55 protein-coding genes and 1 riboswitch (2 of these 56 running past the window's edge) are annotated in these 57,671 nt (G+C 75.0%); of the genes, 47 read left to right on the forward strand and 8 right to left on the reverse strand.

Annotation, left to right across the window (positions count from 1 at the left end; all coding sequences use genetic code 11):
- The 14 genes from mltG to SM577_RS21115 form a co-directional block, all read left to right on the forward strand.
- Positions 1-1,154, forward strand: partial view of an endolytic transglycosylase MltG gene (gene mltG, locus SM577_RS21050; protein ID WP_302921133.1) — the 3' portion only. The gene continues 43 nt to the left of window position 1, outside the view; the window shows 1,154 of its 1,197 coding nt (coding positions 44-1,197); the start codon falls outside the window, past its left edge; its stop codon occupies positions 1,152-1,154.
- The gene (locus SM577_RS21055) at positions 1,154-1,972 is read left to right on the forward strand and encodes a shikimate dehydrogenase (RefSeq protein ID WP_474587780.1); all 819 of its coding nucleotides are present in this window, start codon (positions 1,154-1,156) and stop codon (positions 1,970-1,972) included. Before mltG ends, SM577_RS21055 begins: the two co-directional genes overlap by 1 nt.
- A gap of 138 nt (positions 1,973-2,110) precedes the next feature.
- A complete protein-coding gene (locus tag SM577_RS21060) occupies positions 2,111-3,799 on the forward strand; it encodes a glycoside hydrolase (RefSeq protein WP_474587781.1) in 1,689 nt (562 codons plus the stop codon).
- Between the two features lie 222 nt (positions 3,800-4,021).
- Positions 4,022-5,953: a hypothetical protein gene (locus SM577_RS21065; protein ID WP_474587843.1), complete on the forward strand. Its 1,932-nt coding sequence runs from the start codon at positions 4,022-4,024 to the stop codon at positions 5,951-5,953.
- A gap of 90 nt (positions 5,954-6,043) precedes the next feature.
- Positions 6,044-6,595: an acyltransferase gene (locus SM577_RS21070; RefSeq protein WP_474587782.1), complete on the forward strand. Its 552-nt coding sequence runs from the start codon at positions 6,044-6,046 to the stop codon at positions 6,593-6,595.
- The gene (locus SM577_RS21075; RefSeq protein WP_474581979.1) at positions 6,588-8,192 is read left to right on the forward strand and encodes a lipopolysaccharide biosynthesis protein; all 1,605 of its coding nucleotides are present in this window, start codon (positions 6,588-6,590) and stop codon (positions 8,190-8,192) included. Before SM577_RS21070 ends, SM577_RS21075 begins: the two co-directional genes overlap by 8 nt.
- A 3-nt stretch (positions 8,193-8,195) precedes the next feature.
- A complete protein-coding gene (locus SM577_RS21080; RefSeq protein ID WP_474587783.1) occupies positions 8,196-9,554 on the forward strand; it encodes an O-antigen ligase family protein in 1,359 nt (452 codons plus the stop codon).
- The gene (locus SM577_RS21085) at positions 9,551-11,134 is read left to right on the forward strand and encodes a lipopolysaccharide biosynthesis protein (RefSeq protein ID WP_474587784.1); all 1,584 of its coding nucleotides are present in this window, start codon (positions 9,551-9,553) and stop codon (positions 11,132-11,134) included. The genes SM577_RS21080 and SM577_RS21085 overlap by 4 nt, the downstream gene beginning before the upstream one ends.
- Positions 11,135-11,142: 8 nt before the next feature.
- Positions 11,143-12,045: a sulfotransferase family protein gene (locus SM577_RS21090; RefSeq protein ID WP_302921460.1), complete on the forward strand. Its 903-nt coding sequence runs from the start codon at positions 11,143-11,145 to the stop codon at positions 12,043-12,045.
- Positions 12,042-13,304 (forward strand): hypothetical protein, encoded by a 1,263-nt coding sequence (locus tag SM577_RS21095; RefSeq protein ID WP_474587785.1) that lies wholly within the window; start codon positions 12,042-12,044, stop codon positions 13,302-13,304. The genes SM577_RS21090 and SM577_RS21095 overlap by 4 nt, the downstream gene beginning before the upstream one ends.
- Before the next feature lie 216 nt (positions 13,305-13,520).
- A complete protein-coding gene (locus tag SM577_RS21100; protein ID WP_302921140.1) occupies positions 13,521-14,003 on the forward strand; it encodes a UDP-N-acetylglucosamine--LPS N-acetylglucosamine transferase in 483 nt (160 codons plus the stop codon).
- 80 nt (positions 14,004-14,083) lie between these two features.
- Positions 14,084-14,713 (forward strand): glycosyltransferase, encoded by a 630-nt coding sequence (locus SM577_RS21105; protein ID WP_474582038.1) that lies wholly within the window; start codon positions 14,084-14,086, stop codon positions 14,711-14,713.
- Positions 14,710-15,630, forward strand: coding sequence for a glycosyltransferase family 2 protein (locus SM577_RS21110; protein ID WP_474581983.1), 921 nt, complete (start codon positions 14,710-14,712; stop codon positions 15,628-15,630). The genes SM577_RS21105 and SM577_RS21110 overlap by 4 nt, the downstream gene beginning before the upstream one ends.
- 60 nt (positions 15,631-15,690) lie before the next feature.
- The gene (locus SM577_RS21115; protein WP_302921142.1) at positions 15,691-16,344 is read left to right on the forward strand and encodes a class I SAM-dependent methyltransferase; all 654 of its coding nucleotides are present in this window, start codon (positions 15,691-15,693) and stop codon (positions 16,342-16,344) included.
- Between the two features lie 34 nt (positions 16,345-16,378).
- On the opposite strand, the gene SM577_RS21120 is transcribed toward SM577_RS21115, so the two are convergent.
- On the reverse strand, positions 16,379-17,659 hold the full coding sequence (locus tag SM577_RS21120; protein ID WP_474581984.1) for a cation:proton antiporter: 1,281 nt from the start codon (positions 17,657-17,659) through the stop codon (positions 16,379-16,381).
- A gap of 110 nt (positions 17,660-17,769) precedes the next feature.
- On the opposite strand from SM577_RS21120, the gene aroC reads away from it, so the two are divergent.
- Positions 17,770-18,948 (forward strand): chorismate synthase, encoded by a 1,179-nt coding sequence (aroC, locus tag SM577_RS21125; RefSeq protein WP_302921144.1) that lies wholly within the window; start codon positions 17,770-17,772, stop codon positions 18,946-18,948.
- A gap of 197 nt (positions 18,949-19,145) precedes the next feature.
- On the forward strand, positions 19,146-19,661 hold the full coding sequence (locus tag SM577_RS21130) for a shikimate kinase (RefSeq protein ID WP_474587786.1): 516 nt from the start codon (positions 19,146-19,148) through the stop codon (positions 19,659-19,661).
- Between the two features lie 43 nt (positions 19,662-19,704).
- On the opposite strand, the gene SM577_RS21135 is transcribed toward SM577_RS21130, so the two are convergent.
- Complete coding sequence (locus SM577_RS21135; RefSeq protein ID WP_474581986.1) at positions 19,705-20,433, reverse strand: alpha/beta fold hydrolase; 729 nt, start codon at positions 20,431-20,433, stop codon at positions 19,705-19,707.
- An 80-nt stretch (positions 20,434-20,513) separates the two neighbouring features.
- On the opposite strand from SM577_RS21135, the gene SM577_RS21140 reads away from it, so the two are divergent.
- Positions 20,514-21,479: a helix-turn-helix transcriptional regulator gene (locus tag SM577_RS21140; RefSeq protein ID WP_302921147.1), complete on the forward strand. Its 966-nt coding sequence runs from the start codon at positions 20,514-20,516 to the stop codon at positions 21,477-21,479.
- Here the strand turns inward: SM577_RS21140 and SM577_RS21145 are convergent.
- Together SM577_RS21145 and SM577_RS21150 are read right to left on the reverse strand one after the other, a co-directional pair.
- On the reverse strand, positions 21,468-22,247 hold the full coding sequence (locus SM577_RS21145; RefSeq protein ID WP_474581987.1) for a cytochrome c oxidase assembly protein: 780 nt from the start codon (positions 22,245-22,247) through the stop codon (positions 21,468-21,470). The genes SM577_RS21140 and SM577_RS21145 overlap by 12 nt on opposite strands.
- Positions 22,244-22,768, reverse strand: a complete 525-nt coding sequence (locus SM577_RS21150) for a DUF2243 domain-containing protein (RefSeq protein WP_302921149.1) — start codon at positions 22,766-22,768, stop codon at positions 22,244-22,246. The genes SM577_RS21145 and SM577_RS21150 overlap by 4 nt, the downstream gene beginning before the upstream one ends.
- A 131-nt stretch (positions 22,769-22,899) precedes the next feature.
- On the opposite strand from SM577_RS21150, the gene aroB reads away from it, so the two are divergent.
- The 4 genes from aroB to nusB all read left to right on the forward strand — a co-directional run bounded on the left by aroB (position 22,900) and on the right by nusB (position 25,561).
- Positions 22,900-23,976 (forward strand): 3-dehydroquinate synthase, encoded by a 1,077-nt coding sequence (gene aroB / locus SM577_RS21155; RefSeq protein ID WP_474581988.1) that lies wholly within the window; start codon positions 22,900-22,902, stop codon positions 23,974-23,976.
- Positions 23,973-24,404, forward strand: a complete 432-nt coding sequence (aroQ, locus tag SM577_RS21160; protein WP_302921151.1) for a type II 3-dehydroquinate dehydratase — start codon at positions 23,973-23,975, stop codon at positions 24,402-24,404. The genes aroB and aroQ overlap by 4 nt, the downstream gene beginning before the upstream one ends.
- A gap of 165 nt (positions 24,405-24,569) precedes the next feature.
- On the forward strand, positions 24,570-25,127 hold the full coding sequence (efp, locus tag SM577_RS21165) for an elongation factor P (protein ID WP_132388869.1): 558 nt from the start codon (positions 24,570-24,572) through the stop codon (positions 25,125-25,127).
- Between the two features lie 23 nt (positions 25,128-25,150).
- Positions 25,151-25,561, forward strand: coding sequence for a transcription antitermination factor NusB (nusB, locus tag SM577_RS21170; RefSeq protein WP_302921462.1), 411 nt, complete (start codon positions 25,151-25,153; stop codon positions 25,559-25,561).
- Positions 25,562-25,648: 87 nt separating this feature from the next.
- Here nusB and bldD read toward each other — a convergent pair whose 3' ends face one another.
- Positions 25,649-26,137 carry a transcriptional regulator BldD gene (bldD, locus tag SM577_RS21175; protein ID WP_013285505.1) on the reverse strand — a complete coding sequence of 163 codons (489 nt, stop codon included), beginning with the start codon at positions 26,135-26,137 and terminating at the stop codon, positions 25,649-25,651.
- Positions 26,138-26,421: 284 nt separating this feature from the next.
- Between bldD and pyrR the strand changes: the two genes are divergently transcribed.
- The 15 genes from pyrR (at position 26,422) to SM577_RS21250 (ending at position 44,486) form a co-directional block, all read left to right on the forward strand.
- Positions 26,422-27,006 (forward strand): bifunctional pyr operon transcriptional regulator/uracil phosphoribosyltransferase PyrR, encoded by a 585-nt coding sequence (gene pyrR, locus SM577_RS21180; protein WP_088994805.1) that lies wholly within the window; start codon positions 26,422-26,424, stop codon positions 27,004-27,006.
- Entirely contained in the window at positions 27,003-27,929 is a 927-nt protein-coding gene (locus SM577_RS21185; protein ID WP_088994804.1) for an aspartate carbamoyltransferase catalytic subunit, read from the forward strand. Before pyrR ends, SM577_RS21185 begins: the two co-directional genes overlap by 4 nt.
- Positions 27,926-29,203 (forward strand): dihydroorotase, encoded by a 1,278-nt coding sequence (locus tag SM577_RS21190; protein WP_474587787.1) that lies wholly within the window; start codon positions 27,926-27,928, stop codon positions 29,201-29,203. Before SM577_RS21185 ends, SM577_RS21190 begins: the two co-directional genes overlap by 4 nt.
- Before the next feature lie 58 nt (positions 29,204-29,261).
- A complete protein-coding gene (carA, locus tag SM577_RS21195; RefSeq protein WP_302921153.1) occupies positions 29,262-30,446 on the forward strand; it encodes a glutamine-hydrolyzing carbamoyl-phosphate synthase small subunit in 1,185 nt (394 codons plus the stop codon).
- Positions 30,439-33,819 carry a carbamoyl-phosphate synthase large subunit gene (carB, locus tag SM577_RS21200; RefSeq protein WP_474581990.1) on the forward strand — a complete coding sequence of 1,127 codons (3,381 nt, stop codon included), beginning with the start codon at positions 30,439-30,441 and terminating at the stop codon, positions 33,817-33,819. Before carA ends, carB begins: the two co-directional genes overlap by 8 nt.
- Entirely contained in the window at positions 33,816-34,853 is a 1,038-nt protein-coding gene (locus tag SM577_RS21205; protein ID WP_302921155.1) for a quinone-dependent dihydroorotate dehydrogenase, read from the forward strand. Before carB ends, SM577_RS21205 begins: the two co-directional genes overlap by 4 nt.
- A 109-nt stretch (positions 34,854-34,962) precedes the next feature.
- Entirely contained in the window at positions 34,963-36,237 is a 1,275-nt protein-coding gene (locus SM577_RS21210; protein WP_302921156.1) for an adenosylmethionine--8-amino-7-oxononanoate transaminase, read from the forward strand.
- Between the two features lie 78 nt (positions 36,238-36,315).
- Positions 36,316-37,152: an orotidine-5'-phosphate decarboxylase gene (pyrF, locus tag SM577_RS21215; RefSeq protein ID WP_474587788.1), complete on the forward strand. Its 837-nt coding sequence runs from the start codon at positions 36,316-36,318 to the stop codon at positions 37,150-37,152.
- A 178-nt stretch (positions 37,153-37,330) separates the two neighbouring features.
- Positions 37,331-37,648 (forward strand): integration host factor, actinobacterial type, encoded by a 318-nt coding sequence (mihF, locus tag SM577_RS21220; protein ID WP_088994797.1) that lies wholly within the window; start codon positions 37,331-37,333, stop codon positions 37,646-37,648.
- A 25-nt stretch (positions 37,649-37,673) separates the two neighbouring features.
- Positions 37,674-38,216: a nucleoside/nucleotide kinase family protein gene (locus tag SM577_RS21225; protein ID WP_302921158.1), complete on the forward strand. Its 543-nt coding sequence runs from the start codon at positions 37,674-37,676 to the stop codon at positions 38,214-38,216.
- Between the two features lie 37 nt (positions 38,217-38,253).
- Positions 38,254-38,520 (forward strand): DNA-directed RNA polymerase subunit omega, encoded by a 267-nt coding sequence (gene rpoZ, locus SM577_RS21230; protein WP_013285517.1) that lies wholly within the window; start codon positions 38,254-38,256, stop codon positions 38,518-38,520.
- A 14-nt stretch (positions 38,521-38,534) separates the two neighbouring features.
- Positions 38,535-39,743, forward strand: coding sequence for a bifunctional phosphopantothenoylcysteine decarboxylase/phosphopantothenate--cysteine ligase CoaBC (gene coaBC / locus SM577_RS21235; protein ID WP_302921159.1), 1,209 nt, complete (start codon positions 38,535-38,537; stop codon positions 39,741-39,743).
- Positions 39,744-39,833: 90 nt separating this feature from the next.
- Positions 39,834-41,027: a methionine adenosyltransferase gene (gene metK / locus SM577_RS21240; protein ID WP_088994794.1), complete on the forward strand. Its 1,194-nt coding sequence runs from the start codon at positions 39,834-39,836 to the stop codon at positions 41,025-41,027.
- Between the two features lie 59 nt (positions 41,028-41,086).
- Complete coding sequence (locus SM577_RS21245) at positions 41,087-43,237, forward strand: primosomal protein N' (RefSeq protein WP_474587789.1); 2,151 nt, start codon at positions 41,087-41,089, stop codon at positions 43,235-43,237.
- A 265-nt stretch (positions 43,238-43,502) separates the two neighbouring features.
- Positions 43,503-44,486: an AAA family ATPase gene (locus tag SM577_RS21250; RefSeq protein WP_302921163.1), complete on the forward strand. Its 984-nt coding sequence runs from the start codon at positions 43,503-43,505 to the stop codon at positions 44,484-44,486.
- Positions 44,487-44,597: 111 nt separating this feature from the next.
- Here the strand turns inward: SM577_RS21250 and SM577_RS21255 are convergent, their stop codons facing one another.
- Positions 44,598-45,320, reverse strand: a complete 723-nt coding sequence (locus SM577_RS21255; protein WP_302921164.1) for a CTP synthase C-terminal region-related (seleno)protein — start codon at positions 45,318-45,320, stop codon at positions 44,598-44,600.
- A 78-nt stretch (positions 45,321-45,398) separates the two neighbouring features.
- Between SM577_RS21255 and SM577_RS21260 the strand changes: the two genes are divergently transcribed.
- Genes SM577_RS21260 through SM577_RS21280 form a run of 5 tightly spaced genes read left to right on the forward strand, consistent with a single transcriptional unit; the run spans position 45,399 to position 50,611 of the window.
- Complete coding sequence (locus tag SM577_RS21260; RefSeq protein WP_474587790.1) at positions 45,399-46,250, forward strand: LysR family transcriptional regulator; 852 nt, start codon at positions 45,399-45,401, stop codon at positions 46,248-46,250.
- Between the two features lie 29 nt (positions 46,251-46,279).
- On the forward strand, positions 46,280-47,551 hold the full coding sequence (locus tag SM577_RS21265) for a cytochrome P450 (protein WP_474587791.1): 1,272 nt from the start codon (positions 46,280-46,282) through the stop codon (positions 47,549-47,551).
- A gap of 45 nt (positions 47,552-47,596) precedes the next feature.
- A complete protein-coding gene (gene def, locus SM577_RS21270) occupies positions 47,597-48,160 on the forward strand; it encodes a peptide deformylase (RefSeq protein WP_109900787.1) in 564 nt (187 codons plus the stop codon).
- A gap of 7 nt (positions 48,161-48,167) precedes the next feature.
- Entirely contained in the window at positions 48,168-49,094 is a 927-nt protein-coding gene (gene fmt / locus SM577_RS21275; protein WP_302921167.1) for a methionyl-tRNA formyltransferase, read from the forward strand.
- Complete coding sequence (locus SM577_RS21280; RefSeq protein WP_302921168.1) at positions 49,091-50,611, forward strand: RsmB/NOP family class I SAM-dependent RNA methyltransferase; 1,521 nt, start codon at positions 49,091-49,093, stop codon at positions 50,609-50,611. Before fmt ends, SM577_RS21280 begins: the two co-directional genes overlap by 4 nt.
- 46 nt (positions 50,612-50,657) lie before the next feature.
- On the opposite strand, the gene SM577_RS21285 is transcribed toward SM577_RS21280, so the two are convergent.
- Complete coding sequence (locus tag SM577_RS21285; RefSeq protein WP_474581996.1) at positions 50,658-51,548, reverse strand: septum formation family protein; 891 nt, start codon at positions 51,546-51,548, stop codon at positions 50,658-50,660.
- Between the two features lie 192 nt (positions 51,549-51,740).
- Complete coding sequence (locus tag SM577_RS21290) at positions 51,741-52,628, reverse strand: septum formation family protein (RefSeq protein ID WP_302921170.1); 888 nt, start codon at positions 52,626-52,628, stop codon at positions 51,741-51,743.
- Positions 52,629-52,876: 248 nt separating this feature from the next.
- Between SM577_RS21290 and rpe the strand changes: the two genes are divergently transcribed.
- The 6 genes from rpe to SM577_RS21320 form a co-directional block, all read left to right on the forward strand.
- On the forward strand, positions 52,877-53,557 hold the full coding sequence (gene rpe / locus SM577_RS21295) for a ribulose-phosphate 3-epimerase (protein ID WP_474581998.1): 681 nt from the start codon (positions 52,877-52,879) through the stop codon (positions 53,555-53,557).
- Entirely contained in the window at positions 53,451-54,536 is a 1,086-nt protein-coding gene (locus SM577_RS21300) for a GGDEF domain-containing response regulator (RefSeq protein WP_474587792.1), read from the forward strand. The genes rpe and SM577_RS21300 overlap by 107 nt, the downstream gene beginning before the upstream one ends.
- A gap of 56 nt (positions 54,537-54,592) precedes the next feature.
- A riboswitch (FMN riboswitch) is annotated at positions 54,593-54,763 on the forward strand.
- 166 nt (positions 54,764-54,929) lie between these two features.
- The gene (ribD, locus tag SM577_RS21305) at positions 54,930-55,991 is read left to right on the forward strand and encodes a bifunctional diaminohydroxyphosphoribosylaminopyrimidine deaminase/5-amino-6-(5-phosphoribosylamino)uracil reductase RibD (protein ID WP_474587793.1); all 1,062 of its coding nucleotides are present in this window, start codon (positions 54,930-54,932) and stop codon (positions 55,989-55,991) included.
- 1 nt (position 55,992) lies between these two features.
- On the forward strand, positions 55,993-56,634 hold the full coding sequence (locus tag SM577_RS21310) for a riboflavin synthase (RefSeq protein WP_302921174.1): 642 nt from the start codon (positions 55,993-55,995) through the stop codon (positions 56,632-56,634).
- Positions 56,634-57,332, forward strand: coding sequence for a nicotinamide riboside transporter PnuC (pnuC, locus tag SM577_RS21315; protein ID WP_474582000.1), 699 nt, complete (start codon positions 56,634-56,636; stop codon positions 57,330-57,332). Before SM577_RS21310 ends, pnuC begins: the two co-directional genes overlap by 1 nt.
- On the forward strand, positions 57,329-57,671 hold the beginning of the coding sequence (locus SM577_RS21320; protein ID WP_302921177.1) for a bifunctional 3,4-dihydroxy-2-butanone-4-phosphate synthase/GTP cyclohydrolase II. Its footprint extends 926 nt past the window's final position; only the first 343 of its 1,269 coding nucleotides appear in the window; its start codon is at positions 57,329-57,331; the stop codon falls past the right edge of the window. The genes pnuC and SM577_RS21320 overlap by 4 nt, the downstream gene beginning before the upstream one ends.

A 57,671-nucleotide genomic window follows, 5' to 3' on the forward strand; every position in this document is an offset into this window, starting at 1 on the left:
GGGAGAAGGGCCGGCACCGGCGCGGCTTCGTCAAGAAGCGGAACCGACGCTCGGGCGGCCGGGGCAAGACCGTCCTGGCCCTGCTGCTCGCCCTGGTCCTGCTCGGAGGCATCGGCGGTGGCGCCTTCTACGGCTTCGACCGGATCCAGAACTACTTCGTCACGCCCGACTACGACGGCACCGGCACCGGCGAGGTGATGGTCGAGATCAAGCAGGGCGCGCTGATCGCCGACATGGCCGACGCGCTGCACGCCGCCGGCGTGGTGAAGAGCCCCAAGGCGTTCATCGAGGCGGCGGCGGACAACTCCCGCAGCAAGAACATCCAGCCGGGCCTGTACAAGCTGCGCAAGCAGATGAGCGGGGAGAGCGCGGTCGCCGCGATGCTCGACCTGAAGAACCGGGTCGTCAACGGGCTCACCATCCCGGAGGGCCGCACCGCCAAGAACGTCTACAAGCTGCTCTCCGAGAAGACCAAGATCCCGGTGAAGGAGTTCGAGACGGCGGCGAAGGACCCGATCGCCCTCGGCGTGCCGGACTGGTGGTTCAAGCGCACCGACGGCAAGAAGGTCAAGCCGTCGATCGAGGGCTTCCTCTTCCCGGACACCTACGAGATCCCGCCGAAGGCGACCGCCGAGAGCATCCTCAAGCTGATGGTGGAGAACTTCCTCACCGTCACCGGGCAGATGCAGTTCGCCGACCGGGTGCAGAAGGAACGCGGCGGGATCAGCCCGTACGAGGCGCTGATCGTCGCGTCGCTGGCCCAGGCGGAGGCGGGTAACAAGGACGACCTGGGCAAGGTGGCCCGGGTCGCCTACAACCGGGTGTTCGGCGAGTTCCCGTGCAACTGCCTGGAGATGGACGTCACGGTCAACTACTACCTGGAGCTGACCGGCCAGGAGACCAAGGCGTCCAAGGACATGACCGCCGCCGACCTGGACAACCCGAAGAACCCCTACAACCGCAAGCTGCGGGGCCTGGTGCCGACGCCGATCAACAACCCGGGCAAGCAGGCCCTGGAAGGCGCGATGGACCCGCCGGCGGGCAAGTGGCTCTTCTTCGTGGCGATCGACAAGGAAGGGCACTCCGCCTTCGCCGAGACCTACCCGGAGCACGAGCGCAACATGGCCAAGGCCCGGGAGGCCGGGGTCATCTGATGACGGTCCGACGGCGGGCGGCGGTGCTCGGCAAGCCGATCGCGCACTCGCTCTCCCCGGTGATCCACAACGCCGGGTACGCGGCGGCCGGGTTGACCGGGTGGTCGTACGACCGGATCGAGTGCGCCGCCGCCGAGCTGCCGGACCTGGTCGCCGGCCTGGGCCCGGAGTGGGCCGGGCTGTCGGTGACCATGCCGGGCAAGGAGGCGGCGCTCGCGGTGGCCGCGGCCGCCTCGCCGGTCGCTGCCGCCGTCGGCGCCGCCAACACGCTGGTACGCCGGCCGGACGGCTCGTGGTACGCGGACAACACCGACGTGGGCGGCATGGTGGAGGTGCTCACCGACGCCGGGGTGCGCCCCGGCGCGACGGTGACGGTGATCGGCGCGGGTGGCACCGCCCGGGCGGCGCTCGCCGCGGCGGCCCGTCTCGATGCCCGCGAGGTGACAGTGGTGGCCCGCCGGGCGGCGGCGGTCGAGGAGTTACGCCCGGTGGCCCGCGCGCTCGGCGTCCCGCTGACCGGCGCCCCCTGGGCCGACGCCGCCGACCGCTGCCGGGCCGACGTGGTGGTCTCGACCGTGCCCAGGGGAGTCGCCGACCCGCTGGCCGGGTCGGTCGGCTGGCGGGCCGGCACGGTGCTCTTCGACGCGCTCTACGACCCGTGGCCGACGCCGCTGGCCGCCGCGGCGGGCGCGGCCGGCTGCCGGATCGTTTCCGGGCTCGACCTGCTGCTGGCCCAGGCGATCGGCCAGTTCGAGCAGTTCACCGGCGTCCCGGCGCCCCGCGACGCGATGGCCGCCGCGCTCGCCGCGGCCCGCTGACCCGCCCTGGCGAGAGCATTCCGTGCCGGCGGCTTAGCTGTCGGTTAAGTCGCGCTTAGGTCCGACTGTCCCCGCCGCGACGTACCGTTACCGTCGATACGCTGCTGTGCGTAACCACTTCGGACACAGGGAGTCGCGTTGGCTCGGCCCGGACTGCACCGCCGCCCCCGGCTCGATGGCCCCCGCCGCAAGGCGCTGGTACTGAGCGTCCTCGGCGTCTTCGTGGTGGCCGGCCTGCTGGCCACCACCGTGCCGTTGCTGGCCGCCGACGACCTCGCCGTCCCGGCGGGCGCGGACACCACCGCCACGGCGGTGCCGCAGGACGGCGACAACGGCGCGAAGAGCACCCTGGCCACCTGCCCGGCCCGCTGCGACGGCAACCCCCGGGGTGCCCGGGAGGCCGTCCTCGCGTTCACCGTCGGCGACCTGCCGGCGAACGCGGTCAACGTCCGCGCCACCCTGCGGGTGTACGCCTGGCAGCGGTTCGCCGCCACGGTCACCGCGCACGCGTCCGCCATCGACGCCCGGCCGGCCCGCCCGGCCCCGGCGCCGGCGGGCGCCAGCCTGGACAGCGTCGCCGGGGTGGCCCGGGGGTTCAACGAGTGGGACGTCTCGGGGCTGGTGCGCGGCAACGGGACCTGGACGGTGGCGCTGGCGCAGACCGGCCTGGAGACCCGGGTCTACTGGGCGTCGAGCGAGCACCGCGATCCCGACCTGCGCCCCCGCCTGCTGCTCAGCTACGACGTCGGCACCCGGCCCAGCCCGACCATGACCGCCCCGGCCACCCCGTCCGCCGGGCCGACGACCGCCGCCGGGCGGCCGAGCGTGAGCCCGAGCCCGACCCGGAGCACGCCGAACCCGACGCCGAGCACGCCGGCCGGCCGCTGCGGTCAGGTGTCGGAGAAACTGGTCCCGTCCTGCGGTGCCTGGTGGGGGATGTACACGCCGGCCAGCGCCGCCACCGGCTGGGACCACGGCCGGGCGGTCGCCGAGGTGGAGGCGCAGGTCGGCCGGAGGTTCGACATCGTGCACCGCTACCACGACTTCTCCGGCACCGGCAGCAACGGCGCCTTCCCCGACGCGTACGAGCGGCAGCAGATGCGCGAGGGCCGGCTGCTCTTCTTCGCCTGGGAGTCCCGGATCTTCTCCGCCGGCACCGTGCTGACCTGGCAGGACGTCTACAGTGGCCGGTACGACGCGACGATCGACGCGGTCGCCGGCCGGATCCGGGCCGCCGGCGTGCCGGTCTTCCTCGGCTTCGACCACGAGCCGGAGGACGAGCCGGCCAAGGGCAGCGACGCGGACTTCGTCCGGGCCTGGCGACACGTGCACGACCGGTTCGCCGCGGCCGGTGCGCACAACGCGGTGTGGGTGTGGACGATGATGGGCTGGTCCGGCCACCACCACCGCTACGCCGGCCTCTACCCGGGTGACCGCTACGTCGACTGGGTGGCCTACGACCCGTACAACTTCCACGTCTGCAACGGCAGCACCGTGTGGAAGAGCCCGGCCACCACGGTCGGCGGCTTCTACCGCTGGCTGGACGAGCACGGCGTCGGCGCCGGCAAGCCGCGGATGCTCGCCGAGTTCGGCACCAACTTCGACGCGGCCGACCCGACGGCCAAGCGGCGCTGGTTCGAGGAGTTCCCGGCGGCGCTGAAGGCGCACCCGAAGATCAAGGCGGCGATCTACTTCAACTCGGCGGGGATGACCACCCGGTCGAGCCGGTGCGACATGACGATGAACCACGACGCCGCGGCGCTGGCCGGGTTCATCCGGGCCGGGCAGGACCCCTACCTGCGGCAGCCCACCGGCGGCGGTCGCTGACCCTGCGTGGCGTCGTGATGACGTAAGGTGGCGCGAGGTCCTTCCGACATCCGCAGGCGCTCGCGCTGCGTCACCTTGGCGACACGATGGCCGGCCAATCGGCGGATATCGCCCACCGTGCCCGTCGGGTCACGCTACGTGGGTTGTCGTCCACCTTGGAGGCGCCGCGTGCCCACACTCCCGCTCTCCCGGCGTTCCGTCGGCTGCCGCGCCCGGGCCGGGATGGTCGCGCTGGCGGTCGTCGCCGCCGCGCTGGTCGTGCCGGCCCCGGCGGCCGCCGCCGTGGTGCCGGCGCCCGCGCCGGCGACCCTGGTCGCGACCAACCCCGCCGACCTGACCCCGCACGCCCGCGACGGCGAGACCCGCGCGTTCGCCCAGGTCGGCACCATGGTCTACGTCGGCGGCAGCTTCACCCAGATCCGGCGGACCGCCGGCGCGGCGTGGACCACCCAGCGCTACCTGTTCGCGTACGACCGGGCCACCGGGGCGATCTCGACCAGCTTCCTGCCGGTGCTGGACGGCGCTGTCAACGCGCTGGTCGCCGGGCCGGGTGGCACGCTGATCGTCGGTGGCACCTTCACGACCGTCAACGGGGTGAGCCGGCGCAACCTGGTGGCGCTCAACCCGAGCACCGGGGCGATCGTCGGCGGTTGGGAGGGGCGCTCCGACGGCGGCACGGTGCGCGACCTCGTGCTGCGCGGCAACTGGCTCTACGTCGCCGGCGCGTTCAACTGGCTCAACGGCACCGCGCACGCCGGGCTCGGCCGGCTCGACGCCACCACCGGCGCGATCGACCCCACCTTCACCGTCGACGCCACCGTCGGCCGGCACGGCACCGGGTCGTACGTGTGGACCATCGACGTCACCCCGGATGGTCGCACCCTCGCCGTCGGCGGCAACTTCACCCTGGTCGACGGCCTGCCGCGCAACCAGCTCGCCCTGGTGGACCTCGCCGGCACGCCCACCGTGCGGGACTGGAGCACCGAGAAGTTCGCGCCACCGTGCGCGGCGCCGGCCACCTTCGTGCACTACGTGCAGGACATCCGCTTCGGCGCGGACGGCAGCTGGTTCGTGGTCGGCACGAACGGCGGCGCCGGCTGGCCGGCGGCGTACTGCGACGCGCTGGTCCGCTTCGAGACCGCCGCCCGCGGCGGGGGGCAGCTGGCCACCTGGGTCGACTTCACCGGCAACGACACCATCACCTCGGTGGAGGTGGCCGACGGGGTGATCTACCTGGGCGGGCACTTCCGCTGGCTGAACAACCCGAACGCCAGCGACCGGGCCGGCGACGGCGCGATCGACCGGCTCGGCATCGCCGCGGTCAGCCCGGCCACCGGCCTGCCGGTCAACTGGAACCCGCGGCGCAGCGGCGGCGCGTCCCTGCCGCCCGGCACCAGCGCCTGGGGTTCGGCGGTGCCGGTGCTCTGGCGGGGCAGCGACGGGCTCTACTTCGGGCAGAACTCGGACGGGATGGGCGAGGAGTACCACGGCCGGCTGGGCATGTTCCCGCTCGCCGGTGGGCGCGCCGTCACCCCGAGGAACCCGCCGACGGCGACCACCGGCAACCTCTACCTCGGCACCGGCAGCGGCGTGCTGGCCCGGGTGCCGTTCGACGGCACGTCGGTGGGCGCCCCGGCCACGGTGAGCCAGCCGAACTACACCGCCGCCGGCGCGACCTGGCGGGTGGCCGACCGGATCTACTGGTCCCACGCGGTGGCCGGCACGCCCACCGGCAGCCGCATCGACATCTCCATGTTCACCGGCGGCGCCATCGGCGTGCCGTGGGAGGCGTCCGGCTACAACGACTGGTTCAACCCGGCGGCGATGACCGGCGCGTTCTTCCTCGACGGCCGGCTCTACTACACCCGGGCCGGGGCGAACGCGCTCTACTACCGGTACTTCGAGATCGACGGCAACTACCTGGGCGCCACCGAGTTCAGCTTGCCCACCACCGGGGTGACCTGGTCGGCGGTGCGGGGGATGGCCTGGGTGGGCGGGCGGATCGTCTACGGCGCCACCGACGGGACGCTGCGCGCCGTGCCCTTCGACCCGTCCGCCGCCCCGGCGGTCGACGGCGCGGCGGCCACCGTGATCGCCCCGCCGGCACCCGGGCTGAGCTGGTCGACCCCGTCGATGTTCTTCTCCGTACAGTGAGCGGCTACGGTTCGTAACGGAAAGTCGGTATGGTGCGCGTCGGGCCGGTGGATCCACTGTGATCGGTCCCCGCGAGGTGAGGAGGGGCCGGTGGTCGGCGCGGGCGGCATCCGCCGGGGCCTCGTGGTACGGACGGTCTTCGCTGTCAAGCGCGGCTGGTACCGGCTGCGCTATCCCGGGCTGACCCTGGGGCGCGGCGTGGAGATCCGCGGCCGGATCCGGCTGCGCCGCGGGGTGCGGGTCAGCATCGGTGACCGCACCCGGCTGAACAAGCTGGTCCGGTTCGCCGGCCCGGGCGAGGTCCGGGTCGGCGCCGACTGCCTGCTCAACGCGACCTGGATCGGCGCCTGGAGTGCGGTCACCATCGGCGACCGGTGCCTGCTGTCGAACTGCGAACTGCTGGACAGCGATTTCCACAACCTGTCCCCGGACCTGCGACACGACCCGCCCACCCCGGCCACCCGCGCCCCGATCGTGGTCGAGGAGAACGTCTGGATCGGCGCCCACGCCCTGGTGCTCAAGGGTGTACGGATCGGCCGGGACAGCGTGGTGGGCGCGGCGACGGTGGTCCGCACGGACGTGCCGCCACGGGTGGTGGTGGTCGGCAACCCCCAACAGATGGTGAAGAAGTTCGATGGCTGACGCTCCTGGCGGCTCCTGGCCCGGCGACGGCGCGGGCGGGTCCCCACCCGGCCGCACGGTCACCCTGACCGACCTGCTCCGCGTGCCGCTGCACCGGTTCCGGCTGGTGGCGGTGGCGGCCGCGGTCGGCCTGCTGGCCACCGCGGGCTACCTGCTCCTGGTCCCGGCGGCGGTGACCGCCAACGCGGTGGTGGCGGTCCGGCCGGTGGTCACCGACGCCTTCACGCCCAGCGGGGCCGCCGCCGACCGGGCGGTCAACATGAACGTGGAGAGCGGCATCGCCACCGGCACCGAGGTGGTGCAGCGGCTCGCCGACGCCGGTGGCCGGGACCCGCGCGAGGTGCGTGACGCGCTGGAGGTGGAGGTGCCCACCGGCGGGCAGATCCTGCGCTTCGTCTACCGGGCGTCGGACGCCCGGCAGGCGGTGGAGAGCGCCAACCTGGCCGCCCGCGCCTACCTCGACGTGCGCCGCACGATGTACGAGAAGCAGCGCGCGGAGATGCTGCGCTCCTACGACGACAGCATCGCCCGGGTCGCCGCGCAGCAGAGCGCCCTGCAGAAGCGGATCGGCGCCGCCCGGGACGGCGCGGTCGACGCGGCGGTGGCCGAACTCGCCGGCATCAACAACCAGCTCACCCAGCTCAACGCGGCGCGTACCGAGATCGCCGCGGTGGACGTCAACCCCGGCTGGGTCACCCGGACCGCCGACCGGACGCTGGTCTCCGCGACCGGGCACCGGCCCCTGCACCTGCTCGCCGGGCTGCTCGGCGGCCTGCTGGCCGGGGTGGTGCTGGCCTACGTCCGGGAGTCGGCGGACCGCCGGATCCGGTCGGTGGCCGAGGCGCGGGACGCCACCGGGCTGCCGCTGCTCGGCACCGTGCGGCGCCGCCACCCGCGCTCCCGGGGGCGGGCGGTCGACGCCGACGTGCGGTATGTGGCGATGGCCGTCGCCGAGCGGGTGCGCCAGCCCACCCGGGTCGCGCTGCTGGCCCCCCGGGAGGACGCCACGGCGCTCACCGCCGGCCTGGCGGTGGCGCTGGCCGCCGGCGGCCGGGAGGTCTTCGTGGCCGACGACCACGGCCGCGCCGAGCGGTTGCGCGGCGCCGTGCTGGCCGACCGGGCGCGGCTGCCGATCGGCGTCGACCCGGCCCGCCCGGCGGTGCCCCGACCCCGCCCGGGCGGCTCGGCGACCGGCGGCGGCCCGGCCCGGCCGGCCCCGGCCCGGCGGCCGTCCCCGCACCCGGTCGGCGCGCGGCCGTCCACCGAGTCCGACGCCACGCTGACCCTGCCCCTGACGGCGGACACCGCCGACACCGGCAACGGCCGGACGCCGGGTGCCGACGCGGTGCCGGTGGGCGCCGGCAGCGTGCGGTTCGGCACCTGGCGGCAGTGCGCCGGTCACGGGCTGGTGCTGTACAACGCGCCACCCGCGGAGTCCGACGAGCGGGGGGTCGCGGTGGCCCGGCAGGGCACCGCCGTGGTGGTGGTCGAGCGGGACCGCACCCGCCAGGGCGACCTGCGCCGGCTCGCCGAACGGCTGCGCGCCGCCGGGGTCACCCCGCTGGGGTTCGTGCTGACCCGCAGCGGTCGGGGCTGACCGGTGCCGCTCACCCGGGCCCCGGCGACCACCGAACCGGCCGGCGACGGCCCGGGTACGGCACCGGCGCCGCCGCCGGACCCGCCGCCGCCCCGGCTGCCGCTCTGGCCGCTGGCGGCGATGTTCGGCCTGGTGCCGCTCTGGTGGCTGGCCGGCGGCTTCTACCTGGGCTGGCCGCTGTTCGGCGCGCTGCTGTTCGCGCTGCTGCTGACCCGGGGCCGGATCCCGCTGCCGCCGGCCACCGGGCTCTGGCTGCTCTTTCTCGGCCTCGTCGTGGTGAGCGCCACCCAGTTGCCGTCGGGCTCCGCGCTGCTCACCTTCGGCCTGCGGCTGGCCTTCTACCTCACCGCGCTGGTGGTCGGCGGCTACGTGTACGCCGTGGCGCGGGAGCGCCCCGACCAGGCGGCCGTGCTGGTCCCGCTCTGCGCGTTCTGGCTCGGGCTGGTGGTGCTGGGCTGGCTGAGCGTGCTCGCGCCGCGGTTCGCGCTGACCACGCCGACCGAGGTGCTGCTGCCCGCGGGGATCGCCGGCCACCCGTTCATCCAGGACATGGTCCACCTGACCACCGCCGAGTACAGCACCCGGTCGCTCGATCCGATCTACCGGCCGGCCGCGCCCTTCGCGTACACCAACAACTACGGCAGCGCGTTCGCGATGACGCTGCCCTGCGTGGTGGCCTTCACCATGCTGCGCCGCCGGGGCGTGCTGCGCTGGGTGCTGCTCGGCTCGCTGCCGGTGTCGCTGGCGCCGGCGTTCCTCACCCTCAACCGGGCGATGTTCCTCAGCCTCGGCGCGGGGTTGGCGGTGCTCGGCGTCCGGGCCAGCCTGCGCGGCAACGTGCGGGTGGCCGCCTCGCTGGCCGGGGTGGTGGTGATCGGCGCGCTCGCCGCCCTGGTCATCCCGATCGCCGACCTGATCGACGAGCGGGTCGAGGCCAGCGACACGAACGCCGACCGGCTCTCGCTCTACGCCGAGGTGCTCCGGCGGATCCAGGACTCGCCGTGGCTCGGCTACGGCGCACCGGTCACCGCCGATACGGTCACCGCCGCCGCGCCGGTGGGCAGCCAGGGTCAACTGTGGCTGGTGCTGTTCAGCCACGGCGTCCCGGCGCTGCTCTGCTTCCTGGCCTGGTTCGTGGCCGCCGCGGTGAACTGTGCCCGGGCCACCTCGGCGGCCGGCCAGTGGCTGGCCGTCGTGCCGGTGGTCTGCCTGGTGCAGATCCCGTTCTACGGCATGGCCAACCAGAACCTCGCGGTCGCCTTCTTCGCCATCTCGTTCGCCCTGGCGCTCACCGAGCGGGAACGGCGGGCCGGCGCCGAGCGGCGGGCGGGGCCGGGCTCCGCGGAGGCGGTGCCGGCATGACCGCCACCACCCGTCCCGTCCCGCCCCCGCCAGCCGGCGCCGACCGTACGGCGGAGACCCGGCGCAGCGCCCGCAGCGGGGCGGCCGGGCTGGTCGGCGCGGCCACCAGCGGGCTGTTCGGCTTCGTCCTGGCCGTGGTGATCACCCGCGGCTACGGCACCGCGGGTTCCGGGGCGATCTTCGCCGCGATCGGGGTGGTCACCGTCGCGGCGGCGATCTGCACCCTCGGCGCGGAGACCGGGCTGATGTGGGCGCTGCCCCGGCGGCGCGCCGGGGCCGGGGGCGACGCGGCCCGGCTGCTCCCGGTGGCCCTGGTCCCGCCGCTGCTGGTGGCGACCGCCGTGGCGGTGGCCGGGGTGCTCGCGGCGGGCCCGCTCGCACCTCGCCTGCTGGGCCCGGACACCGCCGCCGGGCCACTGCTCGCGGTCACCTTCGCCGCCGTGCCGGTGGTGGCGGCGACCATGCTGCTGCTCGCCACGCTGCGCTGCGTACGCCCCGTCCGGGCGTACGTCGGGGTGCAGTTCCTCCTGCTCCCGGTGGCCCGCCCGGCGCTGGTCGGCGCGGCGGCGCTGACCGGCGCCGGGCTGCTCGCCGGCATGACCGGCTGGCTGCTCCCGGCCGCGGCGGCCCTGCTGGTCTGCCTGGCCCTGGTCGCCGGCCCGCTCGGGCTGGGGCGCGGCGCGCGGCTGCGGCCCGAGCCGGGTGACTGGCGGCTGTTCTGGCGGTTCGCGCTGCCCCGGGCCGCCTCGGCCGCGATCGACGCCGGCAGCATGTGGGTGGGGGTGCTGCTCACCTCGGTGCTGGCCGGCCCGGCCGACGCCGGCGTGTTCGGCGCGGTCGGCCGGTACGTCCTGGCCGGACAGTTGGCCATGCAGGGGTTGCGGGTGGCGGTGTCCCCGCAGCTGTCCCGGCTGCTCGGCCGGGGGGAGCGGGCCGCCGCGGCCGCCGTGCACCGGCAGCTGACCACCTGGGGGCTGGTGCTGTCCTGGCCGGTGTACCTGCTGCTGGCGGTCTTCGGGGTGGCGTTCCTCGACCTGTTCGGCGCGGAGTTCCGGGCCGGCGCGGCGGCGATGACCGTGCTCGCCCTGGCGATGCTGGTGAACACCGGGGTCGGCAACGTGCAGAGCCTGCTGCTGATGGGTGGACGCAGCGGGCTGCACCTGCTCGCCACGCTGGCCGGGCTGCTGGTGACCGTCTCGCTCGGGCTGTGGCTGATCCCCGGCCACGGTGCCACCGGCGCCGCGCTGGCCTGGGCGGCCGGCATCGCCACCGAGAACCTCACCGCGTACGGCTGCGCCCGGGCGGTGGTCGGCGAGCCACTGCTGGACGCGGCGCTGCTGCGGGCCGGCGCGGTCACCGCCGCCGGGGTGGGCGCCGCCTCGGCCGCCGGGGTGCTGGCCGCCGGGCGGGGCATCCCCGGGCTGGTGGTGGCGGCCGGGCTGCTCGCGGCCGGCGCTCTCGGCTCGTCGACGTTTCCCCGGGTGCGGCGCGGCATCCGGGTGACCATCACGCAGATCCGTGGGCGGGAGGGGCCGGCCCGGGCCAGCCGACCCGCCCCGGCCTCCACGAAGGGCAGGTGACGGTCGTCGTGTCGTCCATCCGGGACCGGGTGAAGCAGATCGTGCCGACCCAGGTGACCAACCGGGTACGGGAGAGCCTCGTCGACTACGGGGTGCGCACCAGCGACCGGCGGCCGTTGCCGGACTTCCTCATCATCGGCACCAAGCGGGGCGGCACCACCTCGCTCTGGAACTACCTGCTCCAGCATCCGCTGGTGCCCCGGCTCTTCCCGGCGTGGAACACCAAGAGCGCGCACTACTTCGAGGAGAACTGGGGGCGCGGGGAGGCCTGGTACCGGTCGCACTTCCCGACGGTGCGGCAGCGCGAGGCGCTGGCGCGCCGGCACGGCGGGCCGGTCCGGGTCGGCGAGGCGGCCCCGCTGTACATGTTCCACCCGCTCGCCGCGGGGCGGGTCGCCGCGCTGATGCCCGAGGTGCGGCTGATCGTGCTGCTCCGGGACCCGGTGGAGCGGGCGTACTCGCACTGGAAGGAGCGCCGCGCGCAGGGCGTCGAGCCGCTGGACTTCGCCGCCGCGCTGGCCGCCGAGGCGGAGCGTACGGCGGGGGAGCGGGAGCGGCTGATCGCCGAGCCGGAGTACGTCAGCCGCGCGTACGACTGGTACAGCTACCGGGCCCGGGGCCGGTACCTGGAACACCTGGAGCCGTGGCTGCACCGCTTCGACCGGTCGCGGATCCTGGTCCTGCCCAGCGAGCAGCTCTACGCCGACGCCCGGGCGACCTACCACCGCACCCTGGACTTCCTCGGCCTGCCCCGGTACGACCTGCCCGACTTCAAGGTCTACAACGACCGCCGCTCGGCGCCGCTGGATCCGGCGCTGCGGGCGGAGCTGACCGAGTACTACCGCCCGCACAACGCGGCGCTGCGGCAGCGGCTCGGGCTGGACCTCGACTGGCCGGAGCGGGCGGCGTGACCGCGCCGGGCGGCACCGGAGCCGATCCCCGCTCCCGGGCGGACGGGCTCGGCTGGGTCACCCGCGCGGTCTTCGGCGACGAGCGGATCGGGTTGGCCGTGGACCGCCCGCCACCACCCGGGCACCGCGCCGTTGCCCGGTACGCGGTCGTCCCGTCGGTACGCCGGGCCCGGTTCCTGCTGCCCCTCGGCGCGCCCCGGGTCACCGCCGCCGCGCTGCTGGCGTACAACGCGCTGCGTCCGCCCGCGGTGCGCGCGGCGCGGGCGGTACTCGGCGGGCTGGCCCGGGTCGGCGTGCTGGACCGGGCGCCGTTTCCCACCCTGACCGTGTCCCTGCCCGCCGGGCTGGTCCCGGCCGACGTGCTGCTGGCGCAGCGGCTCGCCGCCGCCCTGGACGGCGGGCCCGGGTACGCGGCCTGCGGGGTCCGCCCGCCGGACCCGAACCACAAGCCGACCCTGCAGCTCTTCGCCGCCGACGGGCGACCCCGGGGCTACGCCAAGATCGGCTGGAACGGCGCCACCCGGGCGCTGGTCACCGCCGAGGCGGCCGCGCTGCGCGGCCTGCCCGCGCTGGCCGGCGTGCCCGGGCACCCGGTGGCGCCCCGGCTGCTGACCGAGACGTCGTGGGCCGGGCAGGCGGTCGCGCTGGTGGAGCCGCTGCCGCCGGCGGTGCGCGGGCTGCCGGTCGGCGCCCCGCCGGCCATCCCGGCGCTGCTCGCGGTGGCCCGCCGGGGCCGCCCGCCGGCGCCACCCCGACCGCTCGCCGGCTCGGCGTTCCTGGCCCGGCTGGCCGGCACGGCCCGGCGCGCCGCCGCGGCCGATCCCGCCGGTGCCCGGGCGGTCGCCGCGGTCGCCGCGCTGGCCCACCGGCACGGCGACACCCCTGTCGAGTTCGGCCACTGGCACGGCGACTGGGTGCCGTGGAACCTGGGCCGGCACCACGGCCGGCTGGTCGCCTGGGACTGGGAGCACAGCGGACCGGACGTGCCGCTCGGCTTCGACCTGGCGCACGACGCGTTCCAGCGGGCCGTGGTGCTGCGCGGCGAGCCGGTCGCGGCGGCCGCGCGGGCCGTCGACGCGTGGCTGGCCCGGCACGGCGCCGCCCTCGGGCTCGACCCGGCCGCCCGCCGGCTGGTGGCCGACGCCTACCTGGTGGAGATGTGGCTGCGGAGCTGGCGGCTGGCCGACGCCGGCGCGGGTTGGAACCGCACCCTCCATCCCGCCCTGCTGGACGTCGTCGCGGAACGACATGGCGGTTGATCGTACGAATCCGCCATGACCGCAGGTCAGACCAATGGCGGACAGTGACGGGAGAGCCGCAGGCCGTTACCATCGCTGGGGGTGACGGTCGGGCGGCGGACCTCCTCCACCTGCAATGGAGATGCAGCGTTCGCCGGTCGCCGGAACCGGCCGGGGGAGTGTCATCGCGTCGGCGTCGCGCCGACCGTGGATCCAAGCGAACTTCTGGGGACTCGCGTGGAGCAGAACATCGAGGACGCCGCGGACCCGCCGGTCCTGCTGCTGGTCGGGTCCAGCGGCGGGCACCTGGCCCAGCTGCTGGCCCTGCGCCCCTGGTACGAGCAGTGGCGCCGCTGCTGGGTCACCTTCGACACGCCCGAGGCGGTGTCCCTGCTCGCCGGTGAGGAAGTGGTGCCGGCGCACCACCCGACCACCCGCAACCTGCCCAACCTGCTGCGCAACGCGGTGCTGGCCCGGCGGGTGCTACGCCGGCGGCGGGTCGCCGCGGTGGTGACCACCGGCGCCGGCGTGGCCGTCCCGTTCGTCGTGCTGGCCTGGCTGCGGCGCATCCCGACGGTCTACATCGAGGTGTACGACCGGATCGACACCCCGACGCTCACCGCCCGGCTCTGCCGGCCGTTCCTGTCCGCGATGCTCGTGCAGTGGGAGGAGCAGCGCCGGCAGTACCCGGAGGCGACGGTCGTGGGGACGCTGCTGTGAGCGGGGCCGCCGACGCGGCGCCGGCGCACCGGTTGGCCCCGGGCCGGCCGGAGCAGCGGCCGGCACGGCCGGTGGACCGGATCGAGCCGGCGAAGCAGGTGCCCCGACCCCGCGACCCGGCCGAGGTCGCTCGGATCCACCTGCTGGTCGCCGTCGGCACCGACCGGCACCCGTTCGACCGGCTGGTCGACTGGTTGTGCGAGTGGCACGCGGAGGTCGCCGACCGGGTCGACCTCACCGTCCAGCACGGACACACCCGCGCCCCGCGGCTGCCCGACGCGGTGCCCTTCCTCTGCCACGACGCGTTGCAGGCCGCGATGGCCGGGTCCGACCTGGTGGTCTGCCACGGCGGCCCGGCGACCATCCTGGAGGCCCGCCGGCACGGCCACCTGCCGATCGTGGTGCCCCGCGACCCGGCCCACGGCGAGCACGTCGACGACCACCAGCAGCTGTTCTGCCGGCGGCTCGGCGCCGCCGGCATGGTGGCGCTCTGCGAGTCCCGGGAGGAGCTGCGCGGCGCGCTCGGCAGCGGGCTGGCCGATCCGGACCGGTTCACCGTCTCGACCGACGCCGCCGCGGCCGACGCGCAGCGGGCCGCGGTGCGGCGGGTGGGGCGGATCGTGGAGGAGCTGGTGGCCGCGTCCGCGCGGCGGCGGCACCGGGCGTGGTGGCGGTGGACCCGGCCGGGGCGCGACGGAGCACGGCGATGACCGGGCCGCCGAGCGTGAGCGTGGTGGTGCCCACCCGGGACCGGCCGGAGCTGCTGCGTGCCGCCGTCCGGGCGGCGCTCGACCAGGACCATCCCGGCCCGGTCGAGGTGGTGGTGGTCCACGACCGGTCCGAGCCGGACGCCACGCTGGCCGACCTGGGCCGTCCCGGCCGCCCGGTCCGGGTGCTGCGCAACCGGCGCACCCCGGGGCTGGCCGGCGCCCGCAACACCGGCACGCTGGCCGCCGCCGGGGAGCTGATCGCGTTCTGCGACGACGACGACGAGTGGCTGCCCGGCAAGCTGCGGGCCCAGGTCGGGGCGCTGGCCGCGGTGCCGGGCGCGCAGTTCGCCTGCTGCGGCATCCGGGTCAGCTACGACGGGCGGACCGTCGACCGGTCGCTGCCCCGCGACTCGGTCACCCTGACCGACCTGCTCCGCGACCGGATGACCGAGCTGCACCCCTCGACGTTCCTGATCCGGGCCGCCGCGCTGCGCGACGGGTTCGGGCTGGTCGACGAGGAGATCCCGGGCAGCTACGCGGAGGACTACGAGTTCCTGCTCCGGGCCGCCCGCAGCGCCCCGCTGGTCAACGTGCCCACCCCGTACGTGCTGGTGCGCTGGCACCGGCGGTCCTACTTCGCGCAGCGCTGGGACACCATCGCCGAGGCGTTGCAGTGGCTGCTGGCCCGCTATCCCGAGTTCGGCGCCCAGCCGGCCGGCGAGGCGCGGGTCGCCGGGCAGATCGCCTTCGCCCGGGCCGCCGCCGGGGACCGCCGGGCGGCGGTGCACTGGGCCCGCCGGACGCTGCGGCGCAACCCGCGCGAGCCGCGCGCCTACCTCGCCCTGGCCGTGGCCGGGCGGGTGGTACGGGCCGACGCGGTGCTGCGCACCCTGCACAGACGCGGCCGGGGCATCTGAGCCCTCCCTGCCCGGGGCCGTTCGTCGAGCCCACCCGACCCAGGAGAAAGAGGACCCCGGATGGCACTGCACTCGCTCAGGTTCCGGCTGGTCGACTCGCCGACCTCGCTCGGCGCGAAGCGACGGGCGCGCCGCGCCGCGTGGCTGTCGGACACCTTCCCGAACCTCGCCGAGATGACCGTCCTGGACCTGGGCGGGCGGGTGGAGAGCTGGGCGCGGGTGCCGGTCCGCCCGGCCCGCGTGCACGTGGTCAACCTGGAACCGCTGCCGGCCGCGCTGCCGGACTGGGCGGAGGCGGACCACGCGGACGCCTGCGAGCTGCCCGAGCGCATCCTGAACCGCCGCTACGACCTGGTCTTCAGCAACAGCGTGCTGGAGCACGTGGGCGGGCACGAGCGCCGCCGCCGGATGGCCGAGGCGATCCGCGGGCTGGCGCCGGCGTACTGGGTGCAGACCCCATACCGGTACTTCCCGATCGAGCCGCACTGGGTGGCGCCCGGCATGCAGTTCCTGCCGGTCTCGGCGCGGGTGCTGGTGGCCCGGAAGTGGCCGCTGGCCTACACGCCGGGCAAGTCCTACCAGGCGGCGATGCGGCAGGTGCTCACCACGGAACTGATCGGCCGGGCCGAGCTGCGCTACCTGTTCCCCGAGGCGGCCATCCGCAACGAACGGCTGGCCGGGCTGACCAAGTCGCTGATCGCGGTCCGGGCCTAGGCCGGCCGGTTCGCCGCGCGGGCCGCCGCCGTGGTCAGCGCTGCCGGTCCCGGCGCTGCGTCGACGCCTGGCGCAGCCGCTCGTACCAGGCGGGCGTGGTGGCCGGGTCGAAGATCCGGGCGATCACCAGGTCGGTCGAGGAGTGCGCCAGGATCGACAGCACGATGGTCAGCGCCACCAGGTGGAAGACCTCGTCCCCGGCCGGGATGCCGGCCTCCAGCACCAGCAGGCCGTAGACCACCGAGGCGAAGCCCTTCGGGCCGAACCACATCGCGGCGAACTGCTCGGTGCGGGTCAGGTGCGAGCCCAGGAACGACACGGCCAGGGCGAGCGGCCGGGCCGCCACGATGGCGAGCACCGCGAAGATCCAGCCGGTCCAGGCGATCTCGCCGAGGAACTCGAACGAGATCAGCGCGCCGAAGACCAGCAGCGCGACCAGCTTGAACAGCTCCGCGACCAGCTCGCCGAAGTGCTCGAAGCTCTCCCGCTGCCGCTGGCCGAAGGTGGCCACCGTGACGCCGGCGGCGAACGCGGCGAGGAACAGGTTGGCGTGGGTGACCTGGCCGAGCGCCAGCACCAGCAGGCCGATCGCCACCCCGTTCAGCGGCTCGTACTGGGTGGAGGCGGAGAAGAACCGCAACCGCTCCAGCCGCAGCGCCAGCCACGGCACCGCCACCCCGATCACCACGCCGAGCAGCAGTTCCATGCCCAGCTCGTCGAGGTGCAGGTCGCCGGAGCCGGCGGCCACGGCCAGGAAGAGGATGACGAACGGCAGCGCCAGCCCGTCGTTGACCCCGGACTCGACGTTGAGCAGGTGCCGCAGCCGGCCGGGCACCCGCTCGTTGCCGACCAGCGCGGCCGCGAACACCGGGTCGGTGGGAGCGAGGATCGCCCCCACCAGTAGCGCCTCCGGCCAGTCCAGCCCCGCCACGTAGCGGGCCAGCAGCGCGGTGATCAGCAGGGTCAGCGGCAGCCCCCAGCCCAGCGCCCGGCCGGGCAGCCGCCAGGCCGACCGCAGGTCGGCCCAGCCGACCCGCATGCCGTCGGTGAAGAGCACCGTGAACAGCGCCAGCTCGGCGAGGGTCGACACGATCGGGGTGTCGGGCGTGATGTCCAGCACCCCGGTGGTCTCCGGGCCCAGCACGAAGCCGGCGACCAGGAACAGCACGGCGGTGGAGAGGATGGTGCGGTGCGCCAAGCTGGAGAGCAGCACGGCGAGCAGCAGGACGGCCGCGAACGCGAAGAGCAGCACCGGTGACTCCCGAGGAAGGGTCGATGAGGGACCTGCCGACCAGACTTCCCGGCGCGCCGCCATGATCGTACGGGTTCATCGCGCGACGTGGTGCCCGGCGGGGCGCCGTCCGCTGGGCGGGACGCGGCGGGCGCGCCGTCGCGGCGACCACCGGCCGTGACAGACTGAGCGCTGTGTTGCGCTGGTTGACTGCAGGTGAGTCGCACGGTCCCGCCCTCGTCGCGCTGCTCGAGGGGGTGCCCGCCGGGGTCGAGGTGACCACCGGCGAGATCGCCGGCGAGCTGGCCCGGCGCCGGCTCGGCTACGGCCGGGGCGCCCGGATGTCGTTCGAGCAGGACGAGGTCGAGATCATCGGCGGGCTCCGGCACGGCGCCACCCTGGGCAGCCCGGTGGCCATCCGGGTCGGCAACTCCGAGTGGCCCAAGTGGCAGACGGTGATGGCCGCCGACCCGGTCGACCCGGCGGAACTCGCCGGGCAGGCCCGCAACGCCCCGCTGACCCGGCCCCGCCCCGGCCACGCCGACCTGGCCGGCATGCAGAAGTACGGCCACACCGACGCCCGGCCGATCCTGGAGCGGGCCAGCGCCCGGGAGACCGCCGCCCGGGTCGCCGTCGGCACCGTGGCGAAGGCGCTGGTGCGGCAGGCGCTCGGCGTCGAGATCGTCTCGCACGTGGTCGAGCTGGGCCCGGTCGCGGTGAAGCCGGGGCTGCGGCCCCGCCCCGAGGACGCCGCCCGGATCGACGCCGACCCGCTGCGCTGCCTCGACCCGGAGGCCAGCGCCCGGATGGTGGCCGAGGTCGACGCCGCGAAGAAGGCCGCCGACACGCTCGGCGGCGTGGTCGAGGTGCTGGCGTACGGGGTGCCGCCGGGGCTGGGCAGCCACGTGCAGTGGGACCGCAAGCTGGACGCCCGGCTGGCCGCCGCGCTGATGTCCATCCAGGCCATCAAGGGGGTCGAGATCGGCGACGGCTGGCAGCAGGCCCGCTCCCGCGGCTCGGAGGCACACGACGAGATCATCCCCACCGCCACCGGCGTGCGGCGGGTCACCGACCGGGCGGGCGGGCTGGAGGGCGGCATCACCACCGGCGAGCCGCTGCGGGTGAAGGCGGCGATGAAGCCGATCTCGTCGCTGAACCGGGCGCTGGCCACCGTGGACGTGACCACCGGCGAGCCGGCCACCGCGATCAACCAGCGCTCGGACGTCTGCGCGGTGCCCGCCGCCGCGGTGGTCGCCGAGGCGATGGTGGCCCTGGTGCTGGCCGAGGCGGCGGTGGAGAAGTTCGGCGGCGACTCGGTCGCCGAGATGCGCCGCAACCTGGCCGGCTACCTCGATTCCCTGGTGATCCGGTGAGCGCGAGGAGTGCAGCGCAGCGGAGCCCCGCAGTCGCGAACGAAGGGCAACTCCGGTGAGCGCGAAGAGTGCGGCGCAGCGGAGCCCCGCGGTCGCGAACGAAGGGCAACTCCGGTGAGCGCGAGGAGTGCGGCGCAGCGGAGCCCCGCGGTCGCGAACGAGGGGCAAACCCCGGTGAGCGGCCGGAGCGTGACCCGGTGACGGGGACGACGCGGCCGGTGTGCGTGCTGGTCGGGGCGCCGGGGTCCGGCAAGACCACTGTCGGCCGGGCGCTCGCCGACGCCCTCGGGGTGGAGTTCCGGGACACCGACGCCGACATCGAGCAGCTCGCCGGCAAGCCGATCCCGGAGATCTTCGTCGACGAGGGGGAGGCGCACTTCCGTACCCTCGAACGGGCGGCGGTGGCGGCGGCGCTGGCTTCCTGCTCCGGCGTGCTCGCCCTCGGCGGCGGCGCGGTCCTCGCCGAGGAGAACCGGGCCGCGCTGATCGGGCACCCGGTGGTGCACCTCTCGGTCGAGCTGCCGGACGCGGTGAAGCGGGTCGGGCTCGGCGCGGGCCGCCCGTTGCTGGCGCTCAACCCGCGGGCCACCCTCAAGCACCTGATGGAGCAGCGCCGCCCGCTCTACGCCGAGGTGGCGACCGCGACGGTGGTCACCGACGGGCGGAGCCCGGAGGAGATCGCCGCCGAGATCGTCGCGTTGCTCAAGCGCTGACCGGCGGTCGCCGGCCCGACGGGCGGGCCGGCGACCGCGCGGGTCAGCCGTGGGCGATGGTGTCGAGCACCGTGGCGAGGCCCTTCGGCTCGCTGAGCATCGGCCAGTGGCCGGTGGGCAGGGCGTGCAGCTGGCCACCGGCCAGCCCGGCGAAGAACGGGTGTCCCTGCGCGATCATCTCCTCCACCATCGGCAGCGGGAACGTGCTGGCGACCAGCGCGGTCGGCACCGCCCGCCCGCCGGTGCGCCGCACCGGCTCGGTGGCGGCCCGCAGCGGGTGCGGGGTGGCCCGGGCCCGCAGCAGCGCGAGCGCCGCGTCGTCCAGGCCGGCCAGGTTCTCCGGGTCCGCCGCCGGGTCCCAGGCCGGCGGCGGCAGCAGGTGCCCGTCGCCGATCTGCGCGCGCAGCCGCTCCTGCTCCTCCGGCGGGTTGCTGTCGAACTGGGACATCCCGTCGGGCATCGGCCCGCTCTCCACGTAGACCACCCGGGCGATCCGGTCCGGGATCCGGTCCGCGGCCTGGGTCACCGGCAGGCCGCCGCCGGAGTGCCCGACCAGCAGCACGTCGCGCAGGTCCTCCACCTCGATCAGCCGGACGATGTCGGTGGTGTGCGTCTCCAGGCCCACCTCCGGCCCGGCCAGGTGGGCCCGTTCGGCCACCCCGGTCAGCGTGACCGGGTAGACCTCGTGGCCCTGGCCGCGCAGCGTGGCGGCCACCTCCCGCCACGCCCAACCACCCAACCAGAACCCCGGCACCAGCACGAACGTCGCCATCTCGATCTTCCTCTCTCGTGACTCCCGGATAGCGTACGATCGAATCCGGACGACTTCCGCCCGGTTTTTAGGAGTGTCCCGTGTCACATCCCGCCGGTCGGGTGCTCGGGCTGCTGGAGCTGCTGCAGAGCCACCACCGGCTGACCGGCGCCGAGTTGGCCGCCCGTCTCGGCGTCGACGAGCGGACCGTGCGCCGCTACGCCACCACGCTGGCCGACCTCGGCATCCCGGTGACCGCCGACCGGGGCCGGTACGGCGGCTACCGGCTGCGCCCCGGCTACAAACTCCCGCCGCTGATGCTCACCGACGACGAGGCGGTGGCCGTGCTGCTCGGCCTGGTCGCCGCCGAACGGCTCGGGCTGGGCACCGAGGAACCGGCCACCGCCACCGCGCTCGCCAAGATCCGCCGGGTGCTGCCGCCGACGCTCGCCGACCGGCTCGCGGCCGTCCAGGAGCACCTCGGCTTCACCCTGCGCCGCGCCGACCCGGCGGTCCGCCCGGCCACCGGGACGCTGCTCGCCCTGGCCGCGGCGGCCCGGCAGCGGCGCCGGGTGCGGCTGGACTACCGCTCCTACGCCGGCGCCGCGTCCCGCCGCCGGCTGGACCCGTACGGGCTGGTCTTCCACGCCGGCCGCTGGTACGTCACCGGCCACGACCACCTCCGGGCCGAGGTGCGCACCTTCCGGCTGGACCGGATCGGCGAGGTGGTGGCGGAGGCGGAGACCTTCGAGGTGCCGGCCGGGTTCGACCCGGTGGCCCAGGTGACCCGCTCGCTGGCCGGGGTGCCGTACGCGCACGACGTCGAGGTGCTGCTGGAGACCGACCCGGACACCGCCCGGCGCCGGATCCCGCCCAGCGTGGGCGAGCTGACGCCCACCGCCGACGGGGTGCTGCTGCGTACCCGGGCGGAGCGGCTGGACGGGATGGCCCACCTGCTCGCCGGGCTGGGCTGGCCGTTCACCGTGCTGCGCCCGGACGCGCTGCGCGACGCGGTGACCGAGCACGCCCGCCGGCTGGCCGACTGGGCGGGCCGGTCAGCCGGCTGAGGCCGGCAGGGGAGCCCGGGCGTGCCGGGGCTCCGGCCGCCAGGTGACCAGCAGCGCCAGGGCGACCAGCAGCTCGGCCAGGTCACCGCCGTAGTACATGACCGTCGCGGCAGCGCGCAGCTCGGCCGCCGGGGCGGTGACCTCCACCAGCAGGCCGGCGTAGAGGAGCTGGGCGAGGGTGGCGTGCCCGGCCACCGCGACGCCGAGCACGACCAGCCGGACCGGCACCCGCGCGCGGTGCGGACCCGGGTCCGGGCCGGCGATCGCCCAGGTGAAGAGGTAGCCGCTGAGCAGGAAGTGCAGCAGCACCAGGTGGTGCAGGACCGGGTGGGTCAGCGTGGCCCGGTACAGCGGGGTCAGATAGAGCACGTAGAGCCCGCCCACGGTCAGCAGCAGGCCGGTCACCGGATGGGTGAGCACGCCCACCGCCGGGCGGCGCAACAGGCGGACCACCGCGCGTCCGGCGCGCCGGTCGACGACCCGCAGCGCCAGGGTGGCCGGCGCGCCCAGCGCCAGGCCGAGCGGCGCGAGCATGCCCAGCAGGAGGTGCTGCCACATGTGCGCGGCGAGGCCGTGCCCGGGCAGCGCCAGCGCGACGGCGGCCGCCGCCGCGCCCGCGCCGAAGCTCGCCGTCCGCCAGTGGCTCCACCCGGCGCGGTCGGCGGCCCGCTCGCGCAGGGCCGCCGCCAGGTAGACCCAGAAGAGCACCGGCGGTACGAGCAGCAGCGGCCCGATGGCGAGCCCGGGTCCGGCGTGCTCGGGGGTCATCGCCGGTCGTCGGCGCAGAGGTCCACCACGGTGCCCCGCCGCTGCACCAGCCAGCCGACCGCGATCAGCACCACGCCGAGTGCCAGGAAGCCCAGGTCCCACCAGGTCTGGTGCGGGCCGGCGCGGACGTGGTGGATGCCGAGCAGGTGGTGGTCGACGATCCCCTCGACCAGGTTGAACAGGCCCCAACCGACCAGCGCCCAGCCCCACAGCACCGGCGAGCGCCACAGCCGGCCCCGGGACCGGGTGACCCGCGAGTACAGCATGGCGAGGCCGGTGAGCACGGCCACCCAGGTCACGACGTGGAAGATGCCGTCCCACAGGGTGTTCATCTCCAGTCCCGCGACGGTGTCCACCGGATACGGCCGGATGCCGACGTTGTCCGTGTCGGTGCTGCTGAGCAGGTGGTGCCACTGGAGTACCTGGTGCAGCAGGATGCCGTCGACGAAGCCGCCCAGCCCGACCCCGAGGACGGTGGCGGGCAGCCGGATGTCTCCGCCGTCCAGGGTGGTTCTCGCCATCGGGCACCTCCGCGGGGTTCGGTTGGGCACTCGTTGCCCGGCACGAACCGGACTAAACGCGCGGACGGCTCGGCGGTCACCTGGTGGACAGCCCGGCCCGGCGGCCGGCTCGCTCGACTAGGCTGCCGGCGATGGACGAGGTGACCCGGATCCCGGTCGGCGGCGAGCGCCCGTACGACGTACTGGTGGGACGCGACCTGCTCGACCCGCCGCCGCGGCTGCTGCCCGGGGCGACCCGGGTGGCGCTGCTGCACACGGCCCCGGTCAAGGCGCTGGCCGACGCGCTCGGGGAGCGGCTGCGCGCCGCCGGCGTGCGGCCGCTGCCGATCGAGGTGCCGGACGCCGAGGCGGCCAAGCAGATCGAGGTGGCCGCCGCCTGCTGGGACCGGCTGGGCGAGGCCGGGTTCACCCGGGACGACGGGGTGGTCGGGATCGGCGGCGGCGCGGTCACCGACCTGGCCGGGTTCGTCGCGGCCTGCTGGCTGCGGGGGGTGCGCTGGGTGCCGGTGGCCACCTCGCTGCTGGGCATGGTCGACGCCGCGGTGGGCGGCAAGACCGGGATCAACACCGCGGCCGGCAAGAACCTGGTCGGCGCCTTCCACCCACCGGCCGGGGTGGTCTGCGACCTGTCCACCCTGGACAGCCTGCCGCCGGCCGAACTGGCCGCCGGGATGGCCGAGGTGGTCAAGTGCGGCTTCATCGCCGACCCGGTGATCCTGGAACTGGTGGAGCGGGATCCGGCGGCCGCCGTCGACCCGACCGGCCCGGTGGCCCGCGAGCTGATCGAGCGGGCGATCCGGGTCAAGGCCGGCGTGGTCTCCGGCGACCTGCGCGAGTCCGGAGTGCGCGAGGTGCTCAACTACGGCCACACCCTGGCGCACGCCATCGAGAAGGTGGAGGGTTACCGCTGGCGGCACGGGCACGCGGTCGCCGTCGGCCTGGTCTACGCCGGCGAGCTGGCCCGGCTCGCCGGCCGGCTCGACGAGGCCACCGCGCGGCGGCACCGCACCGCCGTGGCGGCGCTCGGCCTGCCCACCGGCTACCGGGCGGACGCCTGGCCGGAGCTGCTGGCCACCATGCGGGTGGACAAGAAGGCCCGGGGCGACCGGCTGCGCTTCGTGGTGCTCGACGGGCTGGCCCGACCGGCGATCCTGGAGGGCCCCGACGACGAGCTGCTGCACGCCGCCTACCGCGAGGTGGCCCGGTGAGGGTGTACGTGCTCAACGGGCCCAACCTGGGCCGGCTCGGCACCCGCGAGCCGGAGGTCTACGGCGCCACCACCTACGCCGACCTGGTGGCGCTCTGCGAGGCGACCGGCCGGGACCTGGGCCTGGACGTGACGGTGCGGCAGACCGACGCCGAGCACGAGCTGCTCGGCTGGCTGCACGCGGCCGCCGCCGAGGGGGCCGCCGTGGTGCTCAACCCGGCCGCCTGGTCGCACTACTCGTACGCGGTCCGGGACGCCTGCTCGATGCTGCGCGGGCCGCTGGTCGAGGTGCACATCTCCAACATCCATGCCCGGGAGGAGTTCCGGCACCACTCGGTGGTCTCCGCGGTGGCCACCGGGGTGATCTGCGGCCTGGGCGTCGACGGCTACCGGCTGGCCCTGCACCACCTGGCCTCCCGCCTCGGCTGACGAGCGGCGGGCCCGGCCGGGTCGGTCACCGTGCTGGCCCGGTGAGCGTGGCCGTGCGACGGTCGCCGTGCGGCGGGCTGGCGGGTGGGCGGCAGCGGGCGACGGGGGTCACCGCAGCTAGTAGACTTTGCAGGTCTGTCCGCCAATTGATGATCAAGGCAGGAAATGGCCACCACCAACGACCTGAAGAACGGCCTGGTACTCAACCTCGACGGGGAGCTCTGGTCCGTCGTCGAGTTCCAGCACGTCAAGCCCGGTAAGGGTGGTGCGTTCGTGCGTACCACGCTGAAGAACGTGCTCTCCGGCAAGGTCGTCGACAAGACCTTCAACGCGGGCACCAAGGTCGAGACCGCGACCGTCGACAAGCGCACCATGCAGTACCTCTACGCCGACGGCGAGGACTACGTCTTCATGGATCTGGAGACCTTCGACCAGATCACCGTCCCCGGCGGCACCGTCGGCGAGGCGGCCAACTACCTGCTGCCCGAGGCCGAGGCGACGGTGGCCACCCACGAGGGCGTCCCGCTCTACGTCGAACTGCCCACCAGCGTGGTGCTCGAGGTCACCTACACCGAGCCGGGCCTGCAGGGCGACCGCTCGACCGGCGGCAACAAGCCGGCCACCGTCGAGACCGGCGCGACCGTGCAGGTGCCGCTCTTCATCACCACCGGCGAGAAGATCAAGGTCGACACCCGCGACGGCCGTTACCTCGGCCGCGCCTGATGGCCGAGGGTCCCAAGCAGCAGATGCCGGCGCGCCGCAAGGCGCGCAAGCGGGCGCTGGACGTGCTCTACGAGGCCGACCTGCGCGACCGGCCGCCGGTGGAGGTGCTCGCCGGCTACCTCGAGCGGATTGAGAAGCCCCGCCCCGAGCACCTGGGCTACGCGGTGGGCCTGGTCGAGGGCGTCGCCGACCACCTCGACCGGATCGACGAGCTGATCGCGAGCTACGCCGAGGGCTGGACGCTGGACCGGATGCCGGCGGTCGACCGCAACCTGGCCCGGATCGCCGTCTACGAGCTGCTCTACGTCGACGAGATCGACGACCCGGTGGCGATCAGCGAGGCGGTGGAGCTGGCCCGGCAGATGTCGACCGACGACTCCCCGCGCTTCCTCAACGGCCTGCTCGGGCGGATCGCCGAGTACGCCACCCGCTGACCGCCCCCGCGGCGCGACGCGCGAAAGCGACACCGGACACGAAAGGGCCCGTGCCGTCCGGCACGGGCCCTTTCGGTGCGACAGCTCTCAGGAGGCGAAGAACGCCCGCGGGTCGGCGACCAGCACGCCGTGCTCGGTCAGCCGCTCGATCAGGCCGGACGGCGAGGCGTCGTAGACGATCGCCAGCGCGCGCAGGTCGTCGGCGCGGATGGAGAGCACCCGGCCGTTGTAGTCACCGCGCTGCTGCTGGATGGCACGGGCGTACCGGGCGACGTAGGCCAGGTCCTCCGAGGCCTCGTCGTAGAGCCGCTCCAGGTCGAGGACGATCTTGCTGGTCGGCTCGTGCCGCACCCCGCTGCCGTCGGGCAGCAGCTCCGAGACGGGAACTCGGTAGAAGTCGGCCAGCTCGGCCAGCCGGGACACCGTGACGGCCCGGTCGCCGCGCTCGTACGAGCCGACCACCACCGCCTTCCACCGCCCGTTCGACTTCTCCTCCACACCCTGCAGGGACAGGCCCTGCTGCTGGCGGATGGAGCGCAGGCGGGCGCCCAGCGACTTGGCGTATTCAGAGGGCATTCGGACACTCCCAGTGCTGCTCGGGGTTCTCCCAGCTATCGCTACGGAGCGTGACGGTACGGGGATTGCGACACCTGGTCAAGTGGTCGTGACCTTCCCGTTGGGTACGCCGGGGGAGTTATCCCCATTTCGCCGGGCTGACCAGGTGCTCAGTGGCCGGCGGCGGTCCGGCCCGTGACCACTGGTAACGTGGCTGAAGCCCCGCGCCGGGCCGGGTACGGTCCGGCGGGAGGATCCGACGTCCTTTAACGACCCGTCCCGTGAGGCGGGGAAGGAGGTCCGCCGTGGCCTACCCACCGGCTGCCCAGTCACCGACCGCCCGACAACCCTCGGTGAAGGTGATCCTCACCAGCGCCGACGTCCAGCGGGTGGTCGACCGGATCGCCCACCAGATCCTGGAGAAGACCCAGGGCGCCGCCGACACCGTCCTGCTCGGCATCCCCACCCGGGGCGCCCCGCTGGCGAAGCGGCTCGCCGCCCGGATCAGCACCTTCGAGGACGTGACCGTCCCGGTCGGCGTGCTGGACATCACTCTCTACCGCGACGACCTGCGCCGGCACGCCACCCGCGCGGTCGGCCCCACCCAGCTGCCGGCCGGCGGGATCGACGGCAAGCGGGTCGTCCTCGTCGACGACGTGCTCTTCTCCGGGCGTACCGTGCGGGCCGCCCTGGACGCGCTCAACGACGTGGGCCGCCCGGCCTCGGTGCAGCTCGCCGTCCTGGTCGACCGCGGCCACCGGGAACTGCCGATCCGCGCCGACTACGTGGGCAAGAACATCCCGACCTCGCTCGCCGAGAGCGTCAAGGTCACCCTCGCCGAGACCGACGGCGCCGACGAGGTCAAGCTGTACGGGGGGACCCCCGCGTGATCAGGCACCTGCTCTCCGGCGGCGACCTGGACGCCGCCACCGCCACCCAGATCCTGGACACCGCCGCCGAGATGGCCACCGTGGCCGGCCGCGAGGTCAAGAAGCTCCCCGCGCTGCGCGGCCGGACAGTGGTCAACCTCTTCTACGAGGACTCCACCCGGACCCGGATCTCCTTCGAGGCGGCGGCGAAGCGGCTCAGCGCCGACGTGATCAACTTCTCCGCCAAGGGGTCCAGCGTGGCCAAGGGCGAGAGCCTGAAGGACACCGCGCTGACCCTGCAGGCGATGGGCGCCGACGCGGTGGTGGTGCGCCACCCCGCCTCCGGCGCCGCGCACCGGCTCGCCAACTGGGTCGACGGCTCGGTGGTCAACGCCGGCGACGGCACCCACGAGCACCCCACCCAGGCGCTGCTGGACGCGTACACCATGCGGGCCCGGCTGGGCCGGCTGGCCGGCCTGTCGGTCGCGGTGGTCGGGGACGTGCTGCACAGCCGGGTGGCCCGCTCCAACGTGCTGCTGCTGTCCACCCTCGGCGCCAAGGTGACCCTGGTCGGGCCGCCGACGCTGATCCCGGTCGACATCGCGCAGGCGCTCGCGCCCGGCACCGGGGTCTGCTACGACCTGGACACGGTGCTGCCCACCTCGGACGTGGTGATGATGCTGCGGGTGCAGCGGGAGCGGATGAACGACTCCTACTTCCCGTCCGCCCGCGAGTACGCCCGCCGCTACGGGCTGGACGGCCCGCGGATGCGCCGGCTGCCCGAGCACGCGATCGTCATGCACCCCGGCCCGATGAACCGGGGCATGGAGATCACGCCCGAGGTGGCCGACTCGCCCCGCTCCACCATCGTCGAACAGGTCGCCAACGGGGTCTCCGTCCGGATGGCCGTCCTCTATCTGCTGCTCGGGGGGAACAACTCATGACCGCGTACCTGGTCAAGGGGGTCAGCGTGGTGGGGGCCGCGCCGACCGACCTGCTGATCCGCGACGGCGTCGTGGCCGAGGTCGGCGCCGACCTGGCCGCCGACGGCGCCACCGTGCTCGACGCGACCGGCCTGGTGGCCCTGCCCGGCCTGGTCGACCTGCACACCCACCTGCGCGAGCCGGGCCGGGAGGACGCCGAGACCGTGGAGTCCGGCTCCCGGGCCGCCGCCCTGGGCGGCTACACGGCGGTCTGCGCGATGGCAAACACCTCACCGGTCGCCGACACCGCCGGCGTGGTCGAGCAGGTCTGGCGGCTCGGCCGGGAGGCCGGGCTGGTCGACGTGCAGCCGATCGGCGCGGTCACCGTCGGGCTGGCCGGCGAGCGGCTGGCCGAACTCGGCGCGATGGCCGACTCGGCGGCCCGGGTGCGGATCTTCTCCGACGATGGGCACTGCGTGGCCGACCCGAAGCTGATGCGCCGGGCGCTGGAGTACGTCAAGGCGTTCGACGGGATCATCGCCCAGCACGCCGAGGAGCCCCGGCTCACCGAGGGCGCGCAGATGCACGAGGGGGAGGTCTCCACCCGGCTCGGGCTGACCGGCTGGCCGGCGGTCGCCGAGGAGGCGATCATCGCCCGGGACGTGCTGCTGGCCGAGCACGTCGCCAGCCGGCTGCACGTCTGCCACGTCTCCACCGCCGGCAGCGTCGAGGTGCTGCGGCACGCCAAGGCCCGCGGGGTCCGGGTCACCGCCGAGGTGACCCCGCACCACCTGCTGCTCACCGACGAGCGCGCCGAGACCTACGACCCGGTCTACAAGGTCAACCCGCCGCTGCGCACCGGCGCCGACGTCGCCGCGCTGCGCGCCGCGCTGGCCGACGGCGTGATCGACATCATCGCCACCGACCACGCCCCGCACGCGGTGGAGGACAAGGAGTGCGAGTGGGCGTACGCCCGGCCGGGCATGCTCGGTCTGGAGACGGCGCTGTCCATCGCGCTCGACGTGCTCGGCCCCGAGTGGGACCTGATCGCCGAGCGGATGTCGCGCACCCCGGCCCGGATCGCCGGCCTGGACGGGCACGGCCTCGACCCGGCGCCCGGCGTGCCGGCCAACCTGACCCTGGTCGACCCGGCCGCCCGCCGGGTGATCGAGCCGGCCGAGCTGGCCAGCCGCAGTCGCAACACCCCGTACGCCCGCATGACGCTGCCGGGTCGCATCGTGGCGACCTTCCTGCGCGGCGAGCCGACGGTCCTGGACGGAAAGGCTGTCAAGTGATCCGAACGAGGAGTGCAGCGGAGCGGAGCTTCGCGGTCCGGAGCGAGGGAGGCGCGGCGTGAAGCGGCGATCGGCGATCCTCGTCCTCGAGGACGGGCGGACCTTCCACGGCGAGGCGTACGGCAGCGTCGGGGAGACCTTCGGCGAGGCGGTATTCAACACCGGCATGACCGGCTATCAGGAGACCCTGACCGACCCGTCCTACCACCGGCAGGTGGTGGTGCAGACCGCCCCGCACATCGGCAACACCGGGGTCAACGGTGAGGACGACGAGTCCGACCGGATCTGGGTGGCCGGCTACGTGGTCCGCGACCCGGCCCGGATCGGCTCGAACTGGCGGGCCACCGGCGGGCTGGAGGACCGGCTCGCCACCGAGGGCGTGGTCGGCATCAGCGGGGTGGACACCCGGGCGCTGACCCGGCACCTGCGCGAGCGCGGCGCGATGCGGGTCGGCGTCTCCAGCGTGGAGACCGACCCCCGGGCGCTGCTGGCCCGGGTCCGGCAGTCCTCGCAGATGGTCGGCGCCGACCTCTCCGCCGAGGTGACCACCGCCAAGCCGTACGTGGTCGCGGCCGAGGGGGAGCACCGCTACACGGTGGCCGCGCTGGACCTGGGGATCAAGCGCAACGTGCCGCGCCGGCTGGCCGCGCGCGGGGTCACCACGCACGTGCTGCCCGCCGGCTCCACCATCGACGACCTGCTGGCCACCGGCGCCGACGCGGTCTTCTTCTCGCCCGGCCCCGGCGACCCGGCCACCGCTGACGGCCCGGTCGCGCTGGCCCGGGAGGTGCTGCGCCGGCGGGTGCCGCTGTTCGGCATCTGCTTCGGCAGCCAGATCCTCGGCCGGGCGCTGGGCTTCGGCACCTACAAGCTCGGCTACGGCCACCGCGGGATCAACCAGCCGGTGCTCGACCGGGCCACCGGCAAGGTCGAGGTGACCAGCCACAACCACGGCTTCGCGGTCGCCTGGCCGGGCCGCGAACAGGAGCTCGGTGCGGCCGAGGTGCCGGAGCCGGGCCGACGGCCCGGCTTGGTCGTACCCGACCAGGTGATCGAGACCGAGTTCGGCGGCGTCCAGGTCAGTCACGTCTGCCTCAATGACAACGTGGTCGAGGGGCTGCGGGCGAAGGACGTGCCCGCCTTCACCGTCCAGTACCACCCGGAGGCGGCGGCCGGTCCGCACGACGCGGACTACCTGTTCGACCGCTTCGCCGAGCTCATCGAGGGGCGCACCGATGCCTAAGCGGACCGACCTCAAGCACGTCCTGGTGATCGGCTCCGGGCCGATCGTGATCGGGCAGGCCTGCGAGTTCGACTACTCCGGCACCCAGGCCTGCCGGGTGCTGCGCCGCGAGGGCATCCGGGTCAGCCTGGTCAACTCCAACCCGGCGACGATCATGACCGACCCGGAGTTCGCCGACGCCACGTACGTCGAGCCGATCACCCCGGAGTTCGTCGAGCTGGTCATCGCCAAGGAGCGGCCGGACGCGATCCTGCCCACCCTGGGCGGGCAGACCGCGCTGAACACCGCGGTCGCCCTGCACGAGTCCGGCGTGCTGGAGAAGTACGGCGTCGAGCTGATCGGCGCGAACATCGACGCGATCAACCGCGGCGAGGACCGGCAGCTGTTCAAGGACATCGTGGCCAAGGCCGGCGTCCGGCTGGGCCTCGACGACCCGGCCGGGCTGGTGCCCCGGTCCCGGGTCTGCCACTCGATGGCGGAGGTCGAGGCCACCGTCGCCGAGCTGGGCCTGCCGGTGGTGATCCGGCCGTCGTTCACCATGGGCGGCCTCGGCTCCGGCATGGCGCACACCCCGGAGGAGCTGGCCCGGATCGCCGGTGACGGCCTCGCCGCGAGCCCGGTGCACGAGGTGCTGATCGAGGAGAGCGTGCTCGGCTGGAAGGAGTACGAGCTCGAACTCATGCGCGACCGCCACGACAACGTGGTGGTGGTCTGCTCGATCGAGAACCTGGACCCGATGGGCGTGCACACCGGCGACAGCGTCACCGTCGCCCCGGCGATGACCCTCACCGACCGGGAGTACCAGCGCCTGCGCGACCTGGGCATCGCGGTGCTGCGCGAGGTCGGGGTGGACACCGGCGGCTGCAACATCCAGTTCGCGATCAACCCGGCCGACGGGCGGATCGTGGTGATCGAGATGAACCCGCGGGTCTCCCGCTCCTCGGCGCTGGCCTCCAAGGCGACCGGCTTCCCGATCGCGAAGATCGCCGCGAAGCTGGCCATCGGCTACACCCTGGACGAGATCCCCAACGACATCACCCTGAAGACCCCGGCGGCGTTCGAGCCGGCGCTGGACTACGTGGTGGTGAAGATCCCGCGGTTCGCGTTCGAGAAGTTCCCCGGCGCCGACCCGGAGCTGACCACCACCATGAAGTCGGTCGGCGAGGCGATGAGCCTGGGCCGCAACTTCACCGAGGCGCTGAACAAGGCGATGCGCTCGATGGAGACCGCGGCGGCCGGGTTCTGGACCCGGCCCGACCCGGCCGGGGCGACCAAGGAGAACACCCTCGACGCGCTGCGGACGCCGCACGACGGCCGGCTCTACACGGTGGAGAGGGCGCTGCGGCTGGGCGCGTCGATCGCCGAGGTCGCCACCGCCTCCGGCGGCATCGACCCGTGGTTCCTGGACCAGATCGCCGCCCTGGTCGAGCTGCGCGCCGAGATCGTCGCCGCGCCGGTGCTCGACGCCGACCTGCTGCGCCGGGCGAAGCGGGCCGGGCTGTCCGACCGGCAGCTGGCGGCGCTGCGTCCGGAGCTGGCGGCCGAGGACGGGGTCCGCACGCTGCGGCACCGGCTCGACATCCGGCCGGTCTACAAGACGGTGGACACCTGCGCGGCCGAGTTCGCCGCCACCACGCCCTACCACTACTCCTCGTACGACTCGGAGACCGAGGTGGTCGGCTCGGCCCGGCCCAAGGTGATGATCCTCGGCTCCGGGCCGAACCGGATCGGGCAGGGCATCGAGTTTGACTACTCCTGCGTGCACGCGGTGATGGCGCTGCGCACCGCGCCGGTCGCCGGCGCGGCCGGGTCCGGCGGGGTCGGCTTCGAGACAGTGATGGTCAACTGCAACCCGGAGACCGTCTCCACCGACTACGACACCGCCGACCGGCTCTACTTCGAGCCGCTCACCTTCGAGGACGTGCTGGAGGTCTGGCACGCCGAGGACGCCTCCGGCAAGGCGGCCGGCGGTCCGGGCGTGATCGGGGTGATCGTGCAGCTCGGCGGGCAGACCCCGCTCGGGTTGGCCCAGCGGCTGAAGAACGCCGGGGTGCCGGTGGTCGGCACCTCCCCGGAGTCGATCCACCTGGCCGAGGAGCGGGGCGCGTTCGGCGCGGTGCTGGCCCGGGCCGGGCTGCGCGCGCCGGCGCACGGCATGGCCACCTCGTACGACGAGGCGAAGGCGATCGCCGACGAGATCGGCTATCCGGTGCTGGTGCGCCCGTCGTACGTGCTGGGCGGCCGGGGCATGGAGATCGTCTACGACGACGCCACCCTGCGCGACTACATCGGCCGGGCCACCGCGATCTCGCCGGACCACCCGGTGCTGGTGGACCGCTTCCTCGACGACGCCATCGAGATCGACGTGGACGCGCTCTGCGACGCCGACGGCGAGGTCTACCTCGGCGGGGTGATGGAGCACATCGAGGAGGCCGGCATCCACTCCGGCGACTCGTCCTGCGCGCTGCCGCCGATCACCCTGGCCGGCTCGCACCTGGCCGAGGTCCGCCGGTACACCGAGGCGATCGCCCGGGGGATCGGCGTACGAGGCCTGCTCAACGTCCAGTACGCGCTCAAGGACGACGTGCTCTACGTGCTGGAGGCGAACCCGCGGGCGTCCCGGACGGTGCCGTTCGTCTCGAAGGCCACGGCGGTGCCGCTGGCGAAGGCGGCCGCCCGGATCGCGCTCGGCGCCACCATCGCCGAGCTGCGCGCCGAGGGGCTGCTCCCGGCCACCGGGGACGGCGGCTCGATGCCGCCGGACGCCCCGATCGCGGTGAAGGAGGCGGTGCTGCCGTTCAAGCGGTTCCGCACCCCCACCGGCAAGGGGGTGGACTCGCTGCTCGGCCCGGAGATGAAGTCGACCGGTGAGGTGATGGGCATCGACACCGCCTTCGGGCACGCCTTCGCCAAGAGCCAGTCCGCCGCGTACGGCTCGCTGCCGACCGGCGGGAAGATCTTCGTCTCGGTGGCCAACCGGGACAAGCGCGGCATGATCTTCCCGGTGAAGCGCCTGGCCGACCTCGGCTTCGAGATCGTCGCCACCACCGGCACCGCCGAGGTGCTGCGCCGGCACGGCATCGCCTGCGAGCAGATCCGCAAGCACTACGAGGCCGGCGCGGGCGAGGACGCGGTGTCGCTGATCCTCGGCGGCGACGTGGCGCTGGTGATCAACACGCCGCAGGGCTCGGGCGCCAGCGCCCGGTCGGACGGCTACGAGATCCGCAGCGCCGCGGTCACCGCCGACATCCCGTGCATCACCACCGTGCCCGGCGCGGCCGCCGCCGTGATGGGCATCGAGGCCCGGATCCGCGGCGACATGCAGGTCCGCCCGCTCCAGGAACTGCACGCCGCGCTGCGAGCCGAGCAGTGATCTTCGAGCGGGCGGTGCGGCCGGCGCTGTTCCGGATCGGGGACGGGGACGCCGAGGCGGCGCACGAGTGGACGCTGCGCCGGCTGGCGGGACTCTCCCGCCGGCCGGCGGCGCTGGCCGCGCTGCGCGCCCGGTACGCCGTCCGGGCGCCGCGCACCGTGTTCGGCGTCGAGTTCCCCAACCCGGTCGGGCTGGCCGCCGGGATGGACAAGAACGGCGTCGCGCTGCCCGCCTGGCCGGCGCTGGGCTTCGGTTTCGTGGAGGTCGGCACGGTCACCGCGCACCCGCAGCCGGGCAATCCCCGGCCCCGGCTGTTCCGGCTGCGCGACAGCGAGGCGGTGGTCAACCGGATGGGCTTCAACAACGCCGGCGCCGAGGCCCTCGCGGCCCGGCTGGCGGCGCTGCCCCGCCCGCTGGGCGTGCCGCTGGGCATCTCGCTGGGCAAGTCCAAGGTGACCCCGCTGGACGAGGCGGTGGCGGACTACCAGGCGTCCTACCGGGCGCTGCGCGGGCACGGCGACTACTTCGCGGTCAACGTCTCCTCGCCGAACACCCCCGGGCTGCGGGCGTTGCAGGACCGGGCGCACCTGGACGCGCTGCTCGCCGCGCTGGTGGGGGAGAAGCCGGTGCTGGTGAAGATCGCCCCGGACCTGACCGAGCCGGCCATCGCCGAGCTGCTGGAGGTCTGCCTGGCCCGGGGCGCGGCCGGGGTGATCGCCACCAACACCACCCTGGCCCGGGACGGGCTGGCCCCGGCGGACCGGGCGCGCGGCGCGGAGACCGGCGGGCTCTCCGGCCGGCCGCTGGCCGACCGGGCCCGGCGGGTGGTCGCCTTCGTGCACCGGGAGACCGGCGGGCGGCTGCCGATCATCGGCGTCGGCGGCATCGTCGACCCCGACGGCGCGGCCCGGATGTTCGACGCCGGCGCCGCCCTGGTCCAGCTCTACACCGGCTTCATCTACCGCGGCCCGGCGCTGGTCCGCGCCGCCGCCCGCACCCGCGCCTCCGCCGCCGCCCTGTCCCCGACCCCGTGACGCCGCCCCGGCGATCGTGCACCTTCCGCCCCGGCGGGTGCCGCGTACCGGACGAAACACGGGCCACAACCGCGCGATTCGCGGTGAGCGACGAGGAAGGAGTGCGTGGGTGACGCCTGAGGAGGTTCTGGCTGCGGACCGGGCGCACGTGTGGCATCCGTACGCGGCGCTCCCGCCGGCGAGCGCGCCCTACGTGGTCGAGGGCGCGGAGGGGGTGCGGCTGCGGCTGGCCGACGGGCGGGAGCTGGTCGACGGTATGTCGTCGTGGTGGGCGGCGATCCACGGTTACCGGCACCCGGTGCTGGACGCGGCGGTGACCGACCAGCTCGGCCGGATGAGCCACGTGATGTTCGGCGGGCTCACCCACGCCCCGGCGGTGCGGCTGGCGCGGACCCTGGTCGAGCTGGCCCCGGACGGGCTGGAACACGTCTTCCTCTGCGACTCGGGCTCGGTGAGCGTCGAGGTGGCGGTGAAGATGTGCCTGCAGTACCAGCGGGCCACCGGCCGCCCGGAGCGCCGCCGGCTGGGCACCTGGCGGGGCGGCTACCACGGCGACACGTTCCACCCGATGAGCGTCTGTGACCCCGAGGGCGGCATGCACCACCTCTGGGGCGACGTGCTGCCCCGGCAGGTCTTCGCCCCGGTGCCGCCCGGCGGGTTCGACACCCCGCCCGACCCGGCCTACGAGGCGGCGCTGGTCGACGCGGTCGAGCGGCACGCCCACGAACTGGCCGCGGTGATCGTCGAGCCGGTGGTCCAGGGCGCCGGCGGGATGCGCTTCCACCACCCGCACTACCTGCGGGTGCTGCGGGAGGTGACCCGCGCGCACGGGGTGCTGCTGGTCTTCGACGAGATCGCCACCGGCTTCGGCCGGACCGGCACCATGTTCGCCGCCGAGCACGCCGGGGTGGCGCCGGACGTGATGTGCGTGGGCAAGGCGCTCACCGGCGGCTACCTCACCCTGGCCGCCGCGCTGTGCACCCCGGAGATCGCCCGCGGCATCTCCGCCGCCGGCGTGCTGGCGCACGGTCCGACGTTCATGGCCAACCCGCTCGCCTGTGCGGTCGCCAACGCCTCCATCGGGCTGCTGCGGGCCGGGGACTGGGCGGGGCAGGTGGCGAGGCTCCAGGCGGGCCTGCGGGCCGGCCTGGAGCCGTTGCGCGGCGCGCCGGGGGTGCTCGACGTGCGGGTGCTGGGCGGGATCGGCGTGGTCCAGCTGGACCACGAGGTCGACCTGCCGGCCGCCACGGCGGCCGCGGCGGGGCGGGGGGTCTGGCTGCGCCCGTTCCGCGACCTGGTCTACACCATGCCGCCGTACGTCACCGACGACACCGACCTGGCCCGGATCGCGGCCGGGGTGGCGGCGGCGGTGGCGGCCGGCTGACCGCCCGGTCCGGGAGACCCCGGCCGGGTACGCGGGCGGCCGACGCGGCCCGCGCGAGGAGCGAGGAGAGGACGAGAGGTGGAGAGTTTCGGCGCCCGCCTGCACCGGGCCGTGACCGAACGGGGCCCGCTCTGCGTGGGCATCGACCCGCACCCGGGGCTGCTGGCCCGCTGGGGGCTGCCCGACGACGTGACGGGGCTCGACCGGTTCGCCCGGACCGTCGTGGAAGCGCTCGGTGACCGGGTTGCGGTGATCAAGCCCCAGTCGGCCTTCTTCGAGCGGTTCGGCTCGCGCGGGGTCGAAATTCTTGAGTCAACTATCCGACAGTTACGGGCTTCCGGTTCGCTCGTTCTGCTTGACGTCAAGCGCGGCGACATCGGCTCGACGGTCGCCGCGTACGCCGCCGCGTACCTCGACCCATCCAGCCCCCTGTATGTCGACGCGGTCACCGCCAGCCCGTATCTCGGCGTCGGTTCGCTCGCTCCGATGTTCGAGCTGGCCGCCGCGCACGGCGGTGGAGTCTTCGTCCTCGCGCTCACCTCCAACCCCGAGGGGGCCGCCGTGCAGCGGGCCCGGGCGGCCGACGGGCGGACCGTGGCGCAGACCGTGATCGACGAGATTTCCCAGCTCAACGCGGGTGCGGAGCCGCTCGGCAGCTTCGGTCTGGTGGTCGGGGCGACCATCGGCGACACCGGCCACGACCTGTCCGCGGTGAACGGTCCGCTGCTCGCGCCGGGCCTCGGCGCGCAGGGCGCCACCCCGGCCGACCTGCGGGTGGTCTTCGGCTCCAGCCTGCCCGCGGTGCTGCCCTCGTACTCCCGGGAGGTGCTCGGCGCGGGCCCCGACGTGGCCGCCCTGCGGGCCGCCGCGGACCGGGCGCTGGCCGGCTGCCGGGCCGCCCTGGCTGGCGGTTGACTGACTGACGGGTCGATCACTTTGTCGTGATCATGGCGCGCCCACGTTGCCGAAAGCTCCGTTGACCGCTAGTTTTCCCCGCGCTGGGAACCACGGACCCCTTGGTTCACAGCGACACCACGTTTCACAGATGCGGCGGTGCGTCCCGCCCGTCGCGATAGGGACCTGAGGAGAACTGGTGCCGCTCCCGTCACTGACCCCAGAGCAGCGCGCAGCCGCGCTCGAGAAGGCTGCGGAGATCCGCAAGGCCCGCGCTGAGCTGAAGGAGCAGCTCAAGCAGGGCAAGACCACCCTCGGAGCCGTCCTCGAGCGGGCCGAGTCCGACGACGTCGTCGGCAAGCTCAAGGTGTCCGCCGTCCTGCAGGCGATGCCGGGTATCGGCAAGATCCGGGCCACCCAGATCATGGAGAAGCTCAAGATCGCCGACAGCCGTCGCCTGCGTGGCCTCGGCGAGCAGCAGCGCAAGGCACTGCTTGGAGAGTTCTCCGCCAACTGAGTCTGGCGGCGTGTAGAAACAAGCAGTGAGCACGGAAGGCGAGGCGCGCCCGGCGGCTCGGCTCACTGTCCTGGCCGGACCTTCGGGCACCGGCCGGGAGAGTGTCGTCGAGTTGGTCCGGGCGCGTTCTCCCGCCGTGTGGAGCCCGGTGCCGGCCACCACCCGCCCACCCCGGGCGGGCGAGCGGCCCGGCACCGACCGGCTCTTCTGCGACCCGGTCGAGTTCGACCGGATGGCCGCCGCCGGCGAGCTGCTGGAGTGGAGCCGGATCGGCCCGTACGCGCGCGGCACGCCCGCGGCGCAGGTGCGGGCCCGGCTGGCCGCCGGGCAGCCGGTGCTGCTCCCGCTGGACCTGCCCGGCGCGATCGGCGTCCGGGCGGTGCTCCCCGACGCCCGCCTGGTCCTGCTCGTCCCGCCCGGATTCGACCCGGCGCCGGCCACCCTGGCAGAGACCGACGCCGTCGTGGTGCACGACCTGACCGAGCGCACGGTCACCGAGCTGGTAGGCTTGCTCGGTTCTTCGTTACCGGCTCCGGCCCGGTCGCCGCTGGGCGGTCGGGCGACGTAGCCGCTCCGAGCGGTTCTCCAGACGCAGAGGTTCATTCGTGGGATCCATCGCCACCAACCCCGAGGGCATCACCAACCCGCCGATCGACGAGCTCCTCGAGAAGACCACGTCGAAGTACGCGCTGGTCATCTTCGCCGCCAAGCGCGCCCGTCAGGTCAACGCCTACTACAGCCAGCTCGGTGAGGGCCTGCTGGAGTACGTCGGCCCGCTGGTCGAGACCACCCCGCAGGAGAAGCCGCTCTCCATCGCCATGCGCGAGATCAACGCGGGCCTGCTCACCGCCGAGCCGACCGACCAGCCGTAACCCGCCCCGCGCCGATGTCCCCCCGGATCGTCCTCGGGGTCGGTGGCGGCATCGCCGCCTACAAGGCGTGCGAGCTGCTGCGGCTGTTCACCGAGTCCGGCCACCGGGTCCGGGTCGTGCCGACCGCGTCGGCGCTCCGCTTCGTCGGGGCGCCGACCTGGGCGGCGCTCTCCGGCCAGCCGGTCGCCGACGAGGTCTGGTCGGACGTGCACGAGGTGCCGCACGTGCGCCTCGGCCAGCAGGCCGACCTGGTGGTGGTCGCGCCGGCCACCGCCGACCTGCTCGCCAAGGCCGCCCACGGCCTCGCCGACGACCTGCTCACCAACACCCTGCTCACCGCCCGCTGCCCGGTGGTGCTGGCGCCCGCCATGCACACCGAGATGTGGGAGCACCCGGCCACCGTCGCCAACGTGGCCACGCTGCGCGCCCGCGGCGTGCGGGTGATCGAGCCCGCCGTCGGCCGGCTCACCGGCGCCGACACCGGCAAGGGCCGGCTGCCGGATCCGGCGGAGATCTTCGCGGTCGCCCGCCGGGCCCTGGCCCGGGGCGCCGCCGCCCCGGCCGACCTGGCCGGCCGCCGGGTGGTGGTCACCGCCGGCGGCACCCGGGAACCGCTGGACCCGGTCCGCTTCCTGGGCAACCGGTCCTCCGGCAAGCAGGGCTACGCGTTCGCCCGCACCGCCGTGGCCCGGGGCGCCCGGGTCACCCTGGTCTCGGCCAACGTCGCGCTGCCGGACCCGGCCGGTGTGGACCTGGTCCGGGTCGGCACCACCGAGGAGCTGCGCCAGGCCACCCTCGCCGCCGCCGAGGCGGCCGACGCGGTGGTGATGGCGGCCGCTCCGGCCGATTTCCGGCCGGCGACCTACGCGACTGGCAAAATCAAGAAGTCGGACGACGGCAGCGCGCCAACCATCGAGCTGGTCACCAACCCGGACATCGCGGCCGAGCTGGGCCGGCGCCGTCGGCCGGAGCAGGTGCTGGTGGTGTTCGCCGCCGAGACCGGCGACGCCGAGGCCAACGGCCGGGCCAAGCTCGCCCGCAAGCGAGCCGACCTCATCGTGATCAACGAGGTCGGGCCGGACAAGGTCTTCGGCGCCGAGACCAACGCGGCGACCGTCATCGGCGCGGACGGCTCGGTCAGCCGGATGCCCGAGCAGTCGAAGGAGGATCTGGCCGACGGCGTCTGGGACCTCGTGGTGACCCGGCTGGCCGGTCCTTCCTGACGGGTGGTACCGAACACTGACCAGCGCGCGCTGCGCGGACGGTGGTGACTACACTGCCGCGGAACGACTTTTCCATAGCTTAGGAGTGCCGTGACACGCCGCCTCTTCACGTCCGAATCGGTCACGGAAGGCCACCCGGACAAGATCGCCGACCAGATCAGCGACGGGATCCTGGACGCGCTGCTCAGCCAGGACCCGCACAGCCGGGTCGCGGTGGAGACCCTCATCACCACCGGCCAGGTGCACGTGGCCGGCGAGGTCACCACCAAGGCGTACGCCGACATCCCGACCATCGTCCGGGAGACCATCCTCGGGATCGGCTACGACTCGTCGAAGAAGGGCTTCGACGGGGCCTCGTGCGGCGTGAGCGTCTCCATCGGCAACCAGTCCCCGGACATCGCCCAGGGCGTCGACAACGCCTTCGAGCTGCGCACCGGCGCCTCGGAGAGCGCCCTGGACGCGCAGGGCGCCGGTGACCAGGGCATGATGTTCGGCTTCGCTTGCTCGGAGACGCCGGAACTGATGCCGCTGCCGATCGCGCTCGCGCACCGGCTGGCCCGCCGCCTCGCCGCCGTACGCAAGGACGGCACCATCCCGTACCTGCGTCCGGACGGCAAGACCCAGGTCACCATCGAGTACGACGGGCTGCGCCCGGTGCGGCTCAACACGGTGGTCGTGTCCAGCCAGCACGCCGCGGACATCTCGCTGGAGTCGCTGCTCACCCCGGACGTGCGCGAGCACGTCATCGCCCCCGAGCTGGAGAGCCTCGGGCTGGACACCGAGGGTTACCGGCTGCTGGTCAACCCGACCGGCCGGTTCGAGATCGGTGGCCCGATGGGTGACGCCGGCCTGACCGGCCGCAAGATCATCGTGGACACCTACGGCGGCTACGCCCGGCACGGCGGTGGCGCCTTCTCCGGCAAGGACCCGTCGAAGGTGGACCGCTCGGCCGCGTACGCGATGCGCTGGGTGGCCAAGAACGTGGTGGCCGCCGGCCTGGCCGAGCGCTGCGAGGCGCAGGTCGCGTACGCGATCGGCAAGGCCCACCCGGTCAGCCTCTTCATCGAGACGTTCGGCACCGAGACGGTGCCGGTCACCTCGATCGAGAAGGCGGTGACCGAGGTGTTCGACCTGCGCCCGGCCGCCATCATCCGGGACCTCAACCTGCTCCGCCCGATCTACCGGCAGACCGCGGCGTACGGCCACTTCGGCCGGGAGCTGCCCGACCTGACCTGGGAGAGCACCGACCGGGCCGCCGACCTCAAGTCGGCCGCGGGAGCCTGACCGGCACCAGGCGTAGCGACCGGCGGCCCGCGGACGGGTCGCCGGTCGCTCGCGTCTGCGTGGACGTGCCCCTGGCCCACCTGGACCGGCCCTTCGACTACCTGGTGCCGGCCGAACTGGACGCCGACGCCACCCCCGGGGTGCGGGTGAAGGTCCGCTTCGCCGGGCAGTTGGTGGACGGCTGGCTGCTGTCCCGGGGCGACGACTCCGGGCACACCGGGCGGCTGGCGTACCTGGAGAAGGTGGTCTCCCCGGAGCCGGTGCTGGCGCCCGAGGTGGCCCGGCTGGCCCGCGCGGTCGCCGACCGGTACGCCGGCAGCCTCGCCGACGTGCTCCGGCTGGCCGTGCCGCCCCGGCACGCCCGGGTGGAGAAGGACGTCCGCGCCCGCGCCGCCGAGGGCGAGACCGCCGGGGCGGGCGGCGACGACCCGGACACGCCGCCGGTGCCCGGCAGCCCGGCTGCCACGCCAGACCCCGCCGACGCGGACGCCACCACGGAGGCGCCCGGTCAGGACGCCGCGCCGCGGCCTGCCGGTACGGACGCCACGGCGGCGTCGCCCGGTCAGGGTGCCGCGTCGCGGCCTCCCGGTGCGGCTGCCGGTGCGGAGCCCGCCGGTGCGGGAGCCGGGGGAGCAGCCGCCGGCCCGGTGACGATGCCCGACCCGCACGGCTGGCGGGACTACCCGGCCGGGCCGGCCCTGCTCCGGGCGCTGGCCGAGGGCCGGGCGCCGCGGGCGGTCTGGTCGGCGCTGCCGGGCGAGGACTGGCCCGCCCGCTACGCCGAGGCGGTCGCCGCGACCGTGGCCGGCGGCCGGGGTGCGCTGGTGGTGGTCGCCGACAACCGCGACCTGGACCGCCTCGACGCCGCGCTGACCGCCAGGCTCGGCCCCGGCCGGCACGTCTGCCTCTCCGCCGCCCTCGGCCCCGCCCGGCGCTACCGGGCGTTCCTCTCCGCCCGGCGCGGCGACGTGCCGGTGGTGATCGGTACGCGGGCGGCGATGTTCGCCCCGGTGGACCGGCTCGGCCTGGTCGCCATCTGGGACGACGGGGACGACCTGCACGCCGAGCCGCGGGCGCCCTACCCGCACGCCCGGGAGGTGCTGCTCACCCGGGCCCAACTGGGTGAGGCGGCCGCCCTGGTCGGTGGGTACACCCGCACGGCCGAGGGGCAACTGCTGGTGGAGACGGGCTGGGCCCGGGAGGTGGTGGCCGACCGGGCCACCGTGCGCGCGCGGATGCCGGCGATAGCGCCGACCGGCGACGATCCTCAGTTGGCGCGTGACCCGCAGGCCGCCAGCGCCCGGCTGCCCAGCCTGGCCTGGACCACCGCCCGGGACGCGCTGCGCGCCGACCGGCCGGTGCTGGTCCAGGTGCCGCGCCGCGGCTACCTGCCGGCGGTGGCCTGCGCCGACTGCCGGACCCCGGCGCGCTGCCCGCACTGCGCCGGCCCGCTCGCCCTGCCGTCCGCCGCCGGCACCCCCGCCTGCCGCTGGTGCGGCCGGGTCGCCGCCGCGTACGCCTGCCCGCAGTGCGGTGGCCGGCGGCTGCGCGCCTCGGTCACCGGCGCCCGGCGCACCGCCGAGGAGCTGGGGCGGGCGTTCCCGGGCGTGCCGGTGCGCACCTCCGGCCGGGAGGAGGTGCTCGCCGCCGTGCCCGGCGGCGCCGGCCTGGTGATCGCCACCCCGGGCGCCGAACCGGTCGCCGACGGCGGCTACGGCGCGGTGCTGCTGCTCGACTCCTGGGCCCTGCTCACCCGGGCCGACCTGCGGGCCGGGGAGGAGGCGCTGCGCCGCTGGCTGGCCGCCGCCGCGCTGGCCCGGCCGGGACCGGCCGGCGGCCGGGTGGTGGTGGTCGCCGACGGCGCGCTCGCCCCGGTGCAGGCGCTGCTGCGCTGGGACGCCGCCTGGTTCGCCGAACGCGAACTGGCCGAGCGGCGCGAGCTGGGCTTCCCGCCGGCGGTGCGGATGGCCAGCGTGACCGGCCAGCCGGCCGCGGTGGCGGACCTGCTGGCCGAGGCCCGGCTGCCCGCCGAGGCCGAGCTGCTCGGGCCGGTGCCGGCGGACGGGGAGCGGGAGCGGATGCTGGTCCGGGTGCCCCGGGCCCGGGCCGCCGCGCTGGCCGAGGCGCTGCACTCCGCCGCCGGGGTCCGCACCGCGCGCAAGGCCACCGATCCGGTCCGCCTCCAGGTCGACCCGCTGGCCCTCTTCTGAGCGACCCGGCGGGTGGCCACCGGTGGCCGGGGAGCGCGGATCCGCCCCGCCACCGACCCCGGATCGCACCCGGTGTCCGGGAAACCCCTGGCCATGAGGTGATAGCATCGCCCGTCATGCCCGGGCGTACGACGGCTCCAGGTCGCGGCGCGGCGTCAGGCGCGCCGAGCTGGAGCTGCCGCAGGTGGCGCGACGGTGGCGCCGAACGCGTCGGTCGGCGCGGTGTCGGGATGTCCAACAGCCGGTGATCAGGGGTGGACCAGTCGTGACCGTTCGTCAGTCGATCGTCTTCAACGGTGACCTCGGCAGCGGCAAGAGCACGGTGTCGGTGGAGATCGCCAAGCGGCTCGGGCTGCGCCGGGTCAGCGTCGGCGACCTCTACCGCGAGATGGCGCAGCAGCGGCAGATGACCGCGTTGCAGCTCAACCTGCACGCCGAACTCGACCAGGCGGTCGACGGCTACGTCGACCAGCTCCAGCGCGACATCGCCGCCTCGGGCGAGCGGCTGGTCATGGACTCCCGGTTGGCGTGGCACTTCTTCACCGACGCGCTCAAGGTGCACATGATCACCGAGCCGACCGAGGCGGCCCGCCGGGTGCTGGCCCGGCCGTCCGGCCCGGCCGAGAGCTACACCTCGCTGGACGAGGCCCGCGCCAAGCTGAAGGAGCGCAGCGAGAGCGAGCGGGGCCGGTTCCTGGTCCGCTACGGGGTGGACAAGGCCCGGCTGCGCAACTACGACCTGATCTGCGACACCACCCGGGCGTCCGCCGCCGAGGTGGTCGAGCACATCATCGACGCGTACGAGGGCCGGCTCGGCGCGGAGGTGCTGCGCGACGCCCCGCCGCTGCTGCTGCTCGATCCGGCCCGGGTCTACCCGACCGAGGACATCGCCACCCTGCGCGGGCTCTGGGACTCCGAGTTCGTCGGCGAGGTCGCCTCCGCCGGGGACGAGGCGCTGGAGCCGCTGAAGATCGGCTACACCGGCGAGTACTTCTTCGTGGTCGACGGCCACCGCCGGCTCAGCGCCGCCCTGCAGAACGGCTTCCGCCTGGTGCCCGCGCAGCTGGTCGCCGAGGTGGACGAGCCGGTGGTCGGCGGGATGAGCGCGGTGGACTACTTCACCGCCCAGGTCCGGCCCGGCGTGGTCTACGACTGGGAGGCCGCCCACAAGATCGAGCTGCCGCTGCCGGTGCACGCCCGGCACGCCGGCGACGCGGTGCTGGCCGGAGAGCCGGGCGCGGGCGCCTGAGCCAACCGCCGTCATCCGCCGCCGGCCGGCCGGCCGGGCGGGCGGGCGGCGACGACGGCCGGGCGGGCGGGCGGCGACCCGGCCGATCGGTTCGGCCGGACGGGGGCCGGCTCAGGCCGGGGTGCCCGCCGGTGACCGCCGGGCCGCCACCGCCGCCGCGAAGGCCCGCACCATCGGGTGCGGCTCGTCGCCGTCGCCGGCCAGCTCCGGCTGGAAGAGCGTGGCCAGGAAGAACGGATGCCCGGGCAGTTCGGCGACCCGTACCTGCCCCTGCGGGTCGTGCCCGGTGAACCGGAGGCCGTGCTCGACCAGGGTCGCCAGGTAGCGCGGGTTCAGCCCGTAGCCGCACTGGTAGCGCTCGGTGCTGCGGTCGGCGCCGGTGCTCCGCTGCGCCAGCGAACCGGCGGCGAACACCACCGGCCCCTCGTGGCCGTGCAGCGCGCAGGCGAGCGGCTCGATGAGCAGGTCCGGGGCGTCCGGCGCGGTCTCGCCGTGCGCGACGTCGGTCAGGCCGCAGACCGCTCGGGCGTACTCCAGCAGGGTGTGCTGGAACCCGCCGCAGGTCGCCAGCAGCGGGATGCCCCCGGTGCGGGCGCAGCGCACGGCGTGCAGCGCCCCGGCCTCGCTGCGGTAGGGACTGCCCGGCAGCAGCCAGATCCCGTCGAAGTCGGCGAGCCGGCTGGCCGCCGCCTCCTCGGTGGGGATCCAGTACGCCTCCAGGTCGGTGCCGTGCCGGTCCCGCAGGGCGGTCAGCAGGGCGGGCACCCGCGTGTGCGAGCGGACGGCGGGGGAGCGGTCGCCGACGAGGGCGAGCCGGGCAACGGCGAAGGTCATGCCGACCATCGTGGCCAGCCCCGGCCGATCACGTCCAACGATGATCCGTACTGGCCGGATCAGGAACACTTATCCGCCGTGGACCCGCACCTGCTGCGCACCTTCACCGTCGTCGCCCGCCTCCGGTCGTTCTCGGCGGCCGCCGTGGAACTCGGCTACACCCAGTCGGCGGTGAGCCAGCACGTCGCCGCCCTGGAGGCCGATCTCGGCGTACGCCTGCTGGACCGCCGGCCGGTGACGCCGACCGTCGCCGGGACCCGGCTGCTCGCGTACGCCGAGCCGATCCTGCTCCGGCTCGCCGCGGCGCGGGCCGACCTGGCCCGGCTGGCCGCCCCGCGGCCGGGGCCGCTGCGCGTCGGCGCCACCCCGCTGGTGGTGGCCGCGGCGGCGCGGTTGGCCACCGGCCGGCGCGGCGCGCTGACCCTGCACGTCACCACCCGCGCCGACCTGCCGCGCCGGGTCGCGACTGACGAGCTCGACCTCGGACTGCGCGACGGCTTCGCCGCGCCCAACGATCCGCTGCCCGGCGCCGACCTCGGGCCGACCCGGGTCGAGGTGCACGGCGTGGAGCCGGTGGTGGTGGCGCTGCCCCCCGACCATCCGCTGGCCGCCCGCCACCGCCTCGCCCTCGCCGACCTGGCCCTGGCCCGCTGGGTCGACGCGCCGGAGGTCGCGGCCCCGCTGGCCCAACTGCGCGCGGTCGCCGGCGCCGACGGGTTCCGCGCCGACGTGCGCTACCCCGGCACGGACGTCGCGGGGCTGCTGGCGGTGGTGGCCGCCGGGCACGGGCTGGCCGTGCTCCCGGCCGGGGTGGTGCGGGCGGGCGCCGGCCTGGTCGGGGTGGCACTGGCCGACCCGCGGTTGGTGCACCGGGTGGAGCTGCTCCGGCCGGCGCCCGCGGATGGCCCGCCGGGCGGATCGGAGGGATGATGAGGTCCGTCGATCGGGGGAGGGCGACCATGGACGCCGCCGAGGCGCTGACGCTGCTGATGTCACCGCGGGGGCGCGTCGACCCCTACCCGACGTACGAGCGGCTGCGCGCGTACGGGCCGGTGATCGAGGCGGCCCCGGCCTACTACGTGGTGACCGGCTACGCCGAGGCCGACGAGATCCTCCGCGACCCGCGGTTCGGGGTGCTCGACGACGAGCTGCGCGACCAGCTCTGGCCCGGCTGGCGGGAGAGCCCCGCGGTGACCTCGATCTCCCGGTCGATGCTGCGGACCAACCCGCCGGACCACAGCCGGATGCGCCGGCTCGCCTCCGGCGCGTTCACCCCGCGGCGGGTCGCCGCGCTGCGCGAGGTGGTCGCCGGGCAGGCCGAGGACCTGGTCGACGCGATGTGCGAGCGGGGCGGCGACGGCGCACCCGTCGACTTCGTGACCGAGTTCGCCTACCCGCTGCCGGTCGGGGTGATCTGCGCGCTGCTCGGCGTGCCCGCCGCCGACCGGCCGCTGTTCCGGCGCTGGGCGGCGGACCTGACCGGGGTGCTGGAGCCGGAGATCACCCCGGCCGAGCTGGCCGTCGCCGACCAGGGCGCCCGCGAGCTCAGCGCCTACTTCACCGAGTTGGTCGCGGCCCGCCGCCGGGCCCCGGCCGACGACCTGACCACCGCGCTGGTGCAGGCGCACGACGCCGACGGTGCCCGGCTCTCCGGCGACGAGCTGCTGGCCAACCTGGTGGTGCTGCTGGTCGCCGGCTTCGAGACCACCACCAACCTGCTCGGCAACGGCCTGGTGGTGCTGCTACGTCACCCGCGCCACGCCGACGCGCTGCGGGCCCGTCCCGACCTCGCCCCCGACTACGTCGAGGAGATGCTGCGCCACGACTCGCCGGTGCAGCTGACCAGCCGGCTGGGCACCGCCCCGGCGACCGTCGGCGGGGTCGAGCTGCCGGCCGGCAGCTGGGCGCTGCTGCTGCTCGGCGCGGCCAACCGGGACCCGCGGCGGTACCCGGACCCGGCCCGCTTCGACCCCGGGCGGGCGCAGCAGCAGCCGCTGTCGTTCGGGGCCGGCCCGCACTACTGCCTCGGCGCCGGACTGGCCCGGCTGGAGGCCCGGGTCGCCTTCCCGCTGCTGCTGCGCCGGCTGCCCGGCCTGGCCCTGGCCGGCGAGCCGCGGCACCGCACCCGGCTGACCCTGCGCGGCTACGACACGCTGCCGGTGCGCGTCGCGGCGGTCGCCCCCGGCACCGATCGCGGTACGCCGGCCGGGAGCCGTCCCGGCACTCCGTAGACTGGTACGGCACAGGTCGTCCCACCCGTGAAGGAGCCACCCCGCGTGACCGTCCAGCCCATCCGTCTGTTCGGCGATCCGGTGCTGCGCACGCCGGCCGATCCGGTGGTCGACTTCGACGCCGAGCTGCGCAAGCTCATCGCCGACCTGACCGACACCATGCGCGAGCAGAACGGCGCCGGTCTCGCCGCGCCGCAGCTCGGCGTGGGGCTGCGGGTGTTCACCTTCGACGTCGACGACGTGCTCGGCCACCTGGTCAACCCGGTGCTCGAGTTCCCCGACGAGGAGGAGCAGGACGGCCCGGAGGGCTGCCTGTCCATCCCCGGGCTCTACTTCGACACCAAGCGGCGGCAGAACGTGATCGCCAAGGGCTTCAACGGCTACGGCGACCCGTTGCAGATCGTCGGCACCGGCCTGATGGCCCGGTGCGTGCAGCACGAGACCGACCACCTCGACGGCGTGCTCTTCGTCGACCGGCTCGACCCGGCCGGGCGCAAGGAGGCGATGAAGGCGATCCGCCAGGCCGAGTGGTACGACCCGGCCGCCCCGCCGACGGTCAAGCTCAGCCCGCACGCCGCCGGCAGCAGCCCCTTCGGCCTGGGTCGGTGAGCGGCCGGTGCGGGTGATCTTCGCCGGCACGCCGGCCGTCGCGGTCCCGGCCCTGGCCGCGGTGGCCGCCTCCCGGCACGAGCTGGTGGCCGTGGTCACCCGGCCGGACGCGCCCGCCGGGCGCGGCCGCGGCCTGGTCCGGTCCCCGGTCGGCGCGTGGGCCGACGAGCACGGGGTACCGGTGCTCACCCCGGCCCGCCCGCGCGAGCCGGAGTTCCTGGACCGGCTGCGTGAGCTGGCCCCGGACTGCGTGCCCGTGGTCGCCTACGGCGCGCTGGTGCCGCCGGCCGCGCTGGAGATCCCCCGGCACGGCTGGGTCAACCTGCACTTCTCGTTGCTGCCCGCCTGGCGTGGCGCGGCGCCGGTGCAGCACGCCGTGCTGCACGGCGACGAGATCACCGGAGCCAGCGTCTTCCAGCTGGAGGAGGGGCTGGACACCGGCCCCGTCTACGGCACGCTGACCGACGAGATCCGTCCCACGGACACCTCCGGCGACCTGCTGGAGCGGCTCGCCCACTCCGGCGCGGGCCTGCTGGTGGCGGTGCTCGACGCCATCGCCGACGGCACCGCCCGGGCCGAGCCGCAGCCCGCCGACGGGGTGTCGCTGGCGCCGAAGCTCACCGTGGAGGACGCCCGGGTGCGCTGGTCGGAGCCGGCGTTCGCGGTGGACCGGCGGATCCGCGCCTGCACCCCGGCGCCCGGCCCGTGGACCACCTTCCGGGGCGAGCGGGTCAAGCTCGGCCCGGTCAGCCCGGTGGCCAACGGGCCCGAGCTGAAGCCGGGCGAGCTGCTGGTGGAGAAGTCCCGGGTGCTGGCCGGCACGGCCACCGTGCCGGTGGCGCTCGGCGAGGTGCGCGCGGCCGGCAAGCGGGCCATGCCGGCGAGCGACTGGGCGCGGGGCGCTCGGGTCGCCGCCGGCGAGGTGCTCGCGTGACGGGGCCGGCCGAGCGACCGGCGGTGGACCCGACCGGCCGACGCGAGGAGCGGCCCGGCGCGGGTCGGGGCGGCGAGCGCGGGGGCCGGCCCCCGGCCGGTCGGCGTACCGAGCGACCGGCGCGGGGCGGCGGGCGCTACGGCGGCCGGGCGCCGCGGCCCGCTGTCGACCTGCCGCGGTACGCGGCGTACGAGGCCGTCGCGGCGGTGCACCGGGACGACGCCTACGCCAACCTGGTGCTGCCGACCATCCTGCGCGACGCGGGGCTGACCGGCCGGGACGCCGCCTTCGCCACCGAGCTGACCTACGGCACGCTGCGCCACCTCGGCACCCTGGACGCGATCCTGACCGCCGCCGCCGGGCGCGACGTGCAGCGGATCGACCCGCCGGTCCGCGACGCGCTGCGGCTCGGCGCGTACCAGCTGCTGCACACCCGGGTGCCCGCGCACGCGGCGGTCTCCTCGACGGTCGACCTGGTCCGCGCGGTCGGCCCGGGGGCCACCGGGTTCGCCAACGCGGTGCTGCGCGAGGTGGCGGGCAGGGACGCCGACGCCTGGGTACGGCAGCTCGCCCCGCCGATGGAGAGCGACCCGATCGGGCACCTCGCGCTGGCGTACAGCCACCCGCAGTGGATCGTGCGGGCCTTCGCCGAGGCGCTCGGCGGCGACCTGGGCGAGACCACCCGGCTGCTGATCGAGGACAACGAGCGCCCGCCGGTGCACCTGTGCGCGCGGCCGGGGCTGGCCGATCCGGTGGAGCTGGCCGACGAGGTCGGCGGCGCACCGGGTGCCTTCTCGCCGTACGCCGTCTACCTCTCCGGTGGCGCGCCCGGTGACCTGCCGGCGCTGGCGCAGGGGCGGGCGCACGTGCAGGACGAGGGCTCCCAGCTGGTGGCCAACGCGCTGGCGACGGCCCCGCTGGACGGCCCGGACGGGCGCTGGCTCGACCTGTGCGCCGGGCCGGGCGGCAAGTCCGGGCTGCTCGGCGCGCTGGTCGCGGAGCGTGGCGGGCGGCTCACCGCGGTCGAGGTGGCCGAGCACCGGGCCCGGCTGGTGTCCCAGGCCACCCGCGACCTGCCGGTGACCGTGCTGAACACCGACGGGCGCGCGGTCGGCGACCACCCGAAGCTGCCGGTGGACCACTTCGACCGGGTGCTGGTCGACGCGCCGTGCACCGGGCTGGGCGCGCTGCGCCGCCGGCCGGAGTCGCGCTGGCGGCGGCAGCCGTCCGATCTGCCGCCGCTGACCCGGTTGCAGCGCGAGCTGCTCGCCGCGGCGCTGCGCGCGGTGCGCCCCGGCGGCCTGGTCGCGTACGTGACGTGTTCGCCGCACACCGTGGAGACGCACGTGACGGTCACCGAGTCGGCGCGCCGGGCCGGGGTGCCGGTCGACTTCGTCGACGCCCGTCCACTGCTGCCGGCGGGGATGCCCGGGCTCGGCGACGGGCCGACGGTGCAGCTCTGGCCGCACCGCCATGGCACCGACGCGATGTTCCTCGCGGTGCTGCGCCGGAGCTGAACCCCGCGCCGGGTGGGTCGCGGGCTGACCCACCGGGCCGCGCCGGTCAGGTGATCGGCAGGCCCTTGCTGCCGGCGCCCTGCACCGACCGGGTGAGGGTCCGGTCGCTGACCCAGAGGAAGCACTGGACGCCGCGGTTGCCGTCCTGCCAGTCCTCCTCGAACGGGTGGTAGAAGATCGTGCCGACCCGGTACTGGAGGTTGCCGTCGTCGGGCACCTTCGCGTACTTGGCGATCAGCGTGCGGCAGGCCCGGTGCACCCGCTTGCTGGTGCGCCGGAACTCGGCGTAGCTGGTCTCGGGGGCGTGCCAGACGCCGACGAACTCGGCGCGGTGCTTGCTGGTGCAGGACACCGGCCGCATCTCCGCGACGCGGCCCTTCTCCAGCTTGGGGGAGAAGCAGCGGTAGGCCAGCGGCGAGTCGCCCCGCAGCGCCCCGCGCAGGCTGCCCGCGCGCAGGCCGACGGAGGTGTCGTCGAGGCTCTGGATCTCGCTGACGTCGCAGCGGAACCAGCGCGCCCCGCCGGTCCACGCGGCCGGCGACGGGAACACCACGGTGAGGCCGAGCCGGCCCGAGCGCCAGTCGCCGCCGACCGCCTCGTTCACCGCCTTGCCGCACGCCGCGTGCGCGGAGCGCATGCCCGCCGAGCCGGCCTTCGGCGGCGTGCCGCGGTCGGCGTCCGGGCCGGAGAGGGTGCCCACGTGCAGCGTTTCCACCCGGTGCGACACGCCGCAGTCCACCGGGTTGTACCCGCTGAGGTAGCCGACCTCCTGGAAGCCGGCGTGGCAGACGTCGGCGGCCGGGACGAACGCCTGCGGCGCGACCGGGGCCGGCCAGTCGTCGGTGAGGTTGCCGTCCACTCCGGCCGGTGCGCCGCACCCGGTCAGCGCCAGGGCCGTCACCGCGCCCAGCGCGACCGCCGTCCACCACCGTCGCATCGCCGACCTCCCCCGATCGTGGTCCGCCACCGGATGCCGACCGGCCGGTGCGCCACGGTGCGGCAGCATACGGCACGCGGCCCGGTCGCGGGCGTTCCCTTCCACGGGCGGCGCGGAGTGCCGGCGGTGCGGCGGTGTGGACGATCGGGGCGCGGCGGCGTGGACGGCTCGCGGTGCGGCGGCGGGGACGGCTCAGATCGCCGGCAGGCCCTTCGGCCCGACGCCCCGCATCGACCGGGTCAGCTTCCGGTCGTCGCTCCACAGGAAGCAGCGCACGCCCCGGTCGCCCTCCTCCCACTCGCGCTGCGACGGCGGGTAGAAGATCGAGCCCGCCCGGTACGGCAGGTCGCTGTTGTTGGGCACGTCGGCGAAGGCGGCGATCAGCGCCATGCAGCGCCGGTGCGCCTGCGGCGCGGCCCGGGTGAACTCCGCCCAGGTCATGTCCCGCTCCACGTAGACCCCGACGAACTCGGCCCGGTGCGGCTCGGTGCAGAGCACCGGCGCCATGTAGTTGAGGTTCTCGCCGATCAGCTTGGGGTCGAAGCAGCGGTGCACCAGCGGGGAGTCGCCGATCATCGCACCGCGCAGGCTCCCGGTGCGGTTGACCGGGCGGGTGTTGTCGATGCTGTCGGTCTCGCTGAGGTCGCAGCGGAACCAGCGGGCGCCGCCACGCCAGGCGGGGGCGGAGGGCAGCGCGATGTTCAGCGTCAGGCGGGCGGCGTGCCAGTCGCCGCCGAGCGCCTCGCGTACCCGCTCGTCGCACTCCCGGCGGGCGGTGCCCAGTGCCGGCGAGCCCGGCTCCGGCCGGTCACCCTGCGCGGCCGACCCGGTGAAGGTGCCGACGTGGATCGCCTCGGCCAGGTGGTTGCGCGAGCAGTCCACCGTCTCGTAGGTGCTGGCCTGCACGACAGCGGTGATCCGGGGCAGGCAGGCGCCGCTGGCCGGGACGAACATCTGCGGCGGCCGCAGCGCCGGCCAGTCGTCGGTGAGGTCGCCGTCCGACCCGCCGGGCCGGACACAACCGGCCAGCAGCGCCACCGCCGTGCCGGCCATCGTCAGCGCCAGCAGCCACCGTCGCATCGTCCGCCCTTCCCCGGAGCTGACGGCCACCGTCCACCGGCGCGATGCCGGGGGACGGGCGGCTCGCGTCACCGTCCCTGATGGAGTCTTGCCGCGTTTCCGTCGTTCGGCCAGTCGCAGGTGACTCTTCGTCCGGTTTCCCGGACCTGGGTGGCCAATTCTGCACCATTGGTCACCGCCGGGTCACGGGGTGTCCCGCATGGTGCCGCGCTGCGGGCGGCCGATCACCGCGTTCGTACACTGGCCCCGTGACCGTACCGCCGCCGATCGTCGCGCCGAGCATCCTGGCCGCCGATTTCGCCCGCCTCGCCGAAGAGGTCCGCGCCGTCGAGAACGCCGCGGACTGGTTGCACGTCGACGTGATGGACAACCACTTCGTGCCGAACCTGACCATCGGCCTGCCCGTGGTGCAGAGCCTGCGGGCCGCCACCGAGCTGCCGTTCGACGTGCACCTGATGATCGAGGATCCGCGGCGCTGGGCCCCGGGCTACGCCGACGCCGGGGCGTACAACGTCACCTTCCACGCCGAGGCGTGCGACGACCCGGTGGCGCTGGCCAAGGACCTGCGCGCGGCCGGCGCCAAGGCCGGGCTGGCCATCGACCGGGACACCCCGATCGAGCCGTACCTGGAGCTGCTGCCGAGCTTCGACACCCTGCTGATCATGACGATCAAGGCCGGCTTCGGCGGCCAGCGGTTCATCCCGCAGCTGCTGGACAAGGTCCGGGCCGCGCGCCGGCACGTGGCCGCCGGCCACCTGGAGCTGCGCATCGAGGTGGACGGCGGGATCGCCGCCGACACCATCGAGCAGGCCGCCGCCGCCGGTGCCGACGCCTTCGTCGCCGGCACCGCCGTCTACGGCGCGGCCGACCCCGCCGAGGCGGTACGCCGGCTGCGGGCCCTCGCGGAACGCGCCGCCCCCGAGGCCTGACGTGGACCCGGCGGAGGAGCGACCGGACGTCATCCTCGTCGTCGACGACGACGAGGACATCGCGCGTTTCGTCGAGTTCAACCTCCGCCTGCACGGCTTCGAGGTGCTGCACGCCAGCGACGGTCAGGAGGCGCTCGAGGTGATCGAGCGGCAGCGGCCCGACCTGGCGGTGGTGGACCTGATGATGCCCCGCGTCGACGGGCTGGAGCTGACCCGCCGGCTGCGCGCCGACCCGATGACCTCGGCCCTGCCGGTGATCATGCTGACCGCCAAGGGGATGACCTCGGACAAGGTCAACGGGCTCAGCGCCGGCGCCGACGACTACCTGGTCAAGCCCTTCGACACCGCCGAGCTGGTCGCCCGGGTCAGCTCCACGCTGCGCCGCAACAAGGAGTTCCGGGAGGTCTCGCCGCTGACCGGGCTGCCCGGCAACAGCCGGATCCGCCGGGAGATCGCCGACCGGGTCCGCAGCGGGGCCGACTACGCCGTCGGCTACATCGACATCGACCGGTTCAAGAGCGTCAACGACCGGTACGGCTTCGTCCGCGGCGACGACTTCATCTCGGCGCTGGCCCGCTGCCTGCACCGGGCGGTGGTCTCGGTCGGCCTGCCGCCGGCCTTCCTCGGCCACGTCGGCGGCGACGACTTCGTCATCGTCTGCACCCCGGAGCAGGTCCTGCCGCTGACCTCGAAGGTCTCCACCGACTTCGAGCGGGCCGCCGACGCGCTCTACGACCCGGACGACGCCGCCCGCGGCTACGTCGAGCTGAAGGACCGCCGCGGCAACATCCGGCGGGCCGCCCTGGTCACCCTCTCCATCGGCGTCTCCGTCTCGGACGCCGGCAAGCGCTTCACCAACCCGCTGGAGGCGATCGCGGTCGCCTCGGAGATGAAGTCGGTGGCGAAGAGCCAACCGGGCTCGTACGTGGCGGTCGACCGGCGGCGCGGGATCAGCGACCCCCACCGTCATGTGAAGTAGCTCGCCTCGGTGGCGACACGCCCCGCCCAGCGTGTAAGACTGCGGAGGTACCCACCACGCGCTGGCGGGACTCGGTGTAATTCCGAACCGGCGGTGATCCACGGCCTTCCGTGGTAAGCCCGCGACCCGGACGGCTCTGCCGCCCGGTGGACCTGGTGAGAATCCGGGGCCGACGGTTGGGTGCGGGCACGCCCGCTCCCAGACAGTCCGGATGGGAGACAGCGCGCGGGACGGATGGGCCGTGCCCGGCCGCCGATGTCGGCGTGCCGTGCCCGCCCCCGGGTCGGCTCCGCCGTACCCGGATCTCCGCCGCCGCCTGCCTGCGGCCAACCGGCCGATGCCTCCCGAACCGCCCGCGCGCGGACCGGCGAGTGAGAGGGCAGGGGCAGGGCGATGACGGGCGTCTCCGTCGACGAGGCGATGCGTCGCGCGATCGAACTCGCCGCGCGCGGGCTCGGCACGACCAGTCCCAACCCGGTGGTCGGCTGCGTGCTGCTCGACGCCGCCGGCCGGGTCGTCGGGGAGGGCTTCCACGCGTACGCCGGCGGGCCGCACGCCGAGATCGTCGCGCTCGCCCAGGCGGGGGAGCGGGCCCGCGGCGGCACCGCGGTGGTCACCCTGGAACCCTGCGACCACACCGGTCGCACCGGCCCCTGCAGCACCGCGCTGGTCCAGGCCGGCGTGGCCCGGGTGGTGATCGCGGTCCCCGACCCGAACCCGGTGGCCTCCGGCGGCGCCGCCACCCTGCGCGCCGCCGGCGTCCAGGTCGACCTGGGCGTACGGGCCGCCGAGGCGGAGGCCGGCAACATCGCCTGGCTCACCTCGATGCGCCGCGGCTGGCCGTACGTGATCTGGAAGTACGCGGCGACCCTGGACGGCCGGTCCGCCGCGGCCGACGGCACCAGCATGTGGATCACCTCCGAGGCGGCCCGGATGGACGTGCACGCGCTGCGCGGCACCGTCGACGCGGTGCTGGTCGGGGTGGGCACCGTGCTCGCCGACGACCCCCGGCTCACCGCCCGCAACCTGCGCGACGGCACGCTGGCCATCCGCCAGCCGCTGCGGGTGGTGGTGGACAGCGCCGGGCGTACCCCGGCCGGCGCCCGGGTCCGCGACGGCGCCGCGCCGACCTGGATCGCCACCACCGACGAGGTCGGGGCCGGCCCGGACGGCGGGGTCGACCTGCCCGCGCTGCTCGCCGCCCTGCACGGCCGCGGGGTCCGCGCGGTGCTGCTGGAGGGCGGCCCCCGACTGGCCGGCGCCTTCCTCGCCGCCGGCCTGGTCGACAAGGTCGTCGGCTACCTCGCGCCCCGGCTGCTCGGCGCCGGCCCGGCCGCGCTGGTCGACGCGGGTGTGACGACCATCGCCGAGGCCATCGACCTGGAACTCACCGACGTTACCCAGATCGGTCCCGATCTGCGGATCACCGCGCTGCCCCGGAAGAGGGAGGGCTGACATGTTCACCGGCATCGTCGAGGAGTTGGGTGAGGTCGTCCGGGTGACCGCGACGGCCGGCGACTCCGCGCTGGTCGCGGTCCGCGGCCCGCTGGTCACCTCCGACGCCCGCCACGGCGACTCCATCGCGGTCAACGGCGTCTGCCTGACAGTGGTCGACGTCTCCGACGGGATCTTCACCGCCGACGTGATGGGCGAGACGCTGCGCCGTTCCGCGCTCGGCGCGCTGCGTCCCGGCGACCCGGTCAACCTGGAGCGGGCCGCCGCGCTCGGCAGCCGGCTCGGCGGGCACCTGGTGCAGGGCCACGTCGACGGGGTCGGCGAGGTGCTCTCCCGGGAGCCGGCGCCGCAGTGGGAGACGGTCCGCTTCACGCTGCCCCCCACGCTCGCCCGGTACGTCGTGGAGAAGGGCTCGATCACCGTCGACGGGGTCTCGCTGACCGTCGCCGACGCCGGCCCGGACTGGTTCGCCGTCGGGCTCATCCCGACCACGCTGAAGCTGACCACGCTCGGCGCCCGGGGCGTCGGCGAGCCGGTCAACCTGGAGGTGGACGTGCTGGCCAAGTACGTCGAGCGGCTGCTCGGCGACCGGCTGCCCGGTGCCGGCCTGCCGGCCGGCGGCGCGGCGGGCGAGGTCGCCTGATGGGCGCGCTGCACTGGCTGCTGGACGCCCAGGTGAGCATCGCCGGGTCGCCGGTGCTGGTCCGGGAGATCGTCGGCAACGGCTTCGGGCTCGCCTCCGCGCTGCTCGGCCTGCGCCGGCTGGTCTGGGCCTGGCCGGTCGGCATGATCGGCAACGCGCTGCTGTTCACCGTCTTCCTCGGTGGGGTGTTCGCCACCCCGCAGGCGCACGACCTGTACGGGCAGGCCGGCCGGCAGGTCTTCTTCTTCGCGGTCAGCCTCTACGGCTGGTGGCGCTGGTCGCGGACCCGCCGGCTGGGCGCCGCGCCGGACCGCGCCGCCGTCGCCCCCCGCTGGGCCACCGCCCGGGAGCGGGTCGGGCTGCTGGCCGCCGCCGCGCTCGGCACCGCCGCGGCCTACCCGGTGCTCGCCGCGCTCGGCTCCTGGGGGCCGCTGCCGGACGCCTGGATCCTCACCGGCAGCCTGCTCGCCACCTACGGGATGGCCCGCGGCTGGGTGGACTTCTGGCTGATCTGGATCGCCGTCGACGCGGTCGGCGTGCCGCTGCTGCTGCGCGGCGGCTTCTACCCCTCGGCCGCCATGTACCTCGTCTACGGCGCCTTCTGTGCCTGGGGCCTGGTGAGCTGGTGGCGTACCTCGCGGGCGCTCCGGCCGGTCACCGCCCCGCTCCCGTCGACCTACTCGGAGGCCGTCGCATGACCACCACCTTCGCCAGCATCGAGCAGGCGGTGGCGGACATCGCCGCCGGCCGGCCGGTCGTCGTGGTCGACGACGCCGACCGGGAGAACGAGGGCGACCTGATCTTCGCCGCCGAACTGGCCAGCACCGAGCTGGTCGCGTTCATGGTCCGGTACACCTCCGGCTACATCTGCGTGCCGCTGACCGAGAGCGAGTGCGACCGGCTGGACCTGCCGCCGATGCACCACACCAACCAGGACCGGCGCGGCACCGCGTACACCGTGACGGTGGACGCCCGGGAGGGGGTGAGCACCGGCATCTCGGCGGCCGACCGGGCGCACACCATCCGGCTGCTCGCCG

The organism is Micromonospora desertarenae (assembly GCF_056150265.1).

Coding starts and splice junctions, on each gene's coding strand:
- SM577_RS21055 (WP_474587780.1), top strand. CDS start 1,154: ATGACGGTCCGACGGCGGGCGGCGGTGCTCGGCAAGCCGATCGCGCAC.
- SM577_RS21065 (WP_474587843.1), top strand. CDS start 4,022: ATGGTCGCGCTGGCGGTCGTCGCCGCCGCGCTGGTCGTGCCGGCCCCG.
- SM577_RS21075 (WP_474581979.1), top strand. CDS start 6,588: ATGGCTGACGCTCCTGGCGGCTCCTGGCCCGGCGACGGCGCGGGCGGG.
- SM577_RS21085 (WP_474587784.1), top strand. CDS start 9,551: ATGACCGCCACCACCCGTCCCGTCCCGCCCCCGCCAGCCGGCGCCGAC.
- SM577_RS21110 (WP_474581983.1), top strand. CDS start 14,710: ATGACCGGGCCGCCGAGCGTGAGCGTGGTGGTGCCCACCCGGGACCGG.
- SM577_RS21115 (WP_302921142.1), top strand. CDS start 15,691: ATGGCACTGCACTCGCTCAGGTTCCGGCTGGTCGACTCGCCGACCTCG.
- SM577_RS21120 (WP_474581984.1), bottom strand. CDS start 17,659: ATGGCGGCGCGCCGGGAAGTCTGGTCGGCAGGTCCCTCATCGACCCTT.
- SM577_RS21135 (WP_474581986.1), bottom strand. CDS start 20,433: ATGGCGACGTTCGTGCTGGTGCCGGGGTTCTGGTTGGGTGGTTGGGCG.
- SM577_RS21145 (WP_474581987.1), bottom strand. CDS start 22,247: ATGACCCCCGAGCACGCCGGACCCGGGCTCGCCATCGGGCCGCTGCTG.
- SM577_RS21150 (WP_302921149.1), bottom strand. CDS start 22,768: ATGGCGAGAACCACCCTGGACGGCGGAGACATCCGGCTGCCCGCCACC.
- aroB (WP_474581988.1), top strand. CDS start 22,900: ATGGACGAGGTGACCCGGATCCCGGTCGGCGGCGAGCGCCCGTACGAC.
- efp (WP_132388869.1), top strand. CDS start 24,570: ATGGCCACCACCAACGACCTGAAGAACGGCCTGGTACTCAACCTCGAC.
- nusB (WP_302921462.1), top strand. CDS start 25,151: ATGCCGGCGCGCCGCAAGGCGCGCAAGCGGGCGCTGGACGTGCTCTAC.
- bldD (WP_013285505.1), bottom strand. CDS start 26,137: ATGCCCTCTGAATACGCCAAGTCGCTGGGCGCCCGCCTGCGCTCCATC.
- SM577_RS21190 (WP_474587787.1), top strand. CDS start 27,926: ATGACCGCGTACCTGGTCAAGGGGGTCAGCGTGGTGGGGGCCGCGCCG.
- carB (WP_474581990.1), top strand. CDS start 30,439: ATGCCTAAGCGGACCGACCTCAAGCACGTCCTGGTGATCGGCTCCGGG.
- coaBC (WP_302921159.1), top strand. CDS start 38,535: ATGTCCCCCCGGATCGTCCTCGGGGTCGGTGGCGGCATCGCCGCCTAC.
- SM577_RS21255 (WP_302921164.1), bottom strand. CDS start 45,320: ATGACCTTCGCCGTTGCCCGGCTCGCCCTCGTCGGCGACCGCTCCCCC.
- SM577_RS21265 (WP_474587791.1), top strand. CDS start 46,280: ATGGACGCCGCCGAGGCGCTGACGCTGCTGATGTCACCGCGGGGGCGC.
- SM577_RS21285 (WP_474581996.1), bottom strand. CDS start 51,548: ATGCGACGGTGGTGGACGGCGGTCGCGCTGGGCGCGGTGACGGCCCTG.
- SM577_RS21290 (WP_302921170.1), bottom strand. CDS start 52,628: ATGCGACGGTGGCTGCTGGCGCTGACGATGGCCGGCACGGCGGTGGCG.
- ribD (WP_474587793.1), top strand. CDS start 54,930: ATGACGGGCGTCTCCGTCGACGAGGCGATGCGTCGCGCGATCGAACTC.
- SM577_RS21310 (WP_302921174.1), top strand. CDS start 55,993: ATGTTCACCGGCATCGTCGAGGAGTTGGGTGAGGTCGTCCGGGTGACC.
- pnuC (WP_474582000.1), top strand. CDS start 56,634: ATGGGCGCGCTGCACTGGCTGCTGGACGCCCAGGTGAGCATCGCCGGG.